Genomic DNA, 57671 nt, shown 5'->3' with positions numbered 1-57671 from the left:
AATTATCTTTAAATGGTGAATCGACTACTCAAAAGCCGACGAATATAAGGAATCCTACAACATAACAGCAATAGCAAAACTACTGCATAGATTGTCACGGCATCAAGATCATTTTTTCCTGCCTTATGCCACCAATAATGGAGGATCGCAGTACAGGCAATCAGGTAGATGAGTCGATGTAATTGGGCCCAACGACGACCCAATTTTCTTTGAGCCCAATGAGTAGAGGTCCAAGCTAGTGGAATCAACAATATCAAGCTGATAAATCCCATCGTGATAAATGGGCGTTTCAGAACATCTTTTAGCATCTCTACTAAATCAAAATTTTGATCAAGCCAAAGCCAAATTACAAAATGTAGGGATGCGTAGAAAAAACTAAATAAGCCCAGCATTCTCCGATACCGAATCCACCCCACTGAATTTGTCAACAAACGCAGGGGCGTCATTGCTAAGGTCAGGCATAAGAAAACTAAGGCCCAGGTTCCTGTTGAACGCGTAATGAATTCAACTGGATTAGCGCCTAAATCATGAGTTAAATCCAGCCAAATCAAACGATCTAGAGGTAACAGCGCTAACAGAAAAATGAATAACTTCATCAAACCTAACTTAGCAAGAGTATCAATAGAATTTCTTTAAATCCATACCGGAATACATACTTGCCACTTGATCGCCATAACCGTTAAACATTTGGGTTTTTATTTTCGGAGCAAAGATACCCTTTGGATCACCAATGCGCCGCTCGGTAGCTTGACTCCAGCGTGGGTGATCTACCAAAGGATTCACATTTGAGTAAAACCCATACTCACGCGCATCAAACTGACTCCAACTTGTCTTGGGCATCTCCTCTGTCAAACGAATCTTTACTATCGACTTGGCGCTCTTAAAACCATATTTCCAGGGCACTACAATCCGAACCGGGGCGCCATTTTGCTTTGGCAACATCTCTCCATAAAGACCGAATGTCAGCAAAGTCAAGGGATTCATGGCCTCATCCAAACGCAAACCTTCGCGATAAGGCCACTCAATAATTTTGCTCCTCAGACCCGGCATTTGCTTGCGATCTGCTAGTGAAATAAATTCCACATACTTGGCGGAACCTAAAGGCTGAACCTGATTCAGTAATTTAGATAAAGCGTAGCCATCCCACGGAATGACCATCGACCAACCTTCAACGCAGCGCATACGATAAATGCGCTCCTCCATTGGGGCAAGTTTTAATAATGCATCAATATCTAAGGTCATGGGCTTTTTAACCAAACCTTCAATCGAGATAGTCCATGGACGAGTCTGTAAACTTTCAGCATAAGCGGCTGGATCGGATTTATCTGTTCCAAACTCATAGAAGTTGTTATAGCTAGTCACGTACTGATAGCTAGTTGCCTCATCTTTCAGAATAAAGTTTGGATTAGGCGTGGCAATTAATTTTTGAGGGTTGCTTGCAAGCGCATCACGGGAGAACCAGGGTGCAAGTGCGAGACCAAATGCTCCAGCAGCTGCGCTTTTAATTAATTCGCGACGCCCTTCAAAAACTGCCTTAGGGGTAACTTCCTGCGAAAGTCGCTTCAGATCATTTGTGAACATATCCATCTCTCCTTGCTAGATACAATAAAGTGCTGTCGAGGTGACTATTCTCCTACGCTTAAGGATTTATTGCTTAAGCGGACTCTAGGGGAGTGGATTTAAACCATCACTCACCTATTTACCAATCCACTGGAAATATCAGTGAGGCATTAAAAAAGGCAAACCAGGTGGTTTGCCTTTTTTGTGAAGCTAACTAACCTTACGCTACCGGCACTGCCTTTAAGATGCCATTGAGGGTTACGCTTGGACGCATGACTGCTTTGCATTTCTCAGGATCTGCATAAAAGTAACCGCCGATATCTACAGGCTTGCCCTGCACCGCCTTGAACTCGGCAATAATTTTTTGCTCGTTATCCGATAAAGCTTTGGCAATTGGTGCGAAATACGCCTGCAATTCTTTATCTTCAGTTTGCGCAGCCATAGCTTGAGCCCAGTACATAGCCAAGTAGAACTGGCTGCCACGGTTATCCAAGTCGCCAGTACGAGGTAATGGTGACTTATTATTGTCAAGTAATGTGCCTGTTGCTTCATCAAGAGCGCGAGCCAAAATTTTCACTTTTTGGTTACTTGTTTTATCGCCGATATCTTCCAAGGAAGCTGCCAAAGCCAAGAACTCACCCAAGGAATCCCAGCGCAGGTGGTTCTCTTCAACCAGTTGCTGAACATGCTTTGGAGCAGAGCCGCCTGCACCAGTTTCAAAAAGTCCGCCACCTGCCATCAAGGGCACGATAGACAACATTTTTGCGCTAGTGCCAAGCTCCATAATTGGGAACAAGTCCGTGAGGTAGTCACGTAAGATATTGCCGGTCACAGAGATCGTATCTTTACCGCGGATGATGCGCTCTAATGTATAACGCATTGCACGAGTCTGAGACATGATTTGAATATCTACGCCAGTGAGGTCATACTCTTTTAGATAGGCCTGCACCTTCTTAGTGATCTCAGCCTCGTGTGGACGATACTCATCTAGCCAAAAGACAGCTGGAGTACCTGACAAACGTGCACGATTTACTGCTAACTTCACCCAGTCGCGAATCGGGGCATCCTTAACCTGGCACATACGCCAAATATCACCCTCTTCTACATTTTGCTCAAGTAATACTGTGCCGTCATCTGCAACAATGCGGGCAACTCCAGCTTCAGGTATTTCAAAAGTCTTATCGTGTGAGCCGTACTCCTCCGCCTGTTGAGCCATCAAACCTACGTTCGGCACAGTACCCATAGTCGTTGGATCAAAGTTACCGTGAGTTTTACAGAAGTTAATGATCTCTTGGTAAATGCGGGCAAAGGTACTCTCTGGAATTACTGCTTTAGTGTCATGTAAGCGACCATCAGCGCCCCACATCTTCCCGCCGACACGAATCATCGCTGGCATCGATGCATCAACAATCACATCGCTTGGAGAATGGAGATTAGTAATACCTTTAGCAGAGTCAACCATCGCCAGTGCTGGACGGTGCTCATGACAAGCATGCAAGTCCTGAATGATTTCTTCGCGCTTGGATTCTGGTAGAGATTGAATCTTATCGTACAGATTACTCATGCCATTATTTGGATTCACGCCCAACTCTTCAAATAGCTTGGCATGCTTTGCAAATGCATCTTTGTAAAAGATTTTTACAGCATGACCAAATACGATTGGGTGTGAGACCTTCATCATGGTTGCCTTCACATGCAAGGACAACATCATGCCAGTCTTATAAGCATCTTCGATTTCTTTCTCATAGAACTCGCAAAGTGCTTTTTTACTCATATACATACTGTCAATAATTTCGCCAGCAATCAATGAAACTTTTGGCTTGAGAACGATGGTCTTACCACTCTTGGTTACCAAGTCCATCTTCACATCACATGCCTTCGTTATCGTCATTGACTTCTCACCTGCATAGAAGTCGCCGCCATGCATATGGGATACATGGGTGCGGGATGCTTGGCTCCACTCACCCATGGAGTGTGGATTCTTGCGGGCATAACGCTTAACTGCGTTTGGGGCACGGCGATCGGAGTTGCCTTCTCGCAATACCGGGTTTACTGCGCTTCCCAAACACTTGGAATAACGCGCACGAATCGCTTTTTCAGCATCATTCTTAGGATCATCTGGAAAGTCAGGGATTTTGTAACCCTTAGACTGCAATTCTTTAATAGCGGCAAGCAATTGCGGAACTGAAGCGCTGATATTGGGTAACTTGATGATGTTGGTGTCCGGCAATAAAGTCATGCGACCGAGCTCAGCCAAATTATCGGGAACCCTCTGTTCAGGGGCTAAACAATCAGAGAACTCTGCCAAAATACGTGCCGCAACAGAAATGTCGCTAGTCACAATCTTCACTCCAGCTGGCGCTATAAAAGTACGAATGATTGGCAAAAATGCACAGGTCGCCAATGATGGCGCTTCGTCTGTTAGCGTGTAAATGATCTTTGATTTCTCTGAAGCCATTGATGTTTCCTCGATATTGATAAATATTAGGGTTCGACCTCATACCGAACCTCTCTCGCATTCCGCACGCAGCACTTCAGGCGCTTTTGGCCGTCTTGGGTGCAACTTCTCGCACTGGACTGAGACTTCCATTCTAAATCATCGACACCCCTAATTTGGGTGGTTTTAGGCACCAAATTCCCTGAAGTGAGTCAATTTAAGGGAATCCACCAAGATAAGCTCATGTCCACTTACATCGTAAACTGGAGTACATGAGTGATAAGCACCCCCTGCTGAACAAAAACCTCGCACTGCTAATCCTCTGCCAAGGCTTGTTTTTGACTAATAACGTAACGTTTATAGCCATCAATGGTTTGGTTGGACTCAGCCTAAGCCCAGCCTCCTGGATGGCTACCATCCCCGTGATGGGCTACGTTGTAGGCAGCGCTTTCTCAACGACAATCGTAGCGAAATCCCAAAATCACTTTGGCCGGAAGATCTCCTTTCAAATTGGCTTATTAGTAGCAGTCTTTTCTGCATTGATTTGCGCCTATGCCGCCATGTCCAAAAACTTCTGGCTCCTAGTGCTCGGCACCTTTATTGCGGGCTACTACAGCGCTAACGGGCAACTCTATCGATTTGCTGCAGCTGAGCTGACAGTGGTCAGCCAAAGGGATAAGGCAGTCTCTTGGGTTCTGGCAGGTGGAATGTTAGGTGCCATTGTGGGGCCTAACCTAGCCTCATGGACTAGAGATCTCTTTGATACTGCATTTTTAGGGGCCTATATCGCCCTCTCGATAGCCGGCTTTATTGGCATCATTGTGATGCAGTTCATCCACTTTCCAGAAGAGTTCAAGACTCAGCACTCACTCTCGGCTGGCAGGGATCTCAAAACTCTACTTCGACAGCCTGTCTTTATGGTTGCTGTGATCGGCGCCTCTTTGGGTTACGGTGCTATGAACTTGCTCATGGCAGCTACGCCACTTGCAATGCAAATTTGTGGACTTCCTTTTTCTGATACTGCGCTGGTATTGGAATGGCATGTGATTGGCATGTTCGCGCCCGGGTTTTTTACTGGCTCACTCATTGAGCGATTTGGCACACTCAAGATCATGGGCGTTGGGGTCATTCTCACTATTTTGTGTATTGCTATAGCACTCACCGGTGTCGAATTTCATCAATTCTTGATTGCACTATTTCTCTTAGGCGTGGGTTGGAATTTTTTATTTACTGGCGCCACCTCATTGGCAATGACGGCCTACCAACCCGAGGAACGAGATAAAGCTCAGGCTGCTATCAACTTCTTTGTCTTTGGGACCATGGCATTTACCTCTTTTGGCTCTGGAACGCTCATCACCACTCAGGGCTGGAACATTCTGAACTTTGGATCTCTACTAATGATTACCGTTACGGCAGGTGCTTTGATTTGGCTCGGCGCCAATCAGAAGAAGTCTCTTACCAACTCTGCAAATTAAGAAGCCTTGGCTAAAGGCAAATTAAAGAGTAGATTTTGTGGCTTCAGCTTGAGCTGCTTCTCATCATTCATGGCAATACCCATATAAACCGGCTTACCGGCCTGAGATTGCATAACAGCAGTCTCATCGATAAAGTCTAGGCGAAATAAACAAATCACCTTTTCAAGTGCATCAGAGTCTACTGACTCTTTGTTGTAGAGCTTATTTAAAATATCTGTCGCAGCAGCATCAAGACCAACATGCCAGGACCATTTAGGATCAGTGATTTGCTGCATTGGGGTAATACGCACTTGAGCACCTAAAAAGTGTTGCACCCATTTTTCCAGGACGCGGCAAAAATGATTGATAGGCGGCTGACTAAAGTTAAGCTGGACTGCAAAGTCATGGTCCTCATTCTTGTCCCAATAGAGATCTGCATTCTCTTCATGCAATACATCCAAATCGATAGATCGCATAGACATCGATTTGCCCTTGAGTAGATCCATGATATTGCCACTCTCACCAGCCTGAGCATTGCGGGTAACCACCTCATCATCCGCGCTCATCACTACTCCATCTTCTAACACAGTAATCTTCTGAGCTCGAAAGAAGAGCTCACCCATACGTGCATCCAAGGGATGGCAATCCTCACCTAAGATATGTCGAATAAATATTTGCGCTAGCTGAGATATAAATAAAGGTGGCACATCCACACCATCACCCTTAAACAAGCTCATGTAAAAGTTTTCTAAAGAGCTGGCAGCCAATAACTTGGCTCGATACCTGAGCCAAACTTGATAATTCACCTGAATATCAGAATCCGCCATTCCAGCAATCTCCTGATCAGAGATGGCTGCACGCGGGCTATCACTCAAGCGCTTATGGAGAGCACGCTCCACATCACAAGATTCGGGAACCAGATTTAATTCTGGGCGCAATAAATAAGTACGTAGAAAATCATCCGTCACCAATAATTGCCTATCCGAACCTACGGTAAGGGTTTTATAAGCAGAATGGGGCCAGAAATTTGTCATGTTGGTTTGCTCGAACAAAAAGATTAGGCTCAGAATATACTAGCCCTTCAATTTCAGCCAAAGAGGAAGAGAAACATGAGTGAACTCCAAAAAATAGATACCGTTGTTGGTGAAGGCGCAGAAGCGGTCGCCGGCAATCATGTGGATGTACATTACACCGGATGGTTATTTGATGACAAAGCCCCTGATCACAAGGGTCAAAAGTTTGATAGCTCCCTAGATCGTGGCCAGTTATTTAGCTTTCCTTTGGGAGCCGGTCATGTCATTAAGGGCTGGGATCAGGGCGTACAAGGCATGAAGATTGGCGGCAAACGTACCCTTATTATTCCCTCTGAAATGGGTTATGGTGCTCGCGGTGCTGGTGGGGTGATACCTCCAAATGCAACACTCGTATTTGACGTTGAGCTACATGGAGTAAATTAAGTTAAGCCCTACATCATCACCTGCAAGTAATAAGGCCACTCAATGAGTGGCCTTTATCTTTCTGGGTGAGACACCGCAGATCTTATGAGCGTAGATCTTTGCCGTTCAAAGTCAATTTGTTGGGTGTTGCTGGTTGACATAAACTGATCAAGCGATTTCTTTCGGCCATTACCTTATCGGTATAACCACCGTCATTATCTGCATTTGCGGCGCCGACATAGTATTTCAAGCCATTGCGCAATGAGCCGCTTGTTGCAATCAAATACTTCAAGATATAAGCACCCACCCGAATATTGACTTCAGGCTTCACTGCATCGGAAGCTCCACCATATAAAGCATATTTATCTTGATGAATCGCAGTCATCACCTGCATTAAGCCTTCGGCGCCAGCATGACTTTTTATCAGCGGATTGAAGTTTGACTCTACCGAAATCACTGCAAGCAACAAGATTGGATCAATGTTGACTTCTTTAGCAATCAATACTGTCTTGGAAACATACTCTTCAATCTTAGCGCGGTCTAACTTGTACTTCTTCTCAAAGAAGTCAGCAACAGCACGTTGATTTTGAATAGAAACCATCAGCTTTGAATCCAAGGCTTGAGGGTCAATTTTTGATGTGGGAATGCGATCAGATAAGTGAGAGATTGGCTTTACCTGAGCATGAGCTACCGAAGGCATCAAGAGCGCAACTGTTTGCTGCTTTGCACTCATCAGCCCGCTATGTGGGACAGCGGATGCTTTGCCATAGATTACATTGGCGATCTCTTTATCAGCAATCGTATTTGGAGCGTCCTCCTGGTATTGATCGAGCACCCCAAAACCAGTTTGCCAAACGATATGTCGGGCTTCATCTGGAACTAGGATGCGGGCCAAATCAAATGCGCCCGCTTGAGTGCCGTTACCAGAAAGCCAGAGGCCTACGATCATGAAAACAGTCACGATCAATAAACCATTCATCACCCGATAGACCGGAGAGAGTGCATGAGCCAGTAAAGCCCTGGCCTTAAGTCTTGCAGTCCGCGCAAGTTGCATGTCACTCGATGTATTAGAAAAACATTTAATCATTTATAGTCTTGCAGCCCAACGAAAATCAAGATACAGATTTATGCTGCGGTGCAATAAGTAAAAAACATGAGTCATCCTAAGAAGGTTCTTATATCAAGTCAAGAATAAAGAATGTCATTTCCATAACTAATTGATATTGAATTAAGGATGATCCCTAATATAGCAGTCAAAGTTGATATTTAATCCTTTAATTTCAATAACTTAAAGAAGTTAGTGAGGACTTATTTCATATAATAAAAAAGTGCCGAAAATCGAATTTTTTCGCTATTTCTTACACTCAAAAGTGAGGTCTAACCCATACATCTAGTATTTATCAGCTTTGAATTTTCTACCGGTAGTGTTATTTACACCATCACCTCCAGCTGAACATCCACTGCTCCTCACCCTTTTAATTGAATTAAGCGCAGAGATAGATGGCTCTCAAACCCATATAAATACTAGCTATAGAGCTAACATAAATACCCAATGTGGGCAAAACTTTTACTACCACTTGGGACACTCATTACACTGACATGCAATGAAATTCCTGGTTAAGCTCCTCCTACTCAGCTCACTTTGGCTACCACTGAGTGCATCCGCCCTCTTTGATCAATGCAAAGATCTGTTCCCAGCCCAACAAATACCGAGCTCCACTCAGACGGGTCGAGATCTTTGTTTCGATGATTTTGCAATCTACTATTCGCCTAGCGATAAAAAGCCCATTTACACCGTTGAAAAGCTCAATGGCGAGCAACTCCAGGCAACTCGCCCTCGGCGCACCAATCAGTTTTATGAGGAAGCCAGGCTCCCCTTCAGTGAACGCGCCCTTCTGGCTGACTATCGCGGCAGTGGTTATGACCGAGGTCATAACGTTCCAGCTGGTGACATGACACGGGAACGGGGGATGGCACAGTCTTTTTCATTAGCAAACATGATGCCGCAAGCCAGGCAAAACAATCAGGGCATCTGGGCAAAAAGAGTCGAAGAGCCTACTAGGATGTATATCAAGCGCGCAGCAGGCGACGTGTATGTATTTACTGGGTCAGTTGGGAACCTAGGCAGCATTGGTAAAAGCAAGGTCACCATACCGAGCCATATTTATAAGCTAGTCTATGACCCTAATAAAAAATTGGCTTGGGCTTATTGGCTTGAGAACACAGATGATGCAAAAATGAGTGCGCCGATTTCCTATGCTGAACTTGTTCAGAAAACAGGTATCAACTTTCATTTGCCTAATGGTCTTAGTGACAATTCCGCCATTACAGCGGCTGCGACAGGTGGCTGGTATCCCATCTTTTTTGACGAATACTCGCCAGAAAAGGTGGCTAGCATCATCTCGAATATCAAATCTGGAAAAGTTGCTAGCGTACAAATTCAATATGACCGCAATCTAGTTTTAGCTCAAAAGCTAGCAGATGAGATTTGGGCACAAAGCGCATTAAAAGCCACGCCCACTCAAAGCAGTCCGCCGGACTCACCCAATGTGAGCTATGAACGCAATCGGGTAATAGCTATAGTTCGTCCCAAATAAATCTTTGCTAATTGCGGGTGCGGGGAGCAATTCCATGAGCCCGCTGGATGGGGGCCAATAATCCCCGTAAGCCATTGTGATCCAGAGTGTGCATCAACTCTAGCAACTGACCAAGTTCGCCCTTAGGAAATCCTTCACGGGCAAACCACGCCAAGTAATTCCCAGGCAAATCTGCAATTGCACGGCCAGCATGCTTGCCAAACGGCATTTTCATTGTGACCAGCTTTACGAGGGCTTCTGAATCCATAAGCCTGATCTTACAAGCTCACGCAAATCTCAACAGCAAAAAAATAGGGGTATTTTCTCAATTGAGAATTATTCTCATCTACTGTATATTGAGAATCATTCTCAATTACTTTTACTAACTACCCCACTATGAAAATGACTATTAAAAGACTTGTTGCCTTTAGCATCCTATTAGCTACCGCCCTGCACTTCTCATTCGCGAATGCGGGTGAAGGTGTATTTGGATGGATTTATACCCTCGATCTTCAGCCAAAGGGCAAGCTCGAGTTTGAGCAGCGCTTACAACTAAATAAACAGCAAGCAGCTGGCACATACGATGCCTGGACCGCAAGAACAGAGTTGGAATACGGTCTAACTAATAATTTACAAATTGCTGGCTATATTAATTCTTACTACACCAGTGCAAATCAGAATTACACCAATCCAGAAGCTTGTGATGGTAGTTCAAGCTGTACAGGTGGCTATGGGGTACCATCAAGTCATGACCCCGCCACCCCTTATAGGAAAAGTGGCATTGAAGGCGGCTCCTTAGAAGCTATCTATAGACTAACCAATCCGGTGACGTCACCCGTTGGCGTTGGCCTTTATTTAGAGCCTAGCTGGGGAAGAAACAAAGATGAAATCGAAGCGCGCCTCCTGTTGCAATCCAATTTCATTGATGATCGACTGGTCTTAGCGGGTAACGTTGTTGTAGCAAATGAACGTTTGAAGTTTATTGAGAATGGCAATGTACCTGAATCGATGCTCGACTTTCTTATTGGCGCCAGCTATAGATTTGCACCCAAATGGTCCGCTGGTGTTGAGGCACGTTTCCATAATGACTACTCAGAATTAAATTTACGAAATCAAGTGCAACGCGCAACATTTGTTGGCCCCAACATGCACTATGCTGCAAAAGACTGGTGGGTCACCGGTGCTTGGCGCTATCAACTCAAAGGTGGTACATGCATGGGTGGCGGCGAAGCTGAATGCTCCAATGCGCGCGTTTGGGATAGTCATTCAGTGAATGAATTCATTGTCAAAGTTGGATTTCCTTTGAACTAAAGAGGAAATATGATCTGGCAACCAAACCCCTTATTTATTCTCGGTCTAGCTGCAGTAAGCTTGCCGATAGTTGCACATGCCAAGATTTATGTATCCATTGAACAGGCCCAAAAGTCGCTCTCACCCAATCAATCACTTGTTAAAAATCCCATCATCATTACAGATGAGCTGCAAAATAAAATGCGCTCAGTCTCCAGTATTCGACACCCCTTTCAAGGAGATCGCATTTGGAGAGCTGCAGATGGTTCTTGGTTCATTGTTGATGAGGTGGTTGGTAAACATGAAATGATTACTTATGCAGTAGCGCTCAGTTCATCAGGCGAAGTGACTGGAATAGAGATTCTAGAATACGTGGAATCTTATGGTTATGAAGTAGCTGAAGTCCAGTGGCGTAAACAGTTCATTGGCAAAACGGTAGCAGACCCCATTAAGCTAAATCAAGATATCCAAAATATCGGTGGTGCCACCTTATCCTGCAAGCATCTCACCGATGGCATTAAGCGGGTTACAGTTTTATATGACCTTGCCCTAAAAAGTCAGAACACCATTTCAAGAGTCAGATGATTCGCTGCAAACCACTCTTAGGCACCTTCGTAGAAATCATGATTGAAGATTCAGTGCAATCAGAACAGGCGTTAAAGGAGGCCTTTTTAGCCATTGAACAAGTGCAAGCTTTAATGAGCTTCCATAATTCAGAGAGTGAGCTCTCTCAAATTAATGCTAGATCTTATATAGAGCCCATTCATATTCACCGCTGGACATCTGAAGTGCTTGCTCTTGCAAAGGAGATTTATCATCACTCTGGGGGAATATTCAATTGTGGCATTGGGCATTGCCTAGTAGAGGCGGGTCTACTTCCTAGACATTTGAAAATGAACAATTACCCATTTGGAGGCATTGAAGATCTCGAGTTTTTGGAGTCGCACTTAGTTTGCTCCAAACTACCACTCCGTCTTGACCTTGGTGGCATTGCTAAAGGCTATGCAGTAGATAAAGCAGTTGAAGTTTTGATCTCCAAGAATATTCAGACTGGGTTAGTAAATGCTGGTGGTGATATGCGAGTCTTTGGAGATCGCACTCAAAATATTCAAATCAGAAATCCTTCGAACCCTCATGAACTTATTCAGATTGGCAGCATTAAGGCTGGCGCGATTGCAACTAGCGGGCTCTACTTTGCAAAACGCGATATTCACTCAAATAGTTTTATCGTCAATCCCTTCAATCATGAGCATATTGAATTTTCAGAGTCATATTCGGTAATTACAAGCGAATGTGTCCATGCGGATGCCTTAACCAAGGTGGTCAGTATTTCAGGGAATATGCGACATCCCTGTTTGAACCACTTTTCTGCCCAAGCGATCAGAATCTCAGATACGCTCACCCCATGAAAAATACCAGTCGCCTTGGCAAGATGCCAGCATGGCAAAGATATTTTGTTCTAGCCGGCATGTTGGGTTGCTCCCTCACCGGTACAGTCTATTTACTTGGCCATGAATTCCATATTCAACGCACTTTATTAGGCGCTCACTCGGTATTAGTGTGGCATGGAATCACGGCCATATTTGCTACGATCTCCCTAGGCTCAGTCTTGCCCTTTCACTTAAAGGCAGGCTTAAAGTCTAAGAAGAAGTTGTGGAGTGGAATAAGCCAATTGATCTTCTTAAGCACTTTATTAATATCCGGAGCCTTGTTGTACTACGGTCCAGCAGAAATTCGAGATACAACTATTGCAGCACACTGGATGATTGGCCTTGCTTTCTTTGTCGTCTTTTTACTGCACGGGGTTTATTCAAATAAATAAGGCGCATTGAGTTTTATTCCTCAATACGCCTAAATCAAACTGAAGATTCTTTACTTAGATCAGGAGTCTTTTCCTGATGCAGTTCCGCAAGAATTAATTCCTAATATTGGATAGGCTGGACAGAAGCGAAATATCCCAGTAGCCATCGGAATTAGTCCGAGCCAGGCCCACCATCCTAGGACACCAGTAGCTGCAAGTGCGACCAACACAATACCTACTGAGATTCTTAGAATACGATCGATACCACCGACGTTACATTTCATGTTGAACTCCCCTTAAAAACGATTAAATAATGCATTGCTATTATTTCTTACAGTAATGCTTGTAGAGCAAACCCATTACAGAGATAGCAATCTGACTAGAGAGGGAGTAATAGATTTGCTTACCCTCCCTACGCGTTTTAACTAACCTCTCTTTACGTAATATGGTGAGTTGCTGCGAGAGAGTTGGCTGATGTAAATCTAGTGCAGTCTCTAACTCACCAACACATTTTTCAGCCTGACCGATCTCACATAAGAGCATCATGCGATCGCGATTAGACAAGACCTTCATCAGCTTGCAGGCATCATCTGCCGATGACTGCATCTTCTTTAATTCTGCTTTGGAGATAGACATATTCATTACTATTTCTCAATCAGAGTGCATTTAAAGGAATTTTTAAATATGCAACTCCATTACTATCTGCCTCAGGAAAATGGCCAGCCCGTATATTGACCTGAATAGAGGGCAAGATTAATGTGGGCATATCTAAAGTTTTATCTCGTGAAGTACGCATCTGTACAAATTGTTCCTCGCTAACACCATCATGTACATGAATATTATTTGCCTTCTCATCGGCAACAGTACTCATACCAGTAGCGGGGCGCTTATTTGGTGGGTAGTCATGGCACATATACAACCTAGTCTCACCTGGATAAGACAAGATCTTTTGAATAGAGCGATAGAGCAACTTCGCATCACCACCCGGAAAATCACAGCGAGCTGTGCCAACATCTGGCATAAACAAGGTATCCCCCACAAAGATCGCATCACCAATCTCATAAGCCATGCAGGCTGGTGTATGACCAGGTACAAATAAGGCCTTTAAAGAAAGATTGCCGAAGTGGAGTGACTCATTCTCTTTTAATAAGCGGTCAAATTGCTTGCCATCAGCCTTAAAGCGATCATCTAAATTGAAGATACCTTTAAATACAGACTGTACATTGGTAATGTGATCACCAATCACCAACTTACCACCTAGATGGCTCTGCAAGTAAGGGGCAGCTGTTAAATGGTCTGCATGGGCGTGGGTTTCCAAAATCCAACTTACCTGCAGTTGGTGAGTTTTAACAAAGGCAATGACCTCATCGGCAGATTTGGTAGTAGTTCTACCCGATTTTGGGTCATAGTTCATTACTGAATCAATAATGACGCAAGGGCTGCCTTCATCCTCATAAACTACATAGGTGTAGGTCCAAGTTCCCGGATCAAAAAAGTCTTTGATGAGTGGAGTGTGCTTTGTAGTCAAGATATTTTCCTAGGTATACAAATATTATATATTTTTATATACTATATTAATATAAAATAAATTGCAATGGACTATTCAACTCTCATCAGCCCAGCGCTAGGCATCCTAGTAGGTCTCCTCATGGGCCTGACTGGAGCTGGGGGTGGAATTTTATCTGTACCGCTCTTAGTCTTCTTTCTTGGCTTACCAATCGCAGAGGCAGCTCCGATCGCACTTTGTGCCGTTGCCCTTGCCTCTAGCATTGGCGCCATTCTGAGCCTAAAAAATAAGACTTTGCGTTACAAGGCTGCTATTTTCATGGCGATTTTTGGCTTAATCCTATCTCCAGCAGGCCTCTGGCTTGCCCCCAAGATTCCGAATGCGCCTTTGCAAATCCTATTTAGCTTGATTCTTCTCTATGTAGCGGTGAGCTTATTAAAGCAAGCACGCAATGAAATTCGAGGTATTCCGGAGGAAAGCAGAAAACCTCCACCTTGTCTAGTGAGTCCCACCATTGGAAAGCTCCAGTGGACTCTGCCCTGTGCGCGCGCACTGATGTTTGCAGGTAGCCTTGCTGGCTTTTTGTCTGGCTTACTTGGTGTTGGTGGCGGCTTCATCATCATGCCAGCACTCAAGCGGTATACCGACCTACCAGTGAAATCCATTGTGGCCACCTCACTTGGGGTGCTCGCCATCATTACTGGTGGTGGCGCAATTTTCTCAGCAGCTAGTGGTAGCTTAAATATCATGGTTGCCGCACCTTTTGCGATTGCTGCCCTAGGTGGGCTGTTGATTGGATTGCTACTGGGTAAAAGATTGAGCGGGTCATATACCCAACTCATTTTCTCAATCTTTACCTTAGTCATTGCAATTAGCCTACTCGCTAAAGGTGTACTAACTTTGAATCCGTGAAACGTCCGCTACTTTCTCTTCTAATCATACTTTCTCTAGCGCTGCTGGGAGCCTCTCAAATGACTCTTAAACCCACTACTTTTTTCGCTAGCTCAGTGAGTGTCATTTCTGGAAATGTCAGCAATCTTCAGAATGGACTCTTAGAGTATGCGAACCCCGAAAAGCCTACTCACGATCACTCCTCCGTGTATTACCAGCGCTTTTATATTTCGACATTTAATTTGGATGACCGCACTATTGAAGCCAAGTTCTCTTCACCCATGGAAGTTGGCAATGGGGATGCTGTGACAGTCTCTGGCTACGCTAAAGACAATCGCTTTCAGGTGCTCGCATACACCAACAAAACCCAGCAAGTTAGCAAACATGAAAACTGGATTGTCTTAGGCCTGGGCGCCCTATTTTTCCTAGCTGTTGCACTCGGACTCCTCAACTCAGAATTAGTAGCAGAGGGCGCTTTAGTGCCGAAGCTATTTCTATGGGGATTTGTAGCTGTATCGTTTTATATGGGTTATCGCGCCCTACTGATTCGTGAAGCGATATCACTACTGCAAAACTAGTTCCGGAATTTGCCCAATAGTTCCATAATAGAAAAAGCCCTCTTTCGAGGGCTTTTGACAAAAAAATACCAAATTAGTGACTGCTAGCTCCGCCTAAGTAAGCCGCTTTCACAGCGGGATCATGCTTCAACTTGTCTGCGGGGCCATGGGTTGCAATCTTGCCATTCTCCAGCACATAACCGTAGTCAGCAACATTCAGTGCTGCGGCAGCAAATTGCTCCACCAACAACATCGTAACGCCTTGTGATTTGAGATTAGAAATAATCTTAAATACCTCTTCAACCAAAATTGGCGCCAAACCCATCGATGGTTCATCCAAAAGAATGATTTCTGGATTTAACATCACGGCGCGAGCCATTGCTAACATCTGTTGCTCACCACCCGATAATGTTCCAGCCAATTGGTTGCGACGCTCCTTCAGGCGTGGGAACATTTCTAAGGAGCGCTCTAAATCGTTCTTAATATCGCCTTTTGGACGGCTGCCTGTGAAGCGCGGAAATGCACCTAACAAGAGATTGTCATTTACCGACATCGTCGTAAATACACGACGACCTTCTGGACTGTGTGCCAAACCAAGACGGGCAATTTTATGAGAGTCGTAACCATCAATTTTTTCGCCGCCCAATGTCACTTCACCAGCCGTTGGCTTAATCATGCCAGTAATAGCACGCATAGTAGTTGTTTTACCAGCGCCGTTTGACCCGATTAATGTGATCACCTGTCCTTTAGGAACATCAATATTGATGCCGTGCAGAACTTTTACTTTGCCATAGCCTGCTTCAAGATTCTTAATAGATAACATGGTATTTACCGATTCAATATAGTTCTAGTGATTAAGTACCCAAGTAGGCATGAATCACCTTCTCGTCTGCCTGAACTTCAGCTGGTTTACCTTCTGCAATCTTCTGACCGAAGTCCAATACAGAAACGGTATCGCATACTGACATCACCACATCCATATGATGCTCAATTAGGATGAAGGTAATACCGCTATCGCGGATCTTGCGAATAATGCGCAAGAGTTCTTTGATATCTGGTGCCGTCAAACCAGCTGCGGGCTCATCCAATAGCAATAGCTCTGGATCTAAGGCCAAGGCGCGAGCAATCTCTAAGGAACGTTGTTTACCATATGGCAAGTTACGAGCCTCTTCATTTGCAAAATCTTCCAAGCCCACAAACTTCAACAAGGCCATTGCGCGAGCATATGCTTCTTGAGATTCCTTTGTATAGCGCGGTAAGTTCAGCGCAATCTCAAACATATTGGACTTAAAGGTGTGATGTAGGCCAACTAAAATATTTTGGATGGCAGTCATCTCGCCGAAAAGCTGAACGTTTTGGAAGGTACGAGCGATACCCGATAAGGCAATATCAGAGGAAGTGCGACCAACTACACTCTCGCCAGCGTACAACACATTACCAGCCGTAGGCTGATAGATACCAGTTAATACGTTCATCATCGTGCTCTTACCCGAGCCATTTGGTCCAATCAGGCCATGAATAGTTCCGCGCTTGATGCTGAGGTCAACATTATTCAAAGCTTTCAAGCCACCAAACTGCATTAGAACAGAGTCAACCTTGAGGAGCTCAGTGCCTGCATTTTGGTTATTGACTGCACTAATAAAGCTGACTGAATCATCGATCTCATCTGCTTTTTCACCCCGGGTAGTGACTGTTTTACCAGCGATGGATTGATAGAAGCTCTTGGCAAAACCAACGATACCGTTTTGCAGGTAGTACACCACCAACAAAATCATGAATCCGAAAATACTCAAACGCCAATCGGAAATTCTATCCAACCAGAATGAGAATGCCGCTAAACCAATTACCCCTGCCAAAGGCACCATCACGCGTTTTGGCGTAGTGACTTTCTTGGAGAGGGCCATAGCAGCTCCTACTGCAACTACAACTGCAATCGTCGTAGCAACAATACGGAATAAATTAATATCGTCCAAGAGTTTAGGCAATAGAACAATAATGGCCGCACCTAGTAATGCACCTAAACGCGATTTACGACCACCCATAATGACCGCTAACAAGAAAAGAACTGCTAGTTCATTGTTGTAGGTATTTGGAGAGATGTATTGCTCCGAGTAGGCATACAAACAACCTGCCAAACCAGCAAAGCCAGCACTAATAACAAACGCAATCACTTTGTAGCGATACACCGAAACACCCATACAGTCGCAAGCTACAGGGCTATCACGCAACGCCTCAAAAGCACGACCCATCTGGGATTTAACAAAACGATCTACCACCACCATGGCAATGATCAAAACAATACAGACTAACCAGAAAAACTGCGCCTTTGACATTGGGTCACCCATCAAGTCAGGTTTAGGAATTTTGATTCCTAGAGGGCCTTCTGTGAGCCATGTCATCTCATTAATTAAGATCTGGGTAATCGTTCCAAATGCCAAGGTCACCATCGCTAAATAAGGTCCGATGACTTTCAGCGCAGGAAGCGCTAGGATTCCACCAAAGATTGAGGTGACAACAATTGCCGCTGGCAGAGTAAGCCATATCGGTGCGCCGAAATGGAAAAACAATACGCCAGCGGTGTACGAGCCAATTCCGAACAAGGCAGCATGACCTAAAGAAACTTGGCCAACGTAACCCACCACAATATCTAAGCCATACAACAAAATGGTGTAAATCAGAATCGTTTCTACTAAGTGAATGTAGTAAGGATTACTGACAAAAAGAGGTAGGCTAAACAAGCCAGCAATTGCAATCAATAGGGGTAATAGAGACTTCGATTTCATTATTAAACTTTCTTAATTGCAGTTTTACCAAAGAGACCGGATGGCTTGAATGCCAGTACCAACAAGAGCAAGATCAAACCCGGTACATCTTTATAGCCAGTAGAAATATAGAAGCCAGTAGCAGTCTCAACAATTCCAAGAATCAAACCACCCACAATGATTCCCATACCGCTTGAGAGGCCGCCAATAATGGCTACTGCAAATGCCTTTAAACCCAAAGCGCCACCCATAGCGGCGCCAGTTAATGTCAATGGTGCAATCAACACACCAGCAAAAGCTGCTGTTAAGGAGGAGAGCGCATAAGAGAAGGTAATTACCATGCTGGTGTTAATACCCATCAAGCCAGCAGCATCACGGTCATTAGCTGTTGCAACAACCGCTTTACCGTAAATTGTTTTGCGATTAAAGAACTCAACAAGCAACATCATGACGAGTGCACCCACTACAACCAAAATTTCCATCGGCAAAATGTTTGCTCCAAGGAACTCCATTGGCTCCATCGGTAATGGTGATGGGAATGGCAATGCATCGCGCCCCCAAATATTCTCGGCAACGTTCTTGAAAATAATACCCAGAGCAATAGTGGACATAATCCAACCAAACTCAGACTTAATCTTGATAGCAGGTCGCACACCAATTAGCTCAACGAAGCCACCTTGCACCATTCCGAAAAGACAAACTATTGGAATCATTAACCAGTAGTTCATGCCAAACATGTCTACGCAGGTAAGGCCAACTAAGGCGCCTAACATTAAGGCCTCGCCTTGACCGAAATTCAAAGTGCCAGAAGTGGCAAAAGTCAGCTGAAAGCCGAAAGCGATGACCGCGTAGATCATGCCTACCGCTATACCGCTGGAGAGGATTTGTGCAAACATTTCCATGATGTAGACCTAAAAAATTCTAAAACTGTTGGGTGAACGATCCGCTATTGTAAGCAAAACGCCGCTTTGGGAGCGGCGTTTTGCTTGATCACATCTCTTTAAATGCTGCAGTGCGGAAAAATAACTTCCGGCACTGGCAATTAGGGAGAATTACCTCTTCTTAGGTGCCGCATCTTCTGCATTCAAGAACTCAACCTTACCGTTCTCAACAATACCCATAACCACGTCCTTAGCATCAATGGCCTCGTGGTCAGTTGCTGAGAATGGCTTGTTGTAAGTCATTACAACGCCCTCCAGAGGGGTTTTCAGATCTTGCAATGCTGCCAAGATTTTTGGTCCTTCTGTACCTTTAGCTTGCTTGATTGCCGCAGCCAAGAGGTATACAGAGTCATAGCCTTGAGCTGCAGACACTGGGGAAGCAATAATGCCATTCTTTGGCTTGAAATCCTTCAGGTATGCCTCTACGAAAGCTTTGCGCTTTGGTGTTGTTGGAGGATTCTGAATGAAGGTCTCTGGCATTGTTGCGCCATTACCATTCTTACCAGCAGTATCAATGAAGCTAGCCATAGACAATGTCCATGAACCGATCATTGGCTTCTTCCAACCCAACTTCGCCATACCGTTCGCAATTTGTGCCAACTCAGGTCCAATAGCGTAAGTCAAAATCACTTCTGCGCCCGCATTTTTTGCCTTTAGCAGCTGTGAAGTCATATCGACGTCACCAAGGTTGAACTTCTCTGTTGCTACTGGAGTAACGCCATATACCTTCAGCGCTTTCTCTAAGTCTTCGCGACCCAACTGACCGTAGTTAGTAGAGTCGGCCAAGATGGCTACTTTCTTCAAGCCACGCTTCTCAACCGCTTCTTTAGCGATCATTGGAGCTTGGATGTTATCAGCAGCAGAGGTACGGAATACATAGTTCTCAGCAGCATTCGGAAATTGCTTAGTAATCAAAGTACCAGTAGCAACGTTGTTAATCACTGGAATCTTTGCTTCTTGGAAAAAGCGCTGCGATGCCAAGGCCACACCAGTATTGATGTAACCCACAGTAGCAGCTACTTTCTCGTTATTGATCAATTCTTGGGCGATTTGTACACCCCGTTCGTTTTTAGCTTCGTCATCGCGCTCAACTAAAACGATCTTGTTGCCGTCAACACCACCAGCAGCATTAATTTCTTTTGCAGCTAAACGGACACCGTCACGCATGCTCACACCCATTGAAGCCGAGCCGCCAGTGAACGGGCCAATAACACCCACCTTGATATCGGCAGCGTAAGCACCGGTTGATAACATTGCAGCAGCAGCTACTGCAAAAATATGACGACGAATGTTCATAAAGTCTCCATGACTAAAAATGCTAATTAAATAAATTCTTTTTAAGTAATACCTCAAACGAATAGCAATCTTACAGTCAATGTAGGGGCAAAAAAAGAGCTTTGTATTAGGGTTTTACATTAGCCCCAAGAGATATAGGTCTTTTTAAAAAAACTGACGACTTTTCTCGCGTAATGTAGGCCAGAAAAGGTTGATGATTAGGCCCGTAATAACTAAGCCAGCGGCCATCATCTTCCAGATTGGCAAAGCTTCGTCCAAGAAGAATGTTGATGCGCCCATTCCAAAAATAGGCACTAGCAGGGGTGCGGGGGCCACCACAGCTGCCGGGTGCTTAGATAGGAGCCAAGCCCACGCGGCATATCCAAAGAGTGTATTAGCCCAGGATTGCCAGAGCACCCCCATCCAAGCCCCCATCTGGGCTGCCAGAGTGACTTCCCATAAATGACTAGGGCCACCCTCGAAGATCGCTGAACCAATTAGCAGGGGCGGAATGGAGAATGCACTTGCCCAAACCACATAGGCAAGCATATTAATAGCCCCCGCCCTCCGACTCACCGTATTGGCGATTCCCCATGAGAAACCGGCAAATACCACCAAAGCTAGACCCAAGAAAGTGGTTGTGGCATCTGTGTGCAGCGCAATAATAATTAAACCCATCATTGCAATAGCGACTGCTACCACCTGATACAGTCTCAGACCCTCTTTGGCGAAGAACATCGCAAAGCCAATCGTAAAAAATACTTGCGTCTGAACAACCAAAGAAGCTAGCCCAGGAGAAATGCGTCCATCAATTGCAAAGTACATCACTCCAAACTGCCCTACACCGGTTGCTAAGCCATACACCAGAAGATTGCGCCAGGAGACTTTAGGTCTAGGCAAAAAAAAGACTACCGGTAATAAGACAAAAATGTAGCGCAGTGCAGCAAATAAAAATGGCGGAAAACTATCGAGAGAAATCTTGATTACTACAAAGTTAGTTCCCCATACCGCAACGATGGCGAGGGCCAAGAGCAAATGACTTGCAGGAAGTCCAGGATCTAACTTTGCGCTAGCTGGTGTTATTGGACTACTCACCAGCAAGCAATTCAGTGGCGCGTTGCGCAATCATCATAGTAGGTGCCGCCGTGTTTCCAGAAGTAATCGTAGGCATTGCAGAAGCATCAACTACTCTGAGGTGATTAATGCCTCTGACACGCAACTCAGAATCCAGAACGGCCATCGGATCATCATCGCGCCCCATCTTGCAGGTGCCTACAGGATGGAAAATCGTTGTGCCGATGTCACCAGCTGCCTTGATTAATTCATCATCAGTTTGATATTGCTTACCCGGCTTGTATTCATCTGGCGTATAAGGTTTGAGTGCAGGGCTCTCCACAATCTTTCTGGTTAGGCGCAAAGAGTCTGCCGCCACTTTACGATCTTCATCAGTAGATAAGTAATTTGGCGCAATCACTGGGGGCGCCTCTGGATCGAGTGAGCTGATATGCACGCTACCGCGAGATGTTGGGCGCAAGTTACAAACGCTGGCGGTAATTGCATTAAAAGAATGCAAGTCCTCACCAAACTTTTCTAGTGATAAAGGTTGAACGTGGTATTCCAAATTTGCTGAAGGCTGATCGGGCGAGCTGTATGCAAAAGCACCTAGCTGTGAAGGGGCCATTGACATTGGTCCAGAGCGCTTGAGTACATACTCTATCCCAATCATCAGCTTGCCTAGCAATGAGTTTGCTTTGGTATTGAGGGTCTTGATGCCATTGACTTTATAAATCATGCGCAATTGCAAATGGTCCTGTAAGTTTTCGCCTACCCCTGGCAAATCTGTAATGACCGGAATGCCAAGCTTATTGAGATGCGCTGCCGATCCAACACCTGAACGCTCTAAGACCTGAACACTACCAATAGCACCTGCACTCAAAATCACTTCACCCTGATTCGCGATATTACAAAGAACATCAGTTATCTTGCCATCTTTGATATATTGCACGCCGTAACAATTTTTAGAGCTTGGGTCGATCAATAATGTATTGACCATTGCCTCGGTAATCACCGTGAGATTAGGTCGCTTAGCAGCGTCCCGCAAAAAAGCTTTAGCGGTATTTAAGCGCCAGCCTTTACGCTGACTAACATCAAAGTAACCAACACCAAAATTATCACCTTGATTGAAGTCATCCGATGCCGGAATGCCCGCCTCTACAGCAGCCTCTCGAAAGACATCCATGATGGGCCAACGCAAACGCTGTTTCGATACGGTCCACTCACCACCCTTACCGTGCCACTGGCTAGCTGCACCGTAATAGTCCTCAAATGATTTGTAGCGACGCAATGCGTTTTCCCATGACCAGGATGCGTCGCCTGTTGCCTTAACCCAAGAGTCATAGTCGCCGGTTTGGCCGCGCATATAAATCATGCCGTTAATAGAGGAGCAACCACCCAAAACTCGACCACGCGGATATAGCAGTGAACGTCCGTTTAAACCTTTTTCAACAGCAGTCTTAAAACGCCAATCTGCCCTAGGGTTATCAATGCAATACAAATAGCCAACCGGCACATGGATCCAGATGTAGTTATCGTTCTTGCCAGCCTCAATCAAGAGAACCCGTTTAGAGGAATTCTCGGTCAAGCGCTTAGCCAACATACAACCTGCGCTACCAGCGCCGATGATGATGAAGTCATAGGTGTTTTGAGGAGAGGCTTGAGTCATACCTCTATTTTTACAGACATATGGAGCTTTGGTCTCATTATTCACCATCCCAGCGAATCAAGTAATTCTTGTTACTTTTGTTGATTTGATATAGAATCACAAATGATCTAATATTAGGTCATGAGAACTACCTTTAAAAAAGCTTTTGTACAGTTTGTAAAAAAGGCCTCCACACCTCTGCAGTTAGCAATTGAAATCAGGGTCGCTGAAGTTTGTGATAACCCTAGGATAGGTCAAAAAAAGGCGGGAGATCTTCAGGGAGTATTCGTTTATAAATTTCGCTTTAATACACAAGAATATTTGATGGCCTATCAATTTGATTATCTTGCCGGTGTAATAGAAATAACCTGGATTGAATTTTGCCAAATCGGACCTCATGAAAATTTTTATACTCAGTTAAAAAAATCTATTCGATTCAAATGACAACTTCAATCTATTTCAATAAAGAAAGTAAGGTCTATATATGACTCAATGCATGACCGCAGAGGATCTTTTTGCTCATGTGCAAAAAATGTCATCAAAAGAACGTATTAAATTTTTCTCTTTAATCGCAATAAATGCCTTCCAAGAGACCGACTATACGCATGAGCAAGTATTTGGACACCTAAGAAATGCTAGCTTTTCAGCAGAAGAGGCTGCAGAATTTTTAGAGGTCTCGCTCACCACCTTTCGAAGATATGTACAGGCCGGCAGATTAAAACCTACATCAATCATTGGAAGAAACCAGTTATTTTCTAGCGCCGATCTGAAATTACTAAAACAGAAGATTAATAAAGAATAGCTAAACCCGAATACCCGTCTAAAATAAGCTCATGCATGTCAACGAAAAGAACCGCACGCCCAAGAAAGTTGATCTTGATGAGGGGCCAAGCAAATCTGAGCTAAAACGCCAGATGACTGAACGCCAAAAATTGGCAGAGGTTCTGGCAGCACTCAGCAGCGATGCTTTAAAGACCATTCCCATGGATGAGGCTATCAAGGCTGCAATTGCAGAAACCAATAAGATCAAAAGTTTTGAGGCGATTCGTCGCCATAAACAGTATCTTGGCAAACTCATGCGCTTTTTGAATGAAGAAGAGCTTGATGCTATTCAGAAGCGCCTAGATGCCATTCAAGGTATCAGCAAAGCAGAGACTGCAAAGCTTCACCATCTAGAGTCTTATCGCGATCGGCTGATTGCAAATGATGAAACATTTACCAAGATGATTGAGCAATATCCCGATATGGATATTCAGAATATGCGCACACTCATTCGCAATGCGCGCAAAGAAAAAGAAATGAATAAACCCCCTAAGGCTTATCGAGAAATTTTCCGCGTATTAAAAGATATGGGAATCTAGCCCCTTAATTACCAAGAATCAGGCTTTTGAATTTTTGAGCCCGGAATCTTGGATGGAAGCTGCGCAGCGCTAACATGTGAAATGCTAAGAATCTTTCTCCAATCAGAGTGCTTTATCAGATCACCCGAAATATGTCGATGATTTTTACTTTGAATTGGCGCTACCACACCAATGCGCAAGTGGGGTTGATGCCTCTTCACGGCTGCTAAAGCACCTTCAAGATCAGAGTCATTGCTACAAACCACTGCCTGCTCATATAGACCTGTCCAAGCACCGGTAATCAAATCTGATGCCAAATTAACATCTGTCTTTTTTTCATTAAAGTCATAAACCTGAACTATTGTCAATTCAGGAGCTTCAATAATCGGCCTTACCAACCTTTGGTAGGGTGTTGTTGCCAAAATTTTTCCCTGAATTATTTCCAAAGAATTGGGATACATTTTTCTTAAGGCCTGAAGGTATAGTCGTTGTCGCTGGGTTGACATTGGGTCATCCGACATCCTTCCTAGAACAGGCGCTGTGTAATAGCGCACTTGAGTTAATTCCGCATTTTTATCTAAGATATTCTCAGAAAATAGCCTAACAATATCTAGCCACTTCATTTTTGAATTTCTTAGCAAGCCATAGTAGAGGTTATATCCATCAATATAAATAGTAGTTTTGATATTTTTCCCATTCCAGAAAAGACAAAACCACCCGAAGGTGGTCTGTCGCCCAAAAAGCAATCGGATGTACCGATCGGTTAATGGGAGAGTCGTGTCTGAATTATACGCCTTTTGAAGACTTTTAAATTCACCTAAACATTAAATGGCTTTAAAGTCTGAAATATAAAACAATCTTCTAAAGCTTTAACTTAGCTGAGGGAACCTCTACCCAGCGATACAGGTAGTTCGCAGCAACGGTACTACACACTACAACCCCCAACATCAAGCCAATTGCAATCAAACCACTCTCATGAGTATGTATCCCTAGAGCGATATACAAAGTATTGGCTAGCAAGATAAATGCGAAGTGGATTAAAAAAGCACAGTAAGAGCGGGGACTAGCCCAAGCAATCCATCGCAATAGGCATGCTGCTACTTTTGAGCTTGCAGGCCCCAAACTTGGATAACTCGCATTACCCCATACTAATAAAAGTAAAGCTACAAACCAGGCCAAGAAATTACGAAGCCAAACTTGATGCAAGGTGGAGATCGCAATGATCACGCCAATAGCGATGAGTGCAAACTTAGCTAAATTTTGGATCTTCTGATCAGCAAAATTTTTCGCAAGATAGGCCAGCACTCCAAGACTATATGAGCCAATAAAGTAAATAAAGTAGGCCTCGTATTGACTAGAACGATTGAAGTACAACAATGAGCTCACCGCAAGGATGCCAATAAACCAAATGAAGGCTTGATAGGAGGAAAAGGTAATGAGCAACACACCCAATATTGAATACAGTTGCCAATCAATCGCCACATACCAAGCACCAGCAGAAATAGAGTCAAGCCCCAAAATGCCTTGCAAGAAAAATAAATGCGCCAAGAACTGACTGGGGGTCTCTTGTTCGCCCACAAACTCATCATTCACCCAAAAGCGAGCTATGTAAGCGCAGGCAATGGTGAACAGTAAAGCGGCAATATATGGCGCAAATAATCTGAAATAACGATTGATGATGACTCGCAGTAAAGCATGGGCACTAAATTTTTCATTTGCGAATTTGGTGAGTGACTGCGCCGCCAAATAACCCGCCATTACTAAGAATATTTGAACGGCATAACGACCATATTCAAATAACCAGGCCATTAAGCCAGGCAATACAGAGCGAGCATCTACCGCTATCTGACCATAGTTAGATAAGTGATGCAGAATAATGAGAAGCGCCGCAAAGACCTTGAGCAGATCAATTAAAAAAAGTGCTTGGACTTGTCTCACAAGGGTACTTATTTGGCTTTTGTCTTACCCATTAAGGATGAGAGCAAAGGGTTGGAGTTGGCCAACTCCTTTTTGGTCTTAGCTACCTCGTCTGCAGCGCCAGGCTTTGGTGTCTTGGCAGCATTTTTCATACGCTGCGCAGTGGTCAACGCCAAGTTCTTGTAAAGATCGGTTTTTTTCATGGTCATCGGAATTAAGCCCCCAAATAGATCTTAGGATGACTTAGTCAATGACCGTGCGGCCAAACCCAAGAACAGCAATGACCAACCTTGCAAAAGTAATTCAATTGCAATCAGCAAACCAGGCAACCACAAGCTACTTTCAGGATAGCCACTCATGATGAGCACACCCATCAAAATTGAAATCGCAGATGACAGCACCAACCAGAACCATTCTTGGAAATGACGGTGCTGAAATGCAGAGATCAGGCGCAAAAAGCCAGTTACAAAAAAGATGGCGGCAAGCCAAAGCGTAATTGCTTCGAGGGCGGGAATAGGAAAGGCCCAGGTATAAATGCCAGCTGCAATATATAAGATAGCCAGAATGATTTGAATGCCAACACTCTTCCAGCCAGATGATTTGAGGGCATGGGCAAACTGCAAAGCACCGCCAAAGATTAAAAATGCGCCCAATACGTTAATCGTGACAAATGAAAACAGAGTTTGCCCGGCAATACCAATCATTCCCAAGACAATAAAAAGAATGCCCATACCAATTAACGCACCTGGAATCTTGGCAGCAGCACCAAGTGCAGCAGTTCGGATTTCTTTAATTTGATCAAGAGATAAATCGGACATTTTTGGCTTTCGAAGATATTTAATGCAATAAAGACTCTACTGTATCAATAAACTCAGGGTTTTAGAGCATAAATAGAGTCTATTCACAGCCTTGTTGAGATTCACTGCCATTAAAAACAGGTATCCTTACTTCTTTTATCAAGCTAGGTCACTAGCTCAGCACGTAAGAAAGTATTGAATTTAAATGGATACCACTCTGACCGTTGTTTTTGGCATAGTCGCCATGTTGTTACCCTTAGTTGTCGGTCGCCTCGTATGGAAGCGCTTTGACAAATACTTTGGTCGTAATGATGAAGCTTACATGGATACCTTAGAGTATTTCCTGAAGAAACTAGGGTTCACTATGTTGATTGCCTTTATTCTTTTATGGATCGGTATTAGCCTAGTATTTAGTGGTAGCCCGAATTACTAAAACACCCTATCTAGATGAACGATCAACTTCTCACCATTCTCAAAAAAGCAAAGTTAAATTTTGCAGTTCTTGCCAGCATCCTAGTGCTTGCTGTTGTTGGCAAGATCACTAACCCTGAATTTACCAATGGCATTTTCCTAATCGCCGATCAATTGGTTTCTGAACTGATCCTGCTATTTGTAGCCATTACCCTAGGTGCATTTATTCCGAATTTCAAACTAGTGGTTTTTGGGGCCATTGCCGCCTTTATTGCCGGTGCCATTGCAATTCAAGCGGGTATTTTTAACTACCTTAGTCTCGACTACCTTTTTGCTATCCTGATAGTGGTACTAGGCTTTGCCTCGATTGCCAATCTATATAGGCACTATCGAGAATTTAGTTTTTGAGCACTCTTGTTCATCAAGAGATCAGTGAAAAAGCCCCAATCAGTTGGGGCTTTTTCATACTAAATACTGCAGTAGTTTATTTATCTAGAGCACCATAGATGAGGGCGTTTAGCTTCTCGCGATGGATCTTACGAATATCGCCTGGAGCTACACCCATCATTACCACTACCATCTGCTCCTTAGGATCGACAAAGAAAATAGTTCCATAGGCCCCATTCCAAGAGTAGTCTCCGACGTTGCCATTGTTAGCGGCTAAGCCACGTTCCGTTCTGACCGCTACACCTAAGCCAAAGCCATAACCAACGCGTGCAGGCTCAGTAGCGCTGACATTGTTTTTAATGTCTTTATTCAAGTGATTGGCCGTCATGAAGGCAACTGTTTGCGGGCCTAGAACACGCTTACCATCAATGCTTCCGCCGTTTAATAGCATTTGTCCAAAACGGATGTAATCACTTGCAGTGGAATAGGCACAAGAACCGCCACAATCAAACTTCACCTGCTTGGAATGAACAGCTATTTTCTGGGGCTTACTGGATATGGGATCAATTGGCAGTGGCTGCGCTAAGCGAGCACGATCCTTGTCTGCGAGCTGAAAGCTTGTGCTGGGCATCCCCACTTTGCTCCAAACCCGCTCCTGCAGTACACCGCCAAGAGTTTTACCTGAAATTTTCTCTGTAATAATGCCGAGCACATCAATACCAAAACCATAGTCCCAAGCAGTGCCTGGCTCATATAGCAGTGGAGCCGCAGCCAACTTGTCGATAAATTCATCGGCTGAAAAATTGATTGCAGCTACAGCAGATCCAGCCGGATAAAACTGATGAATTGGTGTAGCACCACGACCACCATATGTCAGGCCATTGGTATGTCGCATGAGATCTTGCACAGTAATAGGATTTTTTGCTGGGATCGTAGTCAACTTGCCATCGGCATCCACTTGACCTAGCTTCATACTTTTGAACTGCGGCAACCAATCGGAGATCGGTGCATTAAGAGGTAATTTACCCTCCTCATAAAACGTTAACGCACCTACTGTTGCCATCACCTTAGTCATCGATGCTAAGTTGAAAATCGCATCGGTTGTCATTGGCTTTTGGGATTCTTTATCAAGATAGCCATAAGGCTTAAACACACTTAATTTGCCATTCTTAGAAATTGCTAAAACCGCGCCAGGCATTTGATTGCTTGCAATCTGATCAGCAAAGAAAGCGTCAATGCGCTGCAGACCCTCCTTAGAGAATCCCTGCCCAGGATTACTGGCTAAAGGCAGTGGTGGCTTGCCCGTTTGGGCAGAAGCAAGGGTGACACCTGCTAGCAAACTCGCCATGATGCTAGCGGTGAGCAATTTCTTCATATTGTCTCCAGTTGAATTGATTTATTAACTTTATTGCTACCCAAATCATCTTAAGCCCTCAAATTGCCTTGGAGCGCCTACAAGGGCCTAGGACTTACCCCTGACTTATATATCTTTTTAGTTATATAGAATCAATATTTAATTATTTGTAGAAATAACAAAGCCCTCCGACAATACGGCTCTATGTATAAATATGACCATATTGACCAAACCCTGATAGATCAGCGGGTAATCCAATTTCGAGATCAGGTAGAGCGGCGCCTCAAGGGCACATTGGCCGAAGAAGAGTTTCGTCCGCTGCGGCTACAGAATGGCCTCTACCATCAGCGCCATGCTTACATGTTGCGGGTTGCCATCCCTTATGGATTATTAAGTGCCAAGCAGCTTCGCACTTTAGCCCTTATCGCCGATAAATATGATCGTGCTTATGGACATTTCACTACCCGACAAAATATTCAATTTAACTGGGTAGAGCTAGAGCAAACCCCAGACATCTTGGCTGAATTAGCCAAAGTACAGATGCATGCCATTCAAACTTCAGGCAACTGTATTCGTAACATCACAAGTGATGCCTTTGCCGGTGTTGCCGCGGATGAATACATTGACCCCCGCCCAATTTGTGAGTTACTACGCCAATGGTCAAGCTTACATCCCGAGTTTGCACACCTGCCACGTAAATTTAAGTTTGCTATTAATGGTGCAAAAGAAGATCGCACTGTCTTACTTTGTCATGATGTCGGCATTGAGCTCAAGAAAAATCCTGCCGGAGAACTACTTGCGGACATTTATGCAGGAGGCGGCATGGGCCGCACACCGATCCTGGGCTCTTTAATTAAAAAAGATTTGTCTTGGCAAGTGCTCCCAAGCTACTTAACCGCCCTCTTACGGGTATATAACCGCTTTGGTCGCCGAGATAGTCTTTATAAGGCCCGTATCAAAATTTTAGTGAAGGCTTTAGGTCCACAAGAGTTTGCTCGCCAAGTTGAAAGTGAGTGGCTACATGTGCACAACTCAGAAAAAAATAGCGATGACAATTTCAGTCAAGCTGAATGGGAACGCGTTGCTAAACACTTTACTAGGCCCACTTACCAAAAGCGCAATACCTTGAGTCATGAGGCTATTCTTGCGACATCACCTGAGACGGAAAGAGCTGCTTTTGCTCGTTGGCTAGAGCGTAATGTCAAAGCCCATCAAATACCTGGCTATGCATCTGTTATTTTGTCACTCAAGCCGCATGGCACCGTTGCTCCAGGTGATGCCACTAGCACTCAGATGAATGCGATTGCCGACCTAGCTGATCAATATAGCTTTGGTGAATTACGCGTCACACATGAACAAAATTTAGTACTAGCCGATGTTGAGCAATCCAAATTATTTGAGCTGTGGCAAGAGGCTAAGAAGCAATTTGTAGCACTCCCCAATATTGGCTTATTGACCGATATTATTGCTTGCCCAGGTGGTGACTTCTGCTCACTAGCCAATGCAAAATCTTTACCAATCGCTAAAGCCATTCAAGAACGGTTTGATGATCTTGATTACTTATTTGATTTAGGTGATATCACTCTGAATATTTCAGGTTGCATTAATTCTTGTGGTCATCATCACGTTGGCAATATTGGCGTATTGGGCGTTGATAAAGATGGTGAGGAGTGGTATCAGATTACCTTAGGTGGAGAGCAAGGCAATAATGCCTCGATTGGCAAAGTCATCGGCCCCTCTTTCTACGCGAATGAAATCCCTGATGTCATGACTAGTCTCATTAACACCTATGTTGAGCAACGCACGCCTGGTGAGCTATTTATCGATGCTTACCGTCGCCTCGGTGTCAATCCTTTTAAAGAAGCTGCCTATAGAAATAATGGCAAGCAGTCCAAAGAGTCCGGCAAGAGCCTGATAGCTGCATGATAGAAAAACGATGAGCCAACTGATTATATATTTTCCAAAAGATGGCAAGCCCACTGTCATTGCCAATGAATGGCAGGTCTGGAATGGCGAGCAAGATGAAGGCGGTATTCCAGATCTTGAGCATGGATTACATAAAGTGCTCGTGCCTTTTCATTGGTGGATTACGCATCACCGGAACGCCGATATCCTTGCGCGGGCACAGAAAGGTGAGATTGGCGTCTGGTTTGCGGCTGATGATGACATCCTCAAGCATTCAGACATCATTGAAGAGGGTAAATTGCTCTGGCCAGTTGTGGGTGCGCATTTTCCTATTTTTAGAGATGGCAGAAGTTTTAGTACCGCAGCATTGTTGCGTGATCGCTTTGCTTGGAACAAACAGATCCGCGCTATAGGCGATGTATTAATTGATCAGTTATTGCAAGGTGCCAGGGTTGGCTTTGATGCCTTTGAATTACGCTCAGATCAAAATGAAGATATTGCTTTAAAGCAATTTGATTTGTTTAGTGTCACAACCCAAAATAGCTGGCGCAGTAAACGCTCATTGTTATCTACGCAATTATGAGCAAACCTCACGTTCCTGGGAAAGTATATTTGGTTGGCGCAGGCCCCGGTGCAGCGGACCTTATTACCGTTCGTGGCGCAAAGCTACTAGCGAGGGCTGATATTGTTTTTCATGATGCGCTAGTAGAACCTGAAATGCTAGAGCTATGCCCTCAGGCAATTCTGATTCCCGTCGGCAAACGCTGTGGCAAGCTCTCCTCCGCTCAGCAGTTCATTAATAAACGCCTGATCGATGCCACTAAAAAGCATCAAACGATTGTCCGACTCAAAGGCGGAGATCCCATGTTATTTGGTCGTGCGGATGAAGAAATTCAGGCGCTGAAAAATCTGGGTATTGCGGTGGAAGTCGTTCCCGGCATCACCGCCGCTCTTGCAGCTGCAGCAGCAATTCAGCAATCACTGACATTACGCGGTGTCTCACGCAGCGTTACCTTTGTGACTTTAGCGCAAGGAATAGAAAATACTTCGAGCGCTCAAGATGCACAATTACAGCCTTTAGAAAATCCGAACGCTGATACGCTGGTCTATTACATGGGACGTAAAGATGCTGCGCAAATTGCCGGACAGTTAATCGCCGCTAATCTCAATCACGACGCTGCTACGCCAGTACATATTCTGGAAGCGGCTAGCACCCCCAGGGAGCGTCATTGGTCTAGCACTTTAGGAGAATTAGCAGACGGTAAAGCAAATGATTGGTTTAATGTTGCCTCACCTGCACTCATCATGATTGGCGAGGCACTCAGAGAAAAACAGCAATCTAGCAAGATAGATGAGGTCTTAGAGAGCCTTAGTAGCAAAATCAACAATGGCTTGCAAAACAGCAGCATCCTCACCGACAGCCGGCGTAGCGCTTAAGTGCACAGTAGGAAACTCCCGCTGACAGGACTCCAGCAAGACTGGAAAGTCATTACGCAGATGACCGCCCTGCCCGAAAAATACCGGCACCACCACAATATCAGTTGCCCCTGAATTGACTAAGGAGGTAATTGCCTCGGCTAGGCTTGGCTGCATCATCTCCAAAAAAGCGAGTTCAACCCGCACATCAGGGTGCTGAACTTTCCACAATGAGGCCAAACGGTCAAAAGGCTCACGCCAGCGACTATCTCTTGCTCCATGGCCAAATAAAATGAGGGATTTCATAAAATTCTTTATAGATAAAAGTACACACTAATTCAAATAGCTCACCAGGAATCGCTTTAAAATAAGGACGATTCATGCCCTTGATAGAAAACATCTCTATCTTAACGAGCAATACCCTTTTTCACAGAAAAGATAAGATTATTCATGCATGCACTAGCGCCTTTACTAAATGAAACTTGGTTTATCGCGCTCATGGGCATTACCTTGATAGGCGCAGTCTTATCTGCCGTCCATCACGCTGAAGTGATTGCCCATAAAACGGGTGAGCCTTACGGAACATTAGTACTAGCAATCAGCGTGACCATTATTGAAGTATCACTCATCATCGCCATGATGTTAGCGGGCCATGATGGCTCTCAATTTATTGCGCGTGATGCCGTATTTGCTACGGTCATGATCGTGATGAATGGTGTGATTGGTTTATGTATTTTCATGGGCGGAATCAAGCACTATGAAATGTCTTTTCGTAATGAAGGGACTAATTCTGCATTAGCAGTTTTAACTGCTTTGGCGACTTTCATCTTGGTTATGCCAATAGTGACAGTAAGCACTCCAGGGCCCGATTTTACAAAGAGCCAACTTGCCTTTGCGGGCATTGCCTCTTTTGCCTTGTATGGGGCTTTTATTTTCTTCCAAACAGTAAGCCATCGCGACTACTACCTCCCAAAACAGGCAGCCTTAAAAACGGATAGCGGTGTGCATGCCGATAAGCCCAGTAATCTAAAAACAGCTAAAAGCCTAGTATTGCTTCTAATTTCTCTGGCAATCGTTGTCGGCTTGGCAGAGGGGCTCAACCCTGCAATTGAAGCTGGTGTTCAAGCAGTTGGGGCACCAAAAACGGTGATTGGTATTGCCATTGCGATGTTAGTACTCTTACCAGAGGGTTATGCGGCTGTCAGGGCTGCACGTGCAAATCGCCTGCAAAGTAGTCTCAATTTGGCTTTGGGCTCTGCTCTAGCAAGCATTGGATTGACCATTCCTACTGTTGCCGCATTTGCCATCTTTTTTGATCTACCGCTTAGCCTGGGAATTAGCTCACTCAATATGACGCTGATGTACCTATCCTTCTTTATTGGCGCACTCACATTAGCTATTGGTAGAACGACACTGCTACAAGGCGTTGTTCACCTCATCATTTTCTTTGAATACCTTTTCTTAAGTCTAGTACCCTAGTTCATGCTCTTGCCTTCTTACTTGCGCTCACAAGGAAACACTCAAGTCTGCATGCTGATTGCAATCTTTTTAATCAGCAGTCCACTTTACGCAGAGGCCCCAAAAAATGCTCGAGACCCCATTGCGATGGCGATGCTTGAGACACTCCCTGTAAGACCTTCCATTCTGGGCGCAGTACCTGAAATCAAGAGTCACAGCATTTCTAGCGACTATGGAAATCGCATTAGCCCCCTAAGTGGCGTACATGAAAATCATGATGGGCTTGATATTCCTGCGCAATTTGGTAGTCCAATTCTGGCGGCCGGAAGAGGCAAGGTGATCTTTTCTGCTTATGCTCCCGGCTACGGAAACTTAATTGAAATCGATCATGGCCAAGGTGTAGTCACGCGCTACGGTCATGCCTCTGAACTGCTAGTTAAAAGAGGTGAGATCGTCGAACAATCGCAGAAAATTGCGACTGTGGGAAGTACCGGTAAATCTACTGGGCCTCATTTACATTTTGAAGTCAGTAAAGGTGGTGTTTCGATCGACCCTAAATTACTTTTCTTAATTGAGGGCAAGAAATCGGCCTCCGATCTGCAGCGCTATACCTTCATCTTCAAAGATATTCGCCTCAAGGCACCGAGTCAACTCAAGACTTCTACATCCACCCAGAACACACCTGAAGTGGTTTACACCTCAAGCGCCACCAGAAAATCCGGCGAGCCACAAGTAATTGTTAGGGCACCTGCTGGGAAAGTCCAGCAATAAATACATCTAGCGTGGACAGGCTTTAGAGAAAAAACTGAGCAATTGCTGGAGCAGCGGCTCCCAAGATAACGGGTCTGGGGTAGCATTATTTTGCATCGGCTTGCTTGCCGATAGGGCATTTGAAACGGTGGTGACCACAGGATTATTGGGTTCTGGGTTGCAAAGCTGGCTAGCGAAGATGCTAATAAGTACAAAAAATATTAACATCAATCCAATTGTTATTTTCAATGGCTTAGCCTGCATATATTTCTCAACTTAGCATCTTCCAATTAAAGCTTGGGGATCTTTTTCAGATCCACTTGAATCGTTGCGCCATATTGATCGCTTAAGCCAATGACGGAGCGCAGAGGAATATGTTCTTTTTCAGAAAACCAAACCTCAAAAGTAGCAGAATCATCCTTAGAGGTAGTTTTGTAATAGCGCACTGCTTTTACCTTGCTGCCATCAAATGGAAACTCCCAAACCTCTCCACGAACTAAGGTGTAGTTTTTTAAGGAGCGGCCATCAGTTACTGGTAACACAACTGATTTAGCTGGTAAAGCTCGGCCAATGAACTGATAGCCTACCGTCAGCATATCGAGTAATTGGCCCGCATAGGGCGCAGTGCCTGTTGGTGGGGTACGCGATGAGACCTTATAAAAATTGATGACATTCTTAGGTACATCTGCTTTAGCAATTAGCAATTCAGTATTGCCACGTTTCTCTTGATAGGTATTTGTCAGCATACCGCCAGCGCCAACGCTGCCAACTGAATCACGAATGAGTTTTTGACCCTGCAGCACTGTAGAAAGTACTGGTAGCAGTGTTCCCGTAGAGTTGATATGGTAACGATCTTTGTTGATATCTACCTTATCCACTACCGTAGCCACCTGCATTGAGCCTTTGACTAAAGTAAACACTTGCTCATACGAACTCGGCGCTTCACCCGATTGCTTTAAGTAGGCGGCTCGCTTGGATGGATCGGCGGTAATTTTCAGTTCATACTCAAATTGAGCGGAGATCGGGGTAGGCACTTGTTGCCCATAAGCTAGAGCTGAAAAGGTCAGTAAGCTAGTAATGCTGACTAATTGGTAAATAGATTTGTTCATTAGAAATTGACAGTGTGATTAAGTAAATAATTAGGTGATTCATTTTTAGCTAGTCATTAGCTATTCCTGAGAACTTTATAGTGCAAAACTGGTCCCGTTGATCTTCCAGTAGAGCCCACCTTACTGGATTGCCTAATTTTACTAACGATTCTTGTGCATGGGCATAGCGACATACCACGGCATGTTGATGCTTTAGATTATCTTCACTACTATACTACCCAGCCCAGGCGGCACGAATAACCGCACTATATGCTCTAGGCAATATCGCTTTAATACGGTTACCTCTTTAACAGCTGAACACTTTTATAACAGCGATAGAAGTTACTCAAGTGCGCAGCCTAACTCCCCAGCTAGAACAATTACCATCCAGCTTACTGCACCAGCAATCTCTTAGTGGCTAAACATTATGATTGCATTGCCCTGATCTATATTGTCGTAATTTGCATATAAAACTATTTTTTCAATATTTTTTATTAAAATATGGTAAATTTAAATAAATATCACTATTTAATGCAAAATGCGAAAAAAAGATCAGGCTCAACAAAGCAGCACCCCTATCCTTGAGGTATTTAGTAATGCCCAGGCCTGGAATACTGAACTAGCATTTGAGGCACTACAGACGCTTGGAGAAGCAGGTACAAAACGCACTGCGGAAAGACGTTTGCATGAATTAGATTTATGGCCAGGAGAACTAAGTCCTAGCCTATTGAGGGATGACTTTGGCCGGCCATTAAATTTACTTGTATTGACCAAGCAACTTGAAATAGCGCGCTCTAAAAGGAAGCTGATTTTATTCGCTCAATTGCATACCCTCACAAGCGGAGACATATTTTTACATGCGAACTCTGCAAAAGGAGGTCGAAACTGGATTTACATTGGCAAAACAATCAGCCTCAAAGGGATCATTGATGCCATTAATAAATTGCAAGATTTTTTAGCAAAACCAATCCAACTCTTTCCCCACGGACAATTAGTCAGCTACTTTAGGGATAGCAAGAAACTTCAGGCCATCAATTCTTTGACGGCCTATCGCGAAATACCCCCCGCTCATGCCGGTATAGCGAAAAATAAAATACCTCTACCCCCTCATTTGGCGCGCCTAGAAGCTGAAAGTATCTTCATCTTTAGAGAGGCCATTGCGCAAGCAAAAAATCCAGTCATGATGTACTCGATTGGTAAAGATAGTTCTGTGATGTTGGAGTTAGCAAAAAAAGCGTTTTATCCAGGAAAGTTACCCTTTCCATTGCTACACATCGATACTCGCTGGAAATTTCAAGCAATGTATGAGGTGAGAGATGAGATTGCTAAAGATCCCAATATCAATTTAATCATCCACACCAATCCAGTAGCCATTGAAAAAAATATCAATCCCTTTGATCATGGGTCAGCAGTCCATACGGACATCACTAAAACCGAGGGCTTAAAACAAGCTCTAGATCAATACCAGTTTGATGCAATCTTTGGAGGCGCAAGGCGTGATGAGGAAAAATCACGCGCCAAAGAGCGCATTTTTTCTTTTCGCACAAAAACTCACCATTGGGATCCCAAAAATCAACGTCCTGAACTATGGAATCTGTTCAATACCAGAATTGATCCTGGCGAAAGCATGCGCATCTTTCCTCTATCGAACTGGACCGAATTGGATATTTGGGAATATATTTACTACCGAAATATCCCTGTGGTGCCCCTCTACTTCGCCCAAGCACGCCCTATAGTAAATAGAAATAATCTCTTACTAATGGTAGATGACGACCGCTTTCAGCTAAAAGATACTGAGCAAATTAAAGATCAACTGGTTCGATTTAGAACACTGGGCTGCTACCCATTGACTGGCGCCATTGAATCAACCGCTACTAATGTGCCAGAAATTATTCTTGAACTCATCAGCGCACGTCAAACTGAGAGGCAGGGAAGAGCTATCGATAGTGATGCGAATGCCAGTATGGAAAAGAAAAAACAAGAGGGATACTTCTAATGCGCCCGCTTAATACCAAAACCTCCCAGAAAGCCATCTTGTCAAAAAAGAGCAAGAAAGTCGTCCAGCAAGTATCTGCTCCATCAAGAAATACTCCCAAGACAATCGAAGCCTTTTTGGCGCAAGAAAATAAACAAGATTTATTACGCTTTATTACCTGTGGCAGTGTAGATGATGGCAAGAGCACCTTGATTGGCCGCTTGCTATGGGACTCCCAATCACTCTTAGATGATCAAATTGCGTCTCTTGAAACAGATTCAAAAAAGTTTGGGACACAAGGTGAAGGCATAGACTTTGCTCTGCTGGTGGATGGATTGGCAGCCGAGAGAGAGCAAGGTATTACGATTGATGTGGCCTATCGCTTCTTTTCTACCAATAAACGTAAATTTATTGTGGCTGATACTCCTGGGCACGAACAGTACACCCGCAATATGGTCACTGGAGCCTCTACTGCTGAATTAGCCATCATTTTAGTAGACGCTACCCAAGGCTTACTTACCCAGACAAAGCGCCACGCGTATCTGGTATCGCTCATGGGTATCAAACAAGTGATCCTAGCCATCAATAAGATGGATTTAATTCATTACGACCAAGAGACATTCAACAAAATTAGCAATGCTTTCAATTTGCATGTGAAAGACTTTGGTTTTAACAGCATCACAGCCATTCCAGTTAGCGCATTACTTGGTGACAATATCACCACGTCATCAAAAAAAATGTCCTGGTATCAGGGCCTCACATTAATTAACGCACTTGAAAATGCGCCTATTGAAAAAATAGCCGAAGGGCAAACACAACAGCCTTTCGTTTTACCAGTCCAAATGGTTAACCGGCCCCATTCTCAATTTAGGGGCTTTAGTGGCACTATTGCGAGTGGGCAAATACGAGTTGGGGATACTATTCGCGTCACGGCTTCCGGCCAAACCACCAAGATTAGTGAAATCATCACCCCCAACAAAATCCTCTCCAAAAAAGGAGAAAAAGCTCAAGCAGGTGAAGCAATCACCATCACCCTTCATGATGAGATTGATATCTCTAGAGGTGATGTATTGACCAGCCCGAAAGAAGCACTTACGAGCTCTGATCAATTTGAAGCAACGATCATTTGGTTAGATCAGACAACTGGACTCATCGGCAGAAATTATGATTTTATTTTATCGACCCAACAAGCAACTGCCAGTATCACTTCCATCAAGCACCAAATTGACATTAATACCCTAGCCAAGAATGCTTGCAAAGAGCTATCCCTTAATGAGATTGCTTTATGTAATATTGCCTTATCAAAACCCGTCACATTTGATACTTATGATCACTCCAAGGAGCTCGGTGGATTTATCCTCGTAGATAAATTCTCGAACGCTACCGTAGCAGCAGGCCTCATTCGGCATAGTCTACGACGGGCTGATAATATTCATACACAGGCACTCAGCATCAATAGGGCTGCAAGAGAAAAGCAGCATGGTCATCAAGGTAAGGTAATTTGGTTTACCGGTCTTTCAGGTTCGGGCAAATCTACCATCGCAAATGCACTTGAGCTAGAGCTCCATAAACAAGGAAAACATACCTACCTACTCGATGGAGATAATGTTCGCCAGGGGCTTAATAAAGACCTAGGCTTTACTGATGCCGACCGAGTAGAAAACATGAGACGCATTGCTGAAGTAGCAAAGCTCATGATGGATGCCGGCCTGATTGTCATGACAGCCTTCATCTCTCCATTTAAGCGAGAAAGAGAAATGGCAAGGCAACTCATTGGAGAAGAAAACTTTATTGAGGTATTTGTTGATACTCCAATAGAGATCTGCGAAGAGCGAGACCCAAAGGGGCTTTATAAGAAAGCGCGAGAAGGAAAACTACCCAACTTCTCAGGAATCTCTAGCCCCTATGAAGTTCCAGAAAATCCAAATGTGATTATTGATACAGGAAAAAAGAAACGTGGGACTAACCCACTAGAGAAAATACTGCGCTTACTCTAAGCGGGTGATAGCTTCTCCAACTGTCCAAATTGAAAGAGCTCAAACAAGATTATTTACAATGCTTTGCAGACTTAAGTTGAGGCCTGGTAAGGCAGGAAGGAATATGCCCGTGCTTATTTGACAATTTTGAGTGCAATAAAGATATTCCAAATGAGGAGTATTACTGCTAAACAAGAGATCACCATCAGACTTAATTCAACCCTAAACAAACGCACTCTTTTATGAACATACTCGATAGATAACATGTGAACCTCTCATTAACCAATCAATAGAATTAGCGTAAACCACAGAAACATAAATTCCTAGTGATCTATACGGATTAAAGTGACAGAATTGACTGACATGATTGCTGCAGAATTACCTCAGCACCCTCATCAGCACAAAAGAGAGGTGGGATGTAAAAGATTCATGGAGGAGAGTATTAGCCAGTAGTCCTGCCGATCTCTTTGAGATTCGTAATAACTGCCGCCTTAAGCCAATTTTTAGAGCTCAGCCCAGGAGACTTAAGAGACACTTGGGCGTTTTGGGGCATTAGAAAACCTACCGTAATGCGCTATTTAGAAGGAGCAAATGTATATTAACTAAAACAAAAAATTGAATAAGCAACTGCTGACCCAGTGATTACTCCGGCTAAAATTTCAACACGGGTATGACCCATTCGCTCACGCAAAATCGATGGAGAATTTTTAGTTAAAGAATTTAACTGATTAATTATCTCGGCATGTTTTCCAACCTGCTTGCGTAAACTACTAGCATCCAAAATGACAATAAAGGCTAAAGCGATAGCAACGCCAAAAACAGGTATATTAATCCCCTCTTTTAGGGCAATGAGTGTAGCCATGCTTGATACGATAGCGCTGTGATTGCTGGGTAAACCACCATAACCAATCAAGTCAAAAGCAAAACGACGAGCCTTCAAACTATTAATTAAAAACTTCAAAATTCCAGCAATGAGCCAAGCTAGAAAAGGAGTGATTACATATGAGAATTCTTTCATAGATGCATCCCAGACAGAGCCCAAACGCAAGTAGCAATCCAAAGAACTACAACTGCCATTAGCTGCCAATCAGAAAATAAAGCATCGGTTGGAGATTCCCCGCCATCTAGAGCTTCCACCACATACCAATAGCGGAAAAGGCCATACAAAACTAGCGGGATAGTGATCACCAGTGCTGGACGCGTAGACATTACAAACATACTGTAAAAAAGTAAAGCGCCTGTGGCAGACATTTCAGCATAACGATCTACCAGCGCTACTGAGTATTTCTTTAAAACCCTACGGCCTTCAGATCCACTTTGTGCTATCTCTTGACGACGCTTTACTGCAGCCAAATACAGAGCCAAACAAAGAGTAGTTACGCACATCCAAGCTGAGGCGCCTAAATCTAGAGCTACAGCACCCGCAATCACACGCAAAACAAAGCCAATGGCAATTGTAAAAATATCAATAACTGGCTCATGCTTTAGGATAAATGTATAAGCTAAGTTAAGCACCAGATAAGCAATAATCACCAAAATTACTTTTGGCATGACCAAATAACCGAGAGCCAAAACAAAATAAAGAGCCGATAGAAGTACTAAGGCAGCATTTTTAGAGACAATGCCAGAAGCTAGCGGGCGAGATTTAGATTTTCTAGGGTGCTGACGATCAAGATCAACATCATGAATATCGTTCACTATATAAGTTGCGGATGATGCCAAGCAAAACAAGAATGTGGTTAGGACAGCATTATTTAGCGCAACTGGATTAAATATTTCACCCGAAAAAACCAAAGGAGCAAAGACAAATCCATTTTTCACCCATTGCTTTGGTCTTATTAACTTTATAAGCCCAATTATCCGATCCTTAAGGCTATATGTTGTTGCAGAAATTTTCATATTTCAGGGAATAATAGATTTTTACTGAAAAAAGTTAGCTAGTGAACTCCATTCTCTCATTAATTACAATATCCATATATATTTAAGGCTCTATTAGCAAATCCCAAACAACCCCCTTAAAATAGCAGTAATGATTCCCGCCCCATACACCAAGGTCTTCAGCAGTCTTTGAAAACCGTGCAAAAAGACCAAATGAAGCCAATTTCTTCCTGGGGATGCCTAAGTCATGAAGATCACCATGTTGTCCCCCTAAATGATCGGTTTAGAGCTGCCGAGGTAATCCAAGCGCGGTATGATGGTCATCTTGGAATTGCTCATGGCATGGGGCGTAGCTATGGTGATATTGCCTTAAACCCAAGCGGCCCTCTGTGGCTCACTACTGGACTCAATCACCTCATTCACTTTGATGAAAAAACTGGCCGCTTGCGCTGTGAAGCCGGGGTGCTGTTAAGGGATATACAAAGACTATTTATCCCAAGAGGCTGGATATTGCCTGTCACCCCCGGAACTCAGATGGTGACTGTAGGTGGGGCGATTGCAAATGACATTCATGGCAAAAATCATCACTTATTGGGATCATTTGGGGATCATGTCCAATATATAAGATTGATGCGAACTGATGGCACAGAAATTGAATGTGGTCCAGGTCAGAATGCAGATTGGTTTGCCGCCACTGTAGGGGGGATGGGACTTACCGGCTTAATTTTAGAGGCAGAAATTCAAATGCGGCCCACTAATGGCCCTTGGCTCGATACCGAAACCATTCCGTACTCAAATTTATCTGAATTTTTTGAATTAGCGGATAGCTCGGAAAAGGACTGGGAGTATACGGTCTCTTGGATTGATTGCATGTCCAACAAAGGTCAAGGCATCTTCATGCGTGCTAACCCAAATAATGAATTAAAGGATACGCCAAAAATGAAGGCAGAGAAAAAAATGCCTTTTGTGCCACCCATTTCTCTGGTTAACTCCTTAACCCTACGCCCTTTTAACTTCGCCTACTACAACCTCAAAAAATACAAAGCAAGCATGGGGGTTGTGCATTACGAACCTTTCTTTTATCCACTCGATAAGTTGCTGGAATGGAATCGTATGTATGGACCCAAAGGGTTCTTTCAGTATCAAAGCGTTATCCCCAGAAATGTTGGGCAAGATGCAACTCAAGCCATGCTCAAGGAAATTGAAAAGTCAGGCGAAGGATCATTTCTTGCAGTCCTTAAAACTTTTGGCAATAGAGAATCTATTGGCATGCTCAGCTTCCCCGAGCCAGGCGTCACATTAGCGTTAGATTTTCCAAATCACGAATCGCGTACACACAAACTTTTGGATCGTTTGGATGCTATTGTCAAAGAAGCTAAGGGTCGGATATATCCGGCCAAAGATGCCCGCATGCCTCGCGAACTATTTGAGGCAGGCTACCCGAAGTTAAATGAATTCTTAAAATATCGTGATGCTGGAATGAGCTCATCACTATCACGTCGCCTACTAGGAAGTTAAATTGAATACTACAAAAAGAATTGCCATTATTGGTGCCACATCATCTATAGCTGAGAATTGCGCAAGAATATGGGCGCAGAAAAGTTCAGTGGAATTGATTTTGGTTGGCAGGGACCAAAAGAAACTAGAGGTTGTAGGCGCCGACTTGTTAGTGCGCTCACCAAAAACTAAAATAGAAACATTGGTAACGGATTTTATTGATCCAACCACTATCAGCAAAACTGTTGACTCCCTATTTGCAGCTGGGCCCATTGATATAGTCTTAATAGCCCATGGCACCCTACCCTCGCAAGAGGACTGCCAAAATAATTTGGCTATGAATTACAGCACCTTAGAAATTAATGGAATTTCCCCAGCACTTTATGCGGAGGCTTTTGCCAAGCATATGGCGAAACTGAATCAAGGATCTATTGCCATTATTGGCTCAGTTGCTGGTGATCGCGGACGCAAATCAAACTACGCATATGGCGCTGCCAAAGGCTTGGTGACGAGATATGCTCAAGGATTACAACATCGCTTTGCAGGCACTAATGTTCATGTCTCGCTAATTAAGCCAGGACCGACCAATACGCCCATGACCGCTTCAATGAAAGGCAATGAGAAATTTGCCTCTCCAGAAGAAGTCGCGAAAATAATTACCGACGGAATAGATGCTCAGAAAATCGAAATTTATGCGCCAGCTAAATGGTGGCTTATTATGATGGTGATTCGACATCTACCAAGATGCATATTTAACAAAATGAATATTTAAAAATACCTTGGTAAGGGCTTAAATCAAATCTTATTATCACTTTCGTTTACCTGAGATATCTCTAAAACACCAAGGCAAATAAAACCTGTCAGCACTGCAAACCAGATTGTTGCAAAACGAATTCCAACTGCTGCAATAGTGGCAATGCTGGTAGTAGTGCCGTATATACCTAAAAGCAAAACAATGGATAGCTCAGTAGAGCCTACTCCGCCAGGGAGCATGGAAGCAGCACCTACCAACATAGCCATTGGATAAATACTAAATGCCTCCAAAGGCGGTATTGACAGACCAAGGTTTGACAATAGCCACAAAAACCCACATGAAGTTAGGGTCCACGCAGCCAGGCCAAGGGAGATGGAAATTATTAAGTCCAAAGGAGTTAACCAAGATCGGCAGGACAGCAGACCATCGCGAATAACTAAAACAAGTTTTTCCAACCAAAGCCAAGAATGCCCATTAAAAAACTCACTGATCCACGTCAAAAAATTGGGATTCAAAGCAATTGCAACCAATAAACCAATAAAAATAGTTACAAAACTTAGTGCAAGTACGAGCAAGTCTGGGCGACTTATTACCAAAGAAGCTAAAAATAAGACGGCAATTAAATCAAGTGCGCGCTCATAAATGAATGCTGCAAAAGAAATATTTGAGGGCACACCCACCCTAGCGAAATATCGGATGCGAATTAATTCACCAACTTTTCCGGGCGTGGCAGTAAATGCAAACCCAGCGAGATAGGCCATAAATCCATACATCCACCCAACTGAAAACCCTGATCGGGACAAAAGCCAACGCCAGCGAAGGTATCTAAAAAAGTAGGATAGGAGTGATATACCCAAAAGCAATGGAATTGCATTTGCCAACAAATGCAATTGAGCTAATACCTGATTTTTGGCATCTACCCATAGCAATAAACCCAAGTAAAAGCAGGTGAGGAAAATAAATGCGATTGCCGCCTTCCCAATTTTCATCACTGCTACTTAAATGACCAGCGCTTATGGCCAAGATAGCTCGTGAATACCGGGAAAGCAATTCCAACAGCACTTGCAATTTCAGCTACATATTTTTGGAAACCAAGGGCTGGCAAGATGTAAAAATTTAATCCCATGCTAATCGCCCAAGTCTGGGCCGCAGCCAAAATATTTACCAAGGCAAAGATAATTGCTGAACGCTTGATTGTCTGCGTACTAGACTTAAAAACAAATATCTTTGCCAGAATAAAGGCGGTGATCATGCCAGTTAAATAAGCAAAGAGAACCGATGCAGAAAAACTGCAATATTGATTATAAAAAATACGGGATAGAAAATTAACGGTAGCTGCAATACCGCCGGTAATTAAAAAGCTAATAAATTGCTTTGAAAAAAATTGGTGGATCACCTTACAGCATCCTGAGCCATTTTTCGACCGAAATCTATACTTTCAGAAATTCCCCGATCTTCAGGGTAGTAGTAGGAAGTATCTGCAACCCAAAGCCCCTTAATTGGAAGCTTAGCCCTTGGAATAGTTTCCAAATATCCAGGCACGCCAATCGGCTGAGCAAATCGATATCGACTTGCTCGAATATCTAAGAAATCTTCATCTTTAAGATCGGGGTTAATTTTCTTAAAATATTTTTGAACTTTTTCAAGAAACGCCTCATCAGGTTCGGCAAACTTCGGGTGCTCTCCCGGCATATAGAATGGCACATACACAATAGAGTGATCTAGTGGACGTAAATTTGAATACTCGACTATTCCCGGAATATCCATCTCTGGATCATTTGTATTGAGCCAAAAATTCTCAGTTAATTGTTTACGCAACTTCACAATCACACAAATAACCGCAATATTTTTCACAGACCTAAATTGCGCCAAAATTTCTTTTGGCAAATCTGGCATTACCTTAGGAATATAAGGTAAGGGCATCGTGCTTATTACAGTATCAAATTGCTCAACACCATGTAAGGTTTCCACCCCTTTTACTGAGCCACTTTCAATAATGACCTTAGTAACAGGCGTTTGAAGTCGAACCTCTCCGCCATTATTTTTGATGTCTTCATGCATGCCCTGCAACAAAGTCTCAGAGCCGCCCTCAAGATAACCTAGCTTTTCCTTAAATAGGCTATAGCGTGATCGCCCGATTCTACGAATACGACTCCAAATCCAAGCTGCAGAGAGATTGCTTGTGTAATCATAAAATTTATAATCAAATAATCTGCGCCATAAAACCTCATAAGCCTCCGGACCTACCCAGCGCTGAATCCACTGAACAGCATCCACTTTGTCTAAGGGCTTCCAGTCATCACGCTTAGTAGATAGAAATGCATGTAAGCCATAACGAAATTTAGCAACAAAACTAAGGCCACGAAATTTGAGTAATGCGATTGGATTACCCCATGCCTGCAATTGATTTAGATACCAGTACCCCATTTTCGTAGGTACCCATCTCATCTTGTCAGAGAGATTTAGCTCATCCAATACCTTTAAAAAGGCATGATCTGAAATGCAATGGAAATGATAGTAGCGCTCAATTTTTAAGCCAGAGAAGTCAAAGGCAGCGGTCATTCCACCGACCCTGTCATCTGCCTCATAAACCACGGGATGATGGCCATCTTTAGCCAACTGGTAGGCAACAGCCAGACCCATTGGGCCAGCACCTAAGACTGCAACTTTTTTTCCCACGCTAATTCCTCTTAAAAATCGAGTACTACCTTACTATATTTGGGGTGATTAAATGTTTCTTCAATTGCTTGCTCAAAGGGAGTGAAAGGAACACCAAAGGTTTCCGGCCAGTTTGTTACTTCAAACTCATCTTTAGCAACTAAAGCCTGCAGTTGTTGGGTTGTGAATGGTGGATTTTTATCAAAAAGGGCCCAAACCCAAAGTAACGCATAAAAGAGTCCATACGGAATTTTTAAGATAACAGCCTTAGTGCCAGTCGCCCTTTTAATCACACGAATCATGTCAATATAGTCAATCTTCTGATGGCCCGATATATTAAATATCCCGCTAGGAATTCTATTTTCAATACAACTAATAATTACCCCACAAAAATCACCCACATACAGCGGCTGACGCATAAATTTTCCATTACCAGGAATGGGGAACACGGGAATTTTTTGCATCAGACGAGCAAGCCATCCCAAGTGTTTTCTATCAAACCAGCCAAACATTAAAGTTGGGCGCAGGATTGGGCATGCAATGCCACCTGCAAGAACAATCTTCTCTTGCTTAATCTTGCTTCGAGTATAGAAATCATCAGCAACAGACTCAACAACAGAAGAGCTAATGTGCACCAGATAAGGAATGCTATTTTCCTTAATCAAATCAAGAATTAGCTCAGTTGATGAGATATTATTATCGATAAACTCCTGATAAAACAATCCCCCAATCTGCGCCTGGAGCATCACAACAACATCTGCACCCTTAAAATAATTTTGCCAAGCTCCTGGCTTTGATAGATCAGCATTAATTGTAATTACAGCAGGATGAATGACTTGAAGAGACTCTAAATTTGTCTTGTGCTTATCGATAACGATAATATTGTTATAGCCCTTAAGAACAAGTTGGGCAACTAAATTTTGACCGACAAGTCCAGCGCCACCCGGTAGAATAATGCGTAATTTGTTCATCTATTTGCCTGTACTTACTTTCAAGCCTATTGCTGACCACTCCCCCCATCCAACCCCCTGGTCGGTGAGTTTTAAGAGAAAATTATCGGGAAGCCGACTATCTGAAAATTCAAGGATAACCCAATCCTTGGCTAGTGGAAGTTGAGTAGGCGCAAGTCCAGAGTTAATTATCTCAACCATCTGATGGCGATTCGTAGGCCCTGAGCGATAAAGTAATTTATCACCTCGATTCAGCTTAACAACCACGCTGCCAGTATCCATATCGGAATTAATAAAGCTTCCAAGCACCCTAAAGCCGGGAATATTAGATTTATAAAAATCTTTTCCGATCCAACTATTTAAGCCAATGTCAATGCTTTGAACAGAGGCAATTTCCCTACCTTCACCACCCCTCCATTCGAACTCCGAAACAGTGAAACGAGAAGCATAGGCCATCCGACACTGGAATTTTCCACCAACTATATATATGGCCTTACCGCGCATATCGGCAAATAAATATCCCTTAAAGCCGGCTCGCTCAGCACCCCTTCCCATCGCCAGACCAACATCTGGTCTTTCTTGACCACTATAAGCATAGCCTACAATCTTTTGACTATCATCAATAAAATAAAGGACTTCTTGATATGCGGTATTTTTTGGCTCAAATACCCATCCCCTTACCCGATCGAACAGTGGATCCTCACCCAATACATTAATGTCATCTAGGTGGCCATTACAATCGGGAAACGCTAAATTGCTAAGCTCGATCTTTTGGCCAAGGCCTTTTCTCAAATCTTTTAGGGGCTTCGACCCAAATATAGACACATTTTCTTCAATTGGAGCCTTAGCAAGCGAAAAGACCCAATCAAGATTTGGAAAAATAGTCTTGACTTGTTGCTGGTCTCTCACACCCAACTCAATTGCCAATGAAGCTACCTGTTTTTCAAAAATAAATTCATTCTGTGAATTCAAGGCCTTTAGTTGAGCGGGCATCATCCCAACAAGGATCGCAGATAAAATGAAAAACATGCTAATCTTGATAGCCAATACCCTCACAAATGGATAAATAAGGACAATAAAAGCAGCCCAACACATTAAAGCGGGTGTTGTATAGCGACTAGCTAGTGATGCCTCCACCCCAAAATTAAGACGCCCTCCCGCTGTACCAAATGCAGATCCGCCGACATATAGAATGAAGAAAAGAAGTGCGAGCATTAAGGTAGAGTTTTTGGGGGCCTGCAGTGCCTTCAAAGCAAATCCAATAGACCCAAAGATTAAAACTCCTCCAGCAATCTTAGCGGCCAAAAAACCAACCTTACCCATCCCGAAAACATAGTAGAAAGGTCCCCCGAGATACATGAGTACAAACTCTGCAAATCCTTTTGGGTTCTCACTTAAGGCAGCGCTTAATGAACTGTGACCAACGGGGGCAATATAGTCAAAGAAATAAATTGACAAAACACAAGCCGAAAGAAAGCATAAGGTAATTATTCGTCGCCAGCCTCCACCAATAAGCACACAAAAAATTGATAGCAATGGTAGGGTGATGACTCCATTTGCCATAGCGCCAGCCGAAAGAAGCCCGCACCCAGCTGCTCCCAAAAAATAGAAAAGGGATCTACCTTCAATCGTCGAAGATTTATGCATCAAGTAAAAGCTAGCTAGAGGAAGTAGTTGGGCCAAAAAAAATTGACTTTGGAATCCCCAGGTTAAATTTTCTTTTTGGCACCATGAAAACAGCCAGGCAAATATAAAAAAACTCACCCATTTGCTATTCGATGGAGATTCTTTTAATGCAGCTCTAAAAATTAAATATCCAGTCGTAATAAAGACAAAATTCATTAAAAGCAAAAACCAAACTTGCCCATGAAATAAAGCAAGGTCTATCCAAAACAGAATTCTTGATAATAAAATTCTGTGTTCATTGTGTTGAGCAACCCATGAATACCAATTACCTGACTTTGCTCGGGTATAAAAGTCTAAATATCCGTCCCACATATCCCAGAATGGAATATTAGAATAACCCTTAATTACACCAATAACAGCTAATCCAAAAATAAACAGGGCGGATAAACAAAATATAAAATTAATCTTATATTCGTAGAAATTTAGGCAATCTCTAACATAAGCTATTTGCTCCAGATATCTTTTTTTATCCATATACTTAAATGTATCTTAAACATTCATAAAATTTTTGTTTAAGAGTATTTCTAGGCGTGATTACTACTTATAGCGCCTGCCCTCAATTTTTCCAAAATTTAGATAGTGGCTTTCTGGGTCAGCATTGCTCTCTAAAACATCTGGATTCAACTCTAAATATTTTGAAGCAACAAAATCAACAGGTAAATTTTGACCAGAGATACATGGAGGCATCAACCTCTCGACTAAGCTCTCATTAACTTCACATCCAGAAATAATATTTTTTACAATACTGCCATTAGAGATATCAATAATATCTCGATAATAAATTTGACCTTGATTAATATCATTTGCTACAGGCGTGGTAAAGCCACACCCCTTAAAGAAATAATGCGTTACCTGACTCCACCTAGTTCTAGATCTATCTAGCATCTTGCTACCACCGTGGACAAGGTTAGATGCCCAGATTAACCCCTGTCCAGCCTTGGCATAGAAGTATTTTTTTTGCACGCCATGTGAATTGGCTAGCGCCTCCCACAAATCAACATATTTACTATAGTGACCGTAGGCATTTCCTATGTCAAATCCACTTACACCGATATGCTCGTTAGCATACGAAGGCCACTTATGTGAGCCTGGATAATAAAATAAAGGGCCATTATTTTCATCAATATCTTCAAATGCCACCCAAACACCGCACATAAATCTTTCGGGTAAGCTGCTGAAGTGCACGTGATCACTGTGCCCACTTTGTTCGCTACTCACCGCAAAATTCAGAGTTTGAAATGGGAATGCTGGCTTCCCATAAAGACTAGTTAATAAGGAAATAATTTGTGGGTTTGAGGCAATACTATTAACTCGGCTATCAAACTGCCATGCATCCTGAATTCGCAAGCTCTCGAGCTTTTCAGCTCGCCAAGCATCCCAATCATATTTATCCTTAAAGTCAGATGGAATCTGATTAATTGCTTCAATTAATTTTGAGTCTAAAAAATTAAAAACCGCAAAACCATTTTCGTTTAAATCCCTAGCAATTCTCAATTCCTCTCCTGACCAAACCTCTTCAGCAAAATCATTAAAGAAAGGGCTTTCAACTAAAGGGACTCCAGGTAGCAAGTGAGTTGTTTTCATAAAAAGGAATGTAAAATAGATAAATTTTCTTGATTATAGACACATTATGAAGATGAGCCGGAAAAAGCGTAGCCCCTTTACCCCCCCAAATGCTTTAAGAGTTACTATTAATTGAGATATTTTTAGGTCTGATACAAACCATTAGCTTCGTACATTTAAAAAGATGATTTTTATGTTATCTGTAACTCCTATGAAAGACCTAATGTTAACGATAAATAATTTAATTTATTCAAATCGTTCTAGTTTTAAAGGGTACTGAAAAGGAATTTCGATGATCTATTTACTGTAAACCTAAATAGCACTGATAACCTGTAGAATAGTTACACTGAATCTTTAGAAGCTTCTGAGGCTAAATTTCCCAAATTTAGGGAAATTAAATTTGTTTGTACAGTATATTAAAAAATCATTATAAACTGATTAATGAATATTTATTTTTTATTCAAGATAAGTGCAAAAATATCGACGCTTAAATCACAGCTTACAACAATATATGACCACGCCAGCGACTTGGTAGAATATCTCCAAAAGGCTATGGTACATCAGGAGAAATAATACATTAAATACCTCAATGAATAAACTCAGTTAGATGACTGGTTTCATTTTAATTGATAACGTTATCTAGAAAGATGGGGATGTATCTTATATTCATATAAATCATTATGATGCTGCTGAAATAACTGGCATGCTAGATTCATTTTACCTAAAAGACCATCAGTAAATCTACAATCAATGTCAGCTCTATCAACTTCATTCCTCATAAATCTTACTAACAACCTTTCGAAATCATTTATACAATATTTATCAATAATTTCAGACTCAGAATAGGGGTAACAAACTGCATCAATATCTGGGTTTAATGACAAATAAGTACTGAAGAGTCGCTCAATAATGAATGGTAGCAGTGGGGCACTTACGGTATGCTTAGTCATTGCCAAGACCCCAATGGTTGCTGGATGGTTAGGATTTTCCAATAAGAATTGGTTTATTGGCTTTAGAATACCTACAATATATTTCTCCAAAAAGTTTGGCGTCCCAACCCAAAAATTTGAGTAGGCTAATAAATTACTGCCATGCCGTGGAGTCCTCTCAATATCTATTGGTATTTTTGCTGCCTCTAAAAGTTGCTTAGCAGCTTTTTTTAGCCCGGGATGTGCTATTTCTCCCTGCATCCAAACGTTATAAGACCAGTACTTGATTTGCGGGAAAGGATTTATAAAGTAAACGTCCCCCCCTGGATTGCTATTTACAAAATCAATAAATTCCTCGCCCGTAATATGTGTTTTTAATTGAAATTTAGGTGAAAATAATCCTGTATATTCAGCATTAAAATGAATATAAGCATCATATATATTAATCAAATGTTTAAGCTCACGCCATTCTGAGAGGGAGTTATCATTAATCATGAGTGGGCAAAATGCAAGATCTACTATCTTCTGATTTGCCTTATAGAGCGGCTCATAGATTAATATCTTTTTTCTCATTGATGACCTGCAGATAGCAAGCAATACCGGTTCAAATCAGGGCGCCATTTTAATATAGAAAAAGAGGCATTCGGCACAGAAAAACTTGGGTATCTAGTCTCTATGGGTATACCTAATAAGTATTGCAATATTACGCTTATAGGTCCACCATGCGCAACGACACTAATGAGGCCGGACTCAGATGTTCTTGGAAATACCTCCTCATCCACCCAATTACAGACACGATAAGCCATATCTAAATGTGACTCACCCTCCTCATATTGATTTGCAATATTTTTATTAAATTCTGGAAACTGTTGATTGAAGTCAGCTTCCAACCATGTGCCAAACTTTCCGGGGTTTGTTTCTGCAAGCCTTGCATCAAAATTAATCTCAATACTTTGCGAGTATACATATTCAGCGGTTTCACGTGCTCTTGCCCAGGGACTAGAAAAAATGAGTGAGGGCATGTGCCTCATTTCCGCGAGAGTATGAGCTAATTCCTGTGATTGAGAAATACCCAATGCACTCAGGCCATCATACCGATCAGCAATCAACCTGCCGGCAGCATTGGCCAGTGATTGACCGTGTCGGATCAAAAATAAATCCATATATAGAGCTCACTCAAATCATAGTCTAAGAAGGTTCAAGAAAATTTTAGCAGGCTCTTTTAGTCCATGATTTTTAACTACGTCTACATAGGCACTCTCCCTTATCTCGCGTCTTAATAACGAGTTTTGAAGCAAGCTATTCATTGCTTTCTCCCAAGAGAGCGAATCATTATCAACAAGAATTCCATTAACTTGATGCTTAACTACTTCTGTATAAACTGGGGTGTTGGAATATATGCCAGGTATCCCGAGTGCGCCATAGTCTATATACTTAATACAAGATTTACAGCTATTGAAAAATAAGGAATCTGCATCCTCTGGGCCCCCCAATGGCACGATTGAAAACCAATATCCCTCGCTTAATATCGCTCTTTTATATGCCTCATTATGCAGAAATCCTCTTATCCTAATTCTTGGTATTTGATAAATCTCAGGAAAAATATCACCCCAATAATCAATTGAAATCTCTGGATTATCATTCAAAAAATTAATAATTAATTCAAAAAATTTCTCCTTGAATTTAATCAATTTAATTCCATCCGTATTAGAAAAAAGAATTTTTGGTTTTTTTGATTCTGACCAACCACCATCTCCAAAGCCAAAAGCAGACGGATCAATCCCATTTTTCAGCAGAAATATGGGATTGCGCAAAAGAGCGACTTTATCCATTAAAGCATTACAAGAGACAGTAACAAAAGTGGCATTTCGAATCATCCAAATAATATTTCCGAGCTGATCCTCAAGCAAATCTGTTACAGAATATTCGGGCAAGTCGAGTATCCAATCATCAAGATCATATATAGTTTTTAGGCCAATATCATGAGACATTTTCATAATATTTATAGCCTGCCTAGAAGAATGCTTATTAAACAAAACCACATCGCAACTCTTTAAATCCATAAGAGTGATGTTATCCTCCAATATTTCGCAGAAACTAATTAATTTTCGCCCACTCATATAATTTAGTAGCGGAGTAAATCTTGCTCCAATCGATCTTGATAATAAATTCTCATCTGATAAAGAATTCCTTTGAATCACTAAAACTCGAGTTATAGAGTTTCTACTGGTCATCGCAGCCAAGAATTGAGTTTATTAAAACACTGCCGACCAAATGATCTAAGTTGTTGGATAAAAAACATTCATAAGCCTTTTTTATCTTAATTGATCTATCCGAATCATTTAATGCTGCCATCACCCCTTTAGCAATATCTGCAGAAGAATCTGGCGAGACTATCCAGCAGTGTTTCGAGAAATATTCTTCTTGCCACTCACTAGCCCCAATAACGACCGGACGCTTTAGAATTGCCCCTTCCAAAACAGATCTTCCCGGAGGATCAAAGCTTGGCTCTACGAGAACAGCAGCACCTCCGATAATAGAGCGCAATAGAGAGCTTGATGGGGAAATGAAAGGTAGGAATTTAATTCCGTGATGGGCTTCTAGCTTGCATTGGCGAGCATATGCCTCGTCTCTTGTACCGCCAATAAATACTCCATCCATCGAGAGGCTGTTTAAGGCTCGAATAAGCTCTAATTGATTTTTAATTGGCTCTAGCAAACCAATACACAAAACGTATCCCAGTTTATCTGTATAAGCCATAGCTAGTTGTGCATCGATTTCTTGAGAAAAACTAGGCGATATTGGCAATCTTGAAACCACAATCCTGTCGTGGGGTAAAGAAATATATCGAGAAAAGTTCTGAAGCTCTGCTCTTGATTTAAAAATTACCTTATCCGCTGCTAATACCAATGCCTTTACTCTTTCAATTTCTACCGGAGAAGGGGCTTCAAACCACCAAACATTTGGATATATAAAGATTTTTTTGCCAGCCTCCTTTGCAGCAAAAAATAATGGAGCTCCGCTAGCCTCAACCGAAAAATGAATAATGAAGTCATAGAATATTAAAGGTCTGCTAGCAGGGCCATAAATATCTACAAGGGCACCGGCACCCCTTAGCATTTCTGCGGTCCTAATTATTTCTACCTCCCCCCCACCGCTTGTTGAATATGCAGTACTGTATGTTGTAAGAAGTATCTTTAGGCCACTGGTCATTACTAAACTCCTTTACCATCATCAAGCGCAGATAGCCAAATGGAATCGCTAGCTAAATTCAAAACTATCGAAGCACGAGCTAACCTCTCGCAAGCGTCCTCATCCTTGACAAGTTTAGACTGATTTACCTCGGCAGAGATTCTGGCAGCCCAAGCAGATGGACAGTCACTATCAAGAAAAATCTCCGGCTTTAAACACAGCTCCTGCGCAGCACTTCCCCCAAGCACATAAACTGGACTACCAAAACTCATAGCCTCAAGCACAGGAACACAAAATCCCTCATGTTTACTTGTCACCAAAAGACCGCTTGTTGTGGTGTACAAATTAACTAGGGCTTGTTCGTGTATAACACCCGTAAAATCAATACTACTCAAAACCCCTAATTTTCGAGCCTTATTAATTAAAAACTTGAAATAGTTATAGTTAGGCGTACTACCAACTATCGAGAGAGTAGCCTGTTTAAGTGAATTATTTACCTCAGCCAATACTTCAATTGCAAACTCAATATTTTTATGTGGGACGCATCTGCCAACCATTAAAAAATTAAGTTCATGCCTTCGACTATATTTGGTGGCTACTCTTTTATACGTCGCCATATCCAAAAATACAGGCGGGATCACTAAAAGCCTCTCTGGATTAATGATATTTTCTAATGCTAAGGATGTATATTTTGAATTACAAATTATAGTATCAAAACTTTTAAATTTTTTTATTTGCTTAATTGCCAAACGACATAATTTCGCCGTCACTATATCGAACTCATTAAGCAGTGCTGACGATGTAACACCATGAAAGTAACAAATCTTTGAGCATTTAAGTTTTAAGAGCGCATCTAAATAAGGGTCATAAATTGAATAAGCAATAAGGAGAATATCTGATTCATTAACACTTCCAAATAAATCCTCTATAGGGATAATAAGATCATCATCAGCTTCAAAATTTTTTGCGTAAATGCTTATCTCATAACCGAGTCGCTTACCCATTCTAGCAATACCAAGGCAATGATTTCCAACAGCATCACCCTCAAATATATCAGGCGCACATATTCTTAGCCTAATCATAGAGAATATTCAACTCGGATTTTTGATAGTCTGCCGAGGTAGGCGCGGCTTACTGTCGACATGGAATATTTTTCAAGTATGAGATCTCTTCCTGCTTTTGAAATCTTATTTCGCTCAACTGGATTCTCAAATACACGAACTAGTTGCTTTGATGCAGTATTTATATCAGGATCACACCAATATTGACCTTCATAAAATAAATAATCTCCTGGTAACAGTGGCTGCAATTCTCCATCAACCATGTAAGCTGTAGAACTATTACAAAAATCTACGTTCCCAGAAAAGTTAGTTACCACTACAGGCTGCCCTAGTAACATAGCTTCGGCAATTACCCTTCCAAATCCTTCACTTCTATGCAATGAAATATAGCAATCGCATGAATCCATCAAATTAATGAGATCCTGCCTTTCCATTCTTTTTTGAATAATATGAATACGTGGATCTTTTGCTGCAATTAACTCAATTTTTTTCCACATAGAATCATTTGGATTGACATTCATAGCCTTAATTACAAGTCCAATATTTTGATTTTCTAAATTTAATGGGAAGGCCTTTTGAAAAGCCTGTACACCCCCCAAAGGATTTTTCCTACTTAACCAAGAATTTCCATCAAACAGCAAATAAAATAAAAAGGAGTTGCTTGGGAGATTCATTGAATCCCTCAAATTTTTTGTGGGTTTAGGTATTGAGATCACCATTGGCATATTGAATACAGAAACTATTCCAAGTTTTTTATATACCGTTGCAACAAACTCACTTTGAGCCCAAATTTCATCAACAAATTTATCAAGGCGCCCAAAGGCCGATGGCCAATGAGGAAGCTCCCATGGCCAAGCTCCAATTCGATATGTTTTTACATCAATTAAATGCCTCCCCCCCTCCAGAGCCAAGCGGTACATATCGGGAGGAGGAAGACAAAATATAGAAACGTCATATTGCAAATGATCACTTACAAAATGGTCGACTGAATGCTCTAATTTAGGCGGCCCAGACATTGGGGCCTGAATTGCAACGACTGGTATTGAAAGATTATTTATAACATTTGTAGCCATCCTAGCATCCTCCCCAAGCCCAAGAGTGCTCTGAGGAAAACCAACAACATTCACTCCAAAAGATTCTTTCACGAATTAAGTCCAGGATTTATTTACTAAAAAGTAAGGGAGAAAATGAAATTTCAGACATTAATGGGTACTGGTCTTTACCAATTTTCTCCCACCACTCGGCGCAGGCTAACTGGCCAGTAATCTTTTCTAGATTAAAGACTTGTTTTAGATCCTCGCGCTCATCTACTAGCAGGCGGATAAAGCGTGGGATATGGGATACATCATCTGCTTGTTCATCGGCATGAGCCAATGATTGCCAAAACTGCGCTGTCTGCCACTGCAATCTGGGGTACTGGTCTTTACCAATTTTCTCCCACCACTCGGCGCAGGCTAACTGGCCAGTAATCTTTTCTAGATTAAAGACTTGTTTTAGATCCTCGCGCTCATCTACTAGCAGGCGGATAAAGCGTGGGATAT

The 57671-nt window shown here is 42.9% G+C and carries 59 protein-coding genes and 1 pseudogene; 23 read left to right on the top strand and 37 right to left on the bottom strand.

Annotated features, from left to right (window positions below):
* Window positions 1-8: 8 nt before the first annotated feature.
* The 3 genes from ICN43_RS03230 to ICN43_RS03220 all read right to left on the bottom strand — a co-directional run bounded on the left by ICN43_RS03230 (window position 9) and on the right by ICN43_RS03220 (window position 4018).
* A complete protein-coding gene (locus tag ICN43_RS03230; RefSeq protein ID WP_216197170.1) occupies window positions 9-596 on the bottom strand; it encodes a sulfite oxidase heme-binding subunit YedZ in 588 nt (195 codons plus the stop codon).
* 22 nt (window positions 597-618) lie between these two features.
* Window positions 619-1581 carry a protein-methionine-sulfoxide reductase catalytic subunit MsrP gene (msrP, locus tag ICN43_RS03225; RefSeq protein WP_216197169.1) on the bottom strand — a complete coding sequence of 321 codons (963 nt, stop codon included), beginning with the start codon at window positions 1579-1581 and terminating at the stop codon, window positions 619-621.
* 199 nt (window positions 1582-1780) lie between these two features.
* Window positions 1781-4018, bottom strand: a complete 2238-nt coding sequence (locus ICN43_RS03220) for an NADP-dependent isocitrate dehydrogenase (RefSeq protein WP_216197168.1) — start codon at window positions 4016-4018, stop codon at window positions 1781-1783.
* Between the two features lie 272 nt (window positions 4019-4290).
* On the opposite strand from ICN43_RS03220, the gene ICN43_RS03215 reads away from it, so the two are divergent.
* Window positions 4291-5472 (top strand): MFS transporter, encoded by a 1182-nt coding sequence (locus ICN43_RS03215; RefSeq protein WP_216199869.1) that lies wholly within the window; start codon window positions 4291-4293, stop codon window positions 5470-5472.
* Here ICN43_RS03215 and ICN43_RS03210 read toward each other — a convergent pair.
* A complete protein-coding gene (locus ICN43_RS03210; RefSeq protein WP_216197167.1) occupies window positions 5469-6485 on the bottom strand; it encodes a DUF6352 family protein in 1017 nt (338 codons plus the stop codon). The genes ICN43_RS03215 and ICN43_RS03210 overlap by 4 nt on opposite strands.
* Window positions 6486-6560: 75 nt before the next feature.
* Here ICN43_RS03210 and ICN43_RS03205 point away from each other — a divergent pair, with 75 nt between their 5' ends.
* Window positions 6561-6908: an FKBP-type peptidyl-prolyl cis-trans isomerase gene (locus ICN43_RS03205; protein ID WP_216197166.1), complete on the top strand. Its 348-nt coding sequence runs from the start codon at window positions 6561-6563 to the stop codon at window positions 6906-6908.
* A gap of 82 nt (window positions 6909-6990) precedes the next feature.
* Here ICN43_RS03205 and ICN43_RS03200 read toward each other — a convergent pair whose 3' ends face one another.
* Window positions 6991-7974 carry a transglycosylase SLT domain-containing protein gene (locus tag ICN43_RS03200; RefSeq protein ID WP_216197165.1) on the bottom strand — a complete coding sequence of 328 codons (984 nt, stop codon included), beginning with the start codon at window positions 7972-7974 and terminating at the stop codon, window positions 6991-6993.
* A gap of 517 nt (window positions 7975-8491) precedes the next feature.
* Between ICN43_RS03200 and ICN43_RS03195 the strand changes: the two genes are divergently transcribed.
* A complete protein-coding gene (locus tag ICN43_RS03195; RefSeq protein WP_216197164.1) occupies window positions 8492-9484 on the top strand; it encodes a DNA/RNA non-specific endonuclease in 993 nt (330 codons plus the stop codon).
* Between the two features lie 7 nt (window positions 9485-9491).
* Here the strand turns inward: ICN43_RS03195 and ICN43_RS03190 are convergent, their stop codons facing one another.
* Complete coding sequence (locus tag ICN43_RS03190; protein ID WP_216197163.1) at window positions 9492-9731, bottom strand: DUF3820 family protein; 240 nt, start codon at window positions 9729-9731, stop codon at window positions 9492-9494.
* Between the two features lie 128 nt (window positions 9732-9859).
* On the opposite strand from ICN43_RS03190, the gene ICN43_RS03185 reads away from it, so the two are divergent.
* From ICN43_RS03185 to ICN43_RS03170, 4 genes are read left to right on the top strand one after another with little or no spacing between them, the layout of a single operon-like run.
* Window positions 9860-10774 carry a DUF6662 family protein gene (locus ICN43_RS03185; protein ID WP_216197162.1) on the top strand — a complete coding sequence of 305 codons (915 nt, stop codon included), beginning with the start codon at window positions 9860-9862 and terminating at the stop codon, window positions 10772-10774.
* 9 nt (window positions 10775-10783) lie between these two features.
* Entirely contained in the window at window positions 10784-11338 is a 555-nt protein-coding gene (locus tag ICN43_RS03180) for an FMN-binding protein (RefSeq protein WP_216197161.1), read from the top strand.
* Window positions 11335-12162, top strand: coding sequence for an FAD:protein FMN transferase (locus ICN43_RS03175; protein ID WP_216197160.1), 828 nt, complete (start codon window positions 11335-11337; stop codon window positions 12160-12162). The genes ICN43_RS03180 and ICN43_RS03175 overlap by 4 nt, the downstream gene beginning before the upstream one ends.
* Window positions 12159-12575: a hypothetical protein gene (locus ICN43_RS03170; protein ID WP_216197159.1), complete on the top strand. Its 417-nt coding sequence runs from the start codon at window positions 12159-12161 to the stop codon at window positions 12573-12575. Before ICN43_RS03175 ends, ICN43_RS03170 begins: the two co-directional genes overlap by 4 nt.
* Window positions 12576-12634: 59 nt before the next feature.
* On the opposite strand, the gene ICN43_RS03165 is transcribed toward ICN43_RS03170, so the two are convergent.
* The 3 genes from ICN43_RS03165 to ICN43_RS03155 are packed head-to-tail and all read right to left on the bottom strand — an operon-like array spanning window position 12635 to window position 14082.
* A complete protein-coding gene (locus ICN43_RS03165) occupies window positions 12635-12838 on the bottom strand; it encodes a DUF2892 domain-containing protein (RefSeq protein ID WP_216197158.1) in 204 nt (67 codons plus the stop codon).
* A 40-nt stretch (window positions 12839-12878) separates the two neighbouring features.
* The gene (locus ICN43_RS03160) at window positions 12879-13196 is read right to left on the bottom strand and encodes a metalloregulator ArsR/SmtB family transcription factor (protein ID WP_370623147.1); all 318 of its coding nucleotides are present in this window, start codon (window positions 13194-13196) and stop codon (window positions 12879-12881) included.
* Window positions 13197-13209: 13 nt separating this feature from the next.
* Window positions 13210-14082, bottom strand: a complete 873-nt coding sequence (locus tag ICN43_RS03155) for an MBL fold metallo-hydrolase (protein ID WP_216197157.1) — start codon at window positions 14080-14082, stop codon at window positions 13210-13212.
* A gap of 66 nt (window positions 14083-14148) precedes the next feature.
* Between ICN43_RS03155 and ICN43_RS03150 the strand changes: the two genes are divergently transcribed.
* Window positions 14149-14973: a sulfite exporter TauE/SafE family protein gene (locus tag ICN43_RS03150; RefSeq protein WP_216197156.1), complete on the top strand. Its 825-nt coding sequence runs from the start codon at window positions 14149-14151 to the stop codon at window positions 14971-14973.
* A 59-nt stretch (window positions 14974-15032) separates the two neighbouring features.
* Complete coding sequence (locus ICN43_RS03145; RefSeq protein WP_216197155.1) at window positions 15033-15530, top strand: hypothetical protein; 498 nt, start codon at window positions 15033-15035, stop codon at window positions 15528-15530.
* Between the two features lie 73 nt (window positions 15531-15603).
* Here ICN43_RS03145 and ICN43_RS03140 read toward each other — a convergent pair whose 3' ends face one another.
* The 6 genes from ICN43_RS03140 to ICN43_RS03115 all read right to left on the bottom strand — a co-directional run bounded on the left by ICN43_RS03140 (window position 15604) and on the right by ICN43_RS03115 (window position 23209).
* Window positions 15604-16332: an ABC transporter ATP-binding protein gene (locus tag ICN43_RS03140; RefSeq protein ID WP_216197154.1), complete on the bottom strand. Its 729-nt coding sequence runs from the start codon at window positions 16330-16332 to the stop codon at window positions 15604-15606.
* A gap of 31 nt (window positions 16333-16363) precedes the next feature.
* Window positions 16364-18292, bottom strand: a complete 1929-nt coding sequence (locus ICN43_RS03135) for an ATP-binding cassette domain-containing protein (RefSeq protein WP_216197153.1) — start codon at window positions 18290-18292, stop codon at window positions 16364-16366.
* A 2-nt stretch (window positions 18293-18294) separates the two neighbouring features.
* Window positions 18295-19173 (bottom strand): branched-chain amino acid ABC transporter permease, encoded by an 879-nt coding sequence (locus ICN43_RS03130; RefSeq protein WP_216197152.1) that lies wholly within the window; start codon window positions 19171-19173, stop codon window positions 18295-18297.
* 150 nt (window positions 19174-19323) lie between these two features.
* The gene (locus ICN43_RS03125) at window positions 19324-20508 is read right to left on the bottom strand and encodes an ABC transporter substrate-binding protein (protein WP_216197151.1); all 1185 of its coding nucleotides are present in this window, start codon (window positions 20506-20508) and stop codon (window positions 19324-19326) included.
* A 144-nt stretch (window positions 20509-20652) separates the two neighbouring features.
* Entirely contained in the window at window positions 20653-21582 is a 930-nt protein-coding gene (locus ICN43_RS03120; protein ID WP_370623146.1) for an EamA family transporter, read from the bottom strand.
* Window positions 21575-23209, bottom strand: coding sequence for a GMC family oxidoreductase (locus tag ICN43_RS03115; RefSeq protein WP_216197150.1), 1635 nt, complete (start codon window positions 23207-23209; stop codon window positions 21575-21577). The genes ICN43_RS03120 and ICN43_RS03115 overlap by 8 nt, the downstream gene beginning before the upstream one ends.
* A gap of 120 nt (window positions 23210-23329) precedes the next feature.
* Between ICN43_RS03115 and ICN43_RS03110 the strand changes: the two genes are divergently transcribed.
* Genes ICN43_RS03110 through yjgA form a run of 3 tightly spaced genes read left to right on the top strand, consistent with a single transcriptional unit; the run spans window position 23330 to window position 24549 of the window.
* Window positions 23330-23632: a type II toxin-antitoxin system RelE/ParE family toxin gene (locus ICN43_RS03110; protein ID WP_216197149.1), complete on the top strand. Its 303-nt coding sequence runs from the start codon at window positions 23330-23332 to the stop codon at window positions 23630-23632.
* 40 nt (window positions 23633-23672) lie between these two features.
* Window positions 23673-23990: a helix-turn-helix domain-containing protein gene (locus ICN43_RS03105; RefSeq protein ID WP_216197148.1), complete on the top strand. Its 318-nt coding sequence runs from the start codon at window positions 23673-23675 to the stop codon at window positions 23988-23990.
* A gap of 31 nt (window positions 23991-24021) precedes the next feature.
* Window positions 24022-24549, top strand: coding sequence for a ribosome biogenesis factor YjgA (gene yjgA / locus ICN43_RS03100; protein WP_216197147.1), 528 nt, complete (start codon window positions 24022-24024; stop codon window positions 24547-24549).
* Window positions 24550-24557: 8 nt separating this feature from the next.
* On the opposite strand, the gene ICN43_RS03095 is transcribed toward yjgA, so the two are convergent.
* The 4 genes from ICN43_RS03095 to ICN43_RS03080 form a co-directional block, all read right to left on the bottom strand.
* Complete coding sequence (locus ICN43_RS03095; protein WP_216197146.1) at window positions 24558-25274, bottom strand: NYN domain-containing protein; 717 nt, start codon at window positions 25272-25274, stop codon at window positions 24558-24560.
* A gap of 115 nt (window positions 25275-25389) precedes the next feature.
* A complete protein-coding gene (locus ICN43_RS03090) occupies window positions 25390-26466 on the bottom strand; it encodes an acyltransferase family protein (protein WP_216197145.1) in 1077 nt (358 codons plus the stop codon).
* Window positions 26467-26474: 8 nt separating this feature from the next.
* On the bottom strand, window positions 26475-26654 hold the full coding sequence (locus tag ICN43_RS03085) for a hypothetical protein (RefSeq protein ID WP_216197144.1): 180 nt from the start codon (window positions 26652-26654) through the stop codon (window positions 26475-26477).
* A 24-nt stretch (window positions 26655-26678) separates the two neighbouring features.
* Complete coding sequence (locus ICN43_RS03080) at window positions 26679-27263, bottom strand: HdeD family acid-resistance protein (protein ID WP_216197143.1); 585 nt, start codon at window positions 27261-27263, stop codon at window positions 26679-26681.
* 184 nt (window positions 27264-27447) lie between these two features.
* Here ICN43_RS03080 and ICN43_RS03075 point away from each other — a divergent pair, with 184 nt between their 5' ends.
* Both ICN43_RS03075 and ICN43_RS03070 read left to right on the top strand, forming a co-directional pair.
* Window positions 27448-27675, top strand: a complete 228-nt coding sequence (locus tag ICN43_RS03075) for a hypothetical protein (RefSeq protein ID WP_216197142.1) — start codon at window positions 27448-27450, stop codon at window positions 27673-27675.
* Window positions 27676-27689: 14 nt separating this feature from the next.
* Window positions 27690-28061 (top strand): hypothetical protein, encoded by a 372-nt coding sequence (locus tag ICN43_RS03070; protein ID WP_216197141.1) that lies wholly within the window; start codon window positions 27690-27692, stop codon window positions 28059-28061.
* 76 nt (window positions 28062-28137) lie between these two features.
* On the opposite strand, the gene ICN43_RS03065 is transcribed toward ICN43_RS03070, so the two are convergent.
* Window positions 28138-29415: a serine hydrolase gene (locus tag ICN43_RS03065; protein WP_216197140.1), complete on the bottom strand. Its 1278-nt coding sequence runs from the start codon at window positions 29413-29415 to the stop codon at window positions 28138-28140.
* Window positions 29416-29598: 183 nt separating this feature from the next.
* Between ICN43_RS03065 and ICN43_RS03060 the strand changes: the two genes are divergently transcribed.
* From ICN43_RS03060 to cobA, 3 genes are read left to right on the top strand one after another with little or no spacing between them, the layout of a single operon-like run.
* Complete coding sequence (locus ICN43_RS03060; protein ID WP_216197139.1) at window positions 29599-31320, top strand: nitrite/sulfite reductase; 1722 nt, start codon at window positions 29599-29601, stop codon at window positions 31318-31320.
* A gap of 10 nt (window positions 31321-31330) precedes the next feature.
* Window positions 31331-31882 (top strand): DUF934 domain-containing protein, encoded by a 552-nt coding sequence (locus ICN43_RS03055; RefSeq protein ID WP_216197138.1) that lies wholly within the window; start codon window positions 31331-31333, stop codon window positions 31880-31882.
* Complete coding sequence (gene cobA / locus ICN43_RS03050; protein WP_216197137.1) at window positions 31879-32736, top strand: uroporphyrinogen-III C-methyltransferase; 858 nt, start codon at window positions 31879-31881, stop codon at window positions 32734-32736. The genes ICN43_RS03055 and cobA overlap by 4 nt, the downstream gene beginning before the upstream one ends.
* On the opposite strand, the gene ICN43_RS03045 is transcribed toward cobA, so the two are convergent.
* Window positions 32659-33021: a sirohydrochlorin chelatase gene (locus tag ICN43_RS03045; protein WP_216197136.1), complete on the bottom strand. Its 363-nt coding sequence runs from the start codon at window positions 33019-33021 to the stop codon at window positions 32659-32661. The two genes, cobA and ICN43_RS03045, sit on opposite strands and share 78 nt — an antisense overlap.
* A 144-nt stretch (window positions 33022-33165) precedes the next feature.
* Here ICN43_RS03045 and ICN43_RS03040 point away from each other — a divergent pair, with 144 nt between their 5' ends.
* Window positions 33166-34194 (top strand): calcium:proton antiporter, encoded by a 1029-nt coding sequence (locus ICN43_RS03040; protein ID WP_216197135.1) that lies wholly within the window; start codon window positions 33166-33168, stop codon window positions 34192-34194.
* A 51-nt stretch (window positions 34195-34245) separates the two neighbouring features.
* Window positions 34246-34944, top strand: a complete 699-nt coding sequence (locus ICN43_RS03035; protein WP_216197134.1) for a M23 family metallopeptidase — start codon at window positions 34246-34248, stop codon at window positions 34942-34944.
* Window positions 34945-35213: 269 nt separating this feature from the next.
* Here the strand turns inward: ICN43_RS03035 and ICN43_RS03030 are convergent, their stop codons facing one another.
* Entirely contained in the window at window positions 35214-36032 is an 819-nt protein-coding gene (locus tag ICN43_RS03030) for a DUF3108 domain-containing protein (RefSeq protein WP_216197133.1), read from the bottom strand.
* Window positions 36033-37089: 1057 nt separating this feature from the next.
* Here ICN43_RS03030 and cysD point away from each other — a divergent pair.
* Together cysD and cysN are read left to right on the top strand one after the other, a co-directional pair.
* Window positions 37090-38007, top strand: a complete 918-nt coding sequence (gene cysD, locus ICN43_RS11255; protein WP_370623193.1) for a sulfate adenylyltransferase subunit CysD — start codon at window positions 37090-37092, stop codon at window positions 38005-38007.
* A complete protein-coding gene (gene cysN, locus ICN43_RS03020) occupies window positions 38007-39983 on the top strand; it encodes a sulfate adenylyltransferase subunit CysN (RefSeq protein ID WP_216197131.1) in 1977 nt (658 codons plus the stop codon). Before cysD ends, cysN begins: the two co-directional genes overlap by 1 nt.
* 577 nt (window positions 39984-40560) lie before the next feature.
* Here cysN and ICN43_RS03015 read toward each other — a convergent pair.
* Together ICN43_RS03015 and ICN43_RS03010 are read right to left on the bottom strand one after the other, a co-directional pair.
* Complete coding sequence (locus ICN43_RS03015) at window positions 40561-40980, bottom strand: divergent PAP2 family protein (protein ID WP_216197130.1); 420 nt, start codon at window positions 40978-40980, stop codon at window positions 40561-40563.
* Window positions 40977-41783 carry a decaprenyl-phosphate phosphoribosyltransferase gene (locus ICN43_RS03010; RefSeq protein WP_370623145.1) on the bottom strand — a complete coding sequence of 269 codons (807 nt, stop codon included), beginning with the start codon at window positions 41781-41783 and terminating at the stop codon, window positions 40977-40979. Before ICN43_RS03010 ends, ICN43_RS03015 begins: the two co-directional genes overlap by 4 nt.
* A gap of 270 nt (window positions 41784-42053) precedes the next feature.
* On the opposite strand from ICN43_RS03010, the gene ICN43_RS03005 reads away from it, so the two are divergent.
* Both ICN43_RS03005 and ICN43_RS03000 read left to right on the top strand, forming a co-directional pair.
* Window positions 42054-43358 carry an FAD-binding oxidoreductase gene (locus tag ICN43_RS03005; RefSeq protein WP_216197128.1) on the top strand — a complete coding sequence of 435 codons (1305 nt, stop codon included), beginning with the start codon at window positions 42054-42056 and terminating at the stop codon, window positions 43356-43358.
* Window position 43359: 1 nt separating this feature from the next.
* Window positions 43360-44109 (top strand): SDR family NAD(P)-dependent oxidoreductase, encoded by a 750-nt coding sequence (locus tag ICN43_RS03000; RefSeq protein WP_216197127.1) that lies wholly within the window; start codon window positions 43360-43362, stop codon window positions 44107-44109.
* Window positions 44110-44132: 23 nt separating this feature from the next.
* Here ICN43_RS03000 and ICN43_RS02995 read toward each other — a convergent pair whose 3' ends face one another.
* The 13 genes and pseudogenes from ICN43_RS02995 to ICN43_RS02935 form a co-directional block, all read right to left on the bottom strand.
* Window positions 44133-45080 (bottom strand): lysylphosphatidylglycerol synthase transmembrane domain-containing protein, encoded by a 948-nt coding sequence (locus ICN43_RS02995; RefSeq protein WP_216197126.1) that lies wholly within the window; start codon window positions 45078-45080, stop codon window positions 44133-44135.
* A 5-nt stretch (window positions 45081-45085) separates the two neighbouring features.
* Window positions 45086-45487: a GtrA family protein gene (locus ICN43_RS02990; protein WP_216197125.1), complete on the bottom strand. Its 402-nt coding sequence runs from the start codon at window positions 45485-45487 to the stop codon at window positions 45086-45088.
* Window positions 45484-46770 (bottom strand): FAD-dependent oxidoreductase, encoded by a 1287-nt coding sequence (locus ICN43_RS02985; protein WP_216197124.1) that lies wholly within the window; start codon window positions 46768-46770, stop codon window positions 45484-45486. The genes ICN43_RS02990 and ICN43_RS02985 overlap by 4 nt, the downstream gene beginning before the upstream one ends.
* A gap of 11 nt (window positions 46771-46781) precedes the next feature.
* The gene (locus tag ICN43_RS02980) at window positions 46782-47720 is read right to left on the bottom strand and encodes an NAD(P)-dependent oxidoreductase (RefSeq protein WP_216197123.1); all 939 of its coding nucleotides are present in this window, start codon (window positions 47718-47720) and stop codon (window positions 46782-46784) included.
* Window positions 47721-49859: a hypothetical protein gene (locus tag ICN43_RS02975; protein ID WP_216197122.1), complete on the bottom strand. Its 2139-nt coding sequence runs from the start codon at window positions 49857-49859 to the stop codon at window positions 47721-47723.
* Window positions 49860-49922: 63 nt separating this feature from the next.
* Entirely contained in the window at window positions 49923-50969 is a 1047-nt protein-coding gene (locus ICN43_RS02970) for a phytanoyl-CoA dioxygenase family protein (RefSeq protein ID WP_216197121.1), read from the bottom strand.
* Window positions 50970-51583: 614 nt separating this feature from the next.
* Window positions 51584-52450: a hypothetical protein gene (locus ICN43_RS02965; protein ID WP_216197120.1), complete on the bottom strand. Its 867-nt coding sequence runs from the start codon at window positions 52448-52450 to the stop codon at window positions 51584-51586.
* The gene (locus ICN43_RS02960) at window positions 52447-53040 is read right to left on the bottom strand and encodes a histidine phosphatase family protein (protein WP_216197119.1); all 594 of its coding nucleotides are present in this window, start codon (window positions 53038-53040) and stop codon (window positions 52447-52449) included. Before ICN43_RS02960 ends, ICN43_RS02965 begins: the two co-directional genes overlap by 4 nt.
* Before the next feature lie 18 nt (window positions 53041-53058).
* Complete coding sequence (locus ICN43_RS02955) at window positions 53059-54111, bottom strand: glycosyltransferase (protein ID WP_216199863.1); 1053 nt, start codon at window positions 54109-54111, stop codon at window positions 53059-53061.
* A complete protein-coding gene (locus ICN43_RS02950) occupies window positions 54101-55090 on the bottom strand; it encodes a glycosyltransferase family 4 protein (RefSeq protein ID WP_216197118.1) in 990 nt (329 codons plus the stop codon). The genes ICN43_RS02955 and ICN43_RS02950 overlap by 11 nt, the downstream gene beginning before the upstream one ends.
* A gap of 2 nt (window positions 55091-55092) precedes the next feature.
* Window positions 55093-56151 carry a glycosyltransferase family 4 protein gene (locus ICN43_RS02945; RefSeq protein ID WP_216197117.1) on the bottom strand — a complete coding sequence of 353 codons (1059 nt, stop codon included), beginning with the start codon at window positions 56149-56151 and terminating at the stop codon, window positions 55093-55095.
* Entirely contained in the window at window positions 56148-57275 is a 1128-nt protein-coding gene (locus ICN43_RS11250) for a glycosyltransferase (protein WP_216197116.1), read from the bottom strand. Before ICN43_RS11250 ends, ICN43_RS02945 begins: the two co-directional genes overlap by 4 nt.
* 16 nt (window positions 57276-57291) lie before the next feature.
* Window positions 57292-57671, bottom strand: a pseudogene (locus tag ICN43_RS02935) (glycosyltransferase family 1 protein); the annotation flags it as partial.

Origin of the sequence: Polynucleobacter sp. UK-Mo-2m-Kol15 (assembly GCF_018881505.1) — a bacterium.
In the GTDB taxonomy this organism is placed as follows: Bacteria; Pseudomonadota; Gammaproteobacteria; order Burkholderiales; family Burkholderiaceae; genus Polynucleobacter.
This window is presented reverse-complemented; position numbering and strand designations above follow the sequence as displayed.

Coding starts and splice junctions, on each gene's coding strand:
- ICN43_RS03230 (WP_216197170.1), bottom strand. CDS start 596: ATGAAGTTATTCATTTTTCTGTTAGCGCTGTTACCTCTAGATCGTTTG.
- msrP (WP_216197169.1), bottom strand. CDS start 1,581: ATGTTCACAAATGATCTGAAGCGACTTTCGCAGGAAGTTACCCCTAAG.
- ICN43_RS03220 (WP_216197168.1), bottom strand. CDS start 4,018: ATGGCTTCAGAGAAATCAAAGATCATTTACACGCTAACAGACGAAGCG.
- ICN43_RS03210 (WP_216197167.1), bottom strand. CDS start 6,485: ATGACAAATTTCTGGCCCCATTCTGCTTATAAAACCCTTACCGTAGGT.
- ICN43_RS03205 (WP_216197166.1), top strand. CDS start 6,561: ATGAGTGAACTCCAAAAAATAGATACCGTTGTTGGTGAAGGCGCAGAA.
- ICN43_RS03200 (WP_216197165.1), bottom strand. CDS start 7,974: ATGATTAAATGTTTTTCTAATACATCGAGTGACATGCAACTTGCGCGG.
- ICN43_RS03195 (WP_216197164.1), top strand. CDS start 8,492: ATGAAATTCCTGGTTAAGCTCCTCCTACTCAGCTCACTTTGGCTACCA.
- ICN43_RS03190 (WP_216197163.1), bottom strand. CDS start 9,731: ATGGATTCAGAAGCCCTCGTAAAGCTGGTCACAATGAAAATGCCGTTT.
- ICN43_RS03185 (WP_216197162.1), top strand. CDS start 9,860: ATGAAAATGACTATTAAAAGACTTGTTGCCTTTAGCATCCTATTAGCT.
- ICN43_RS03180 (WP_216197161.1), top strand. CDS start 10,784: ATGATCTGGCAACCAAACCCCTTATTTATTCTCGGTCTAGCTGCAGTA.
- ICN43_RS03175 (WP_216197160.1), top strand. CDS start 11,335: ATGATTCGCTGCAAACCACTCTTAGGCACCTTCGTAGAAATCATGATT.
- ICN43_RS03170 (WP_216197159.1), top strand. CDS start 12,159: ATGAAAAATACCAGTCGCCTTGGCAAGATGCCAGCATGGCAAAGATAT.
- ICN43_RS03165 (WP_216197158.1), bottom strand. CDS start 12,838: ATGAAATGTAACGTCGGTGGTATCGATCGTATTCTAAGAATCTCAGTA.
- ICN43_RS03160 (WP_370623147.1), bottom strand. CDS start 13,196: ATGAATATGTCTATCTCCAAAGCAGAATTAAAGAAGATGCAGTCATCG.
- ICN43_RS03150 (WP_216197156.1), top strand. CDS start 14,149: ATGGACTATTCAACTCTCATCAGCCCAGCGCTAGGCATCCTAGTAGGT.
- ICN43_RS03145 (WP_216197155.1), top strand. CDS start 15,033: ATGACTCTTAAACCCACTACTTTTTTCGCTAGCTCAGTGAGTGTCATT.
- ICN43_RS03140 (WP_216197154.1), bottom strand. CDS start 16,332: ATGTTATCTATTAAGAATCTTGAAGCAGGCTATGGCAAAGTAAAAGTT.
- ICN43_RS03135 (WP_216197153.1), bottom strand. CDS start 18,292: ATGAAATCGAAGTCTCTATTACCCCTATTGATTGCAATTGCTGGCTTG.
- ICN43_RS03130 (WP_216197152.1), bottom strand. CDS start 19,173: ATGGAAATGTTTGCACAAATCCTCTCCAGCGGTATAGCGGTAGGCATG.
- ICN43_RS03125 (WP_216197151.1), bottom strand. CDS start 20,508: ATGAACATTCGTCGTCATATTTTTGCAGTAGCTGCTGCTGCAATGTTA.
- ICN43_RS03115 (WP_216197150.1), bottom strand. CDS start 23,209: ATGACTCAAGCCTCTCCTCAAAACACCTATGACTTCATCATCATCGGC.
- ICN43_RS03110 (WP_216197149.1), top strand. CDS start 23,330: ATGAGAACTACCTTTAAAAAAGCTTTTGTACAGTTTGTAAAAAAGGCC.
- ICN43_RS03105 (WP_216197148.1), top strand. CDS start 23,673: ATGACTCAATGCATGACCGCAGAGGATCTTTTTGCTCATGTGCAAAAA.
- yjgA (WP_216197147.1), top strand. CDS start 24,022: ATGCATGTCAACGAAAAGAACCGCACGCCCAAGAAAGTTGATCTTGAT.
- ICN43_RS03085 (WP_216197144.1), bottom strand. CDS start 26,654: ATGACCATGAAAAAAACCGATCTTTACAAGAACTTGGCGTTGACCACT.
- ICN43_RS03080 (WP_216197143.1), bottom strand. CDS start 27,263: ATGTCCGATTTATCTCTTGATCAAATTAAAGAAATCCGAACTGCTGCA.
- ICN43_RS03075 (WP_216197142.1), top strand. CDS start 27,448: ATGGATACCACTCTGACCGTTGTTTTTGGCATAGTCGCCATGTTGTTA.
- ICN43_RS03070 (WP_216197141.1), top strand. CDS start 27,690: ATGAACGATCAACTTCTCACCATTCTCAAAAAAGCAAAGTTAAATTTT.
- ICN43_RS03065 (WP_216197140.1), bottom strand. CDS start 29,415: ATGAAGAAATTGCTCACCGCTAGCATCATGGCGAGTTTGCTAGCAGGT.
- ICN43_RS03060 (WP_216197139.1), top strand. CDS start 29,599: ATGTATAAATATGACCATATTGACCAAACCCTGATAGATCAGCGGGTA.
- ICN43_RS03055 (WP_216197138.1), top strand. CDS start 31,331: ATGAGCCAACTGATTATATATTTTCCAAAAGATGGCAAGCCCACTGTC.
- cobA (WP_216197137.1), top strand. CDS start 31,879: ATGAGCAAACCTCACGTTCCTGGGAAAGTATATTTGGTTGGCGCAGGC.
- ICN43_RS03045 (WP_216197136.1), bottom strand. CDS start 33,021: ATGAAATCCCTCATTTTATTTGGCCATGGAGCAAGAGATAGTCGCTGG.
- ICN43_RS03040 (WP_216197135.1), top strand. CDS start 33,166: ATGCATGCACTAGCGCCTTTACTAAATGAAACTTGGTTTATCGCGCTC.
- ICN43_RS03035 (WP_216197134.1), top strand. CDS start 34,246: ATGCTGATTGCAATCTTTTTAATCAGCAGTCCACTTTACGCAGAGGCC.
- ICN43_RS03030 (WP_216197133.1), bottom strand. CDS start 36,032: ATGAACAAATCTATTTACCAATTAGTCAGCATTACTAGCTTACTGACC.
- cysN (WP_216197131.1), top strand. CDS start 38,007: ATGCGCCCGCTTAATACCAAAACCTCCCAGAAAGCCATCTTGTCAAAA.
- ICN43_RS03015 (WP_216197130.1), bottom strand. CDS start 40,980: ATGAAAGAATTCTCATATGTAATCACTCCTTTTCTAGCTTGGCTCATT.
- ICN43_RS03005 (WP_216197128.1), top strand. CDS start 42,054: ATGAAGCCAATTTCTTCCTGGGGATGCCTAAGTCATGAAGATCACCAT.
- ICN43_RS02995 (WP_216197126.1), bottom strand. CDS start 45,080: ATGAAAATTGGGAAGGCGGCAATCGCATTTATTTTCCTCACCTGCTTT.
- ICN43_RS02980 (WP_216197123.1), bottom strand. CDS start 47,720: ATGAACAAATTACGCATTATTCTACCGGGTGGCGCTGGACTTGTCGGT.
- ICN43_RS02975 (WP_216197122.1), bottom strand. CDS start 49,859: ATGGATAAAAAAAGATATCTGGAGCAAATAGCTTATGTTAGAGATTGC.
- ICN43_RS02970 (WP_216197121.1), bottom strand. CDS start 50,969: ATGAAAACAACTCACTTGCTACCTGGAGTCCCTTTAGTTGAAAGCCCT.
- ICN43_RS02965 (WP_216197120.1), bottom strand. CDS start 52,450: ATGAGAAAAAAGATATTAATCTATGAGCCGCTCTATAAGGCAAATCAG.
- ICN43_RS02960 (WP_216197119.1), bottom strand. CDS start 53,040: ATGGATTTATTTTTGATCCGACACGGTCAATCACTGGCCAATGCTGCC.
- ICN43_RS02955 (WP_216199863.1), bottom strand. CDS start 54,111: ATGACCAGTAGAAACTCTATAACTCGAGTTTTAGTGATTCAAAGGAAT.
- ICN43_RS02950 (WP_216197118.1), bottom strand. CDS start 55,090: ATGACCAGTGGCCTAAAGATACTTCTTACAACATACAGTACTGCATAT.
- ICN43_RS02945 (WP_216197117.1), bottom strand. CDS start 56,151: ATGATTAGGCTAAGAATATGTGCGCCTGATATATTTGAGGGTGATGCT.